Annotated in this window: 59 protein-coding genes and 2 pseudogenes; 15 read left to right on the top strand and 46 right to left on the bottom strand. The window is 49.5% G+C overall.

What is annotated here, in order from left to right; all coding sequences use genetic code 11:
- The 18 genes from B2633_RS05700 to mnmA all read right to left on the bottom strand — a co-directional run.
- A partial coding sequence (locus tag B2633_RS05700) for a Clp protease N-terminal domain-containing protein (protein ID WP_483169695.1) occupies positions 1-1,175 on the bottom strand: 1,175 nt, incomplete at its 3' end.
- Positions 1,176-1,184: 9 nt separating this feature from the next.
- Positions 1,185-1,457: a chaperone modulator CbpM gene (locus B2633_RS05695; RefSeq protein ID WP_483169694.1), complete on the bottom strand. Its 273-nt coding sequence runs from the start codon at positions 1,455-1,457 to the stop codon at positions 1,185-1,187.
- A 10-nt stretch (positions 1,458-1,467) separates the two neighbouring features.
- The gene (locus B2633_RS05690) at positions 1,468-2,478 is read right to left on the bottom strand and encodes a DnaJ C-terminal domain-containing protein (protein ID WP_483169693.1); all 1,011 of its coding nucleotides are present in this window, start codon (positions 2,476-2,478) and stop codon (positions 1,468-1,470) included.
- A gap of 15 nt (positions 2,479-2,493) precedes the next feature.
- Positions 2,494-4,371, bottom strand: a complete 1,878-nt coding sequence (gene dnaK / locus B2633_RS05685) for a molecular chaperone DnaK (RefSeq protein WP_483169692.1) — start codon at positions 4,369-4,371, stop codon at positions 2,494-2,496.
- Between the two features lie 205 nt (positions 4,372-4,576).
- A complete protein-coding gene (locus tag B2633_RS05680) occupies positions 4,577-6,286 on the bottom strand; it encodes a peptidoglycan D,D-transpeptidase FtsI family protein (RefSeq protein WP_483169691.1) in 1,710 nt (569 codons plus the stop codon).
- 54 nt (positions 6,287-6,340) lie between these two features.
- Positions 6,341-6,565, bottom strand: a complete 225-nt coding sequence (locus B2633_RS05675) for a DUF4911 domain-containing protein (RefSeq protein ID WP_483169690.1) — start codon at positions 6,563-6,565, stop codon at positions 6,341-6,343.
- Positions 6,555-7,901: a peptidase U32 family protein gene (locus tag B2633_RS05670; RefSeq protein ID WP_483169689.1), complete on the bottom strand. Its 1,347-nt coding sequence runs from the start codon at positions 7,899-7,901 to the stop codon at positions 6,555-6,557. Before B2633_RS05670 ends, B2633_RS05675 begins: the two co-directional genes overlap by 11 nt.
- Complete coding sequence (mltG, locus tag B2633_RS05665) at positions 7,843-8,886, bottom strand: endolytic transglycosylase MltG (RefSeq protein ID WP_483169688.1); 1,044 nt, start codon at positions 8,884-8,886, stop codon at positions 7,843-7,845. Before mltG ends, B2633_RS05670 begins: the two co-directional genes overlap by 59 nt.
- A 15-nt stretch (positions 8,887-8,901) precedes the next feature.
- Positions 8,902-10,323 (bottom strand): VanW family protein, encoded by a 1,422-nt coding sequence (locus tag B2633_RS05660; RefSeq protein WP_483169687.1) that lies wholly within the window; start codon positions 10,321-10,323, stop codon positions 8,902-8,904.
- A 195-nt stretch (positions 10,324-10,518) separates the two neighbouring features.
- Positions 10,519-10,806: a DUF1292 domain-containing protein gene (locus B2633_RS05655; protein ID WP_481040755.1), complete on the bottom strand. Its 288-nt coding sequence runs from the start codon at positions 10,804-10,806 to the stop codon at positions 10,519-10,521.
- 67 nt (positions 10,807-10,873) lie between these two features.
- Positions 10,874-11,287, bottom strand: coding sequence for a Holliday junction resolvase RuvX (ruvX, locus tag B2633_RS05650; protein WP_483169686.1), 414 nt, complete (start codon positions 11,285-11,287; stop codon positions 10,874-10,876).
- 55 nt (positions 11,288-11,342) lie between these two features.
- The gene (locus B2633_RS05645) at positions 11,343-11,597 is read right to left on the bottom strand and encodes an IreB family regulatory phosphoprotein (protein WP_481040759.1); all 255 of its coding nucleotides are present in this window, start codon (positions 11,595-11,597) and stop codon (positions 11,343-11,345) included.
- A 56-nt stretch (positions 11,598-11,653) separates the two neighbouring features.
- Entirely contained in the window at positions 11,654-14,299 is a 2,646-nt protein-coding gene (alaS, locus tag B2633_RS05640) for an alanine--tRNA ligase (RefSeq protein WP_483169685.1), read from the bottom strand.
- A 120-nt stretch (positions 14,300-14,419) separates the two neighbouring features.
- On the bottom strand, positions 14,420-15,439 hold the full coding sequence (locus B2633_RS05635) for an AI-2E family transporter (RefSeq protein WP_483169684.1): 1,020 nt from the start codon (positions 15,437-15,439) through the stop codon (positions 14,420-14,422).
- A gap of 2 nt (positions 15,440-15,441) precedes the next feature.
- Positions 15,442-15,645 (bottom strand): hypothetical protein, encoded by a 204-nt coding sequence (locus B2633_RS05630; RefSeq protein ID WP_483169683.1) that lies wholly within the window; start codon positions 15,643-15,645, stop codon positions 15,442-15,444.
- Between the two features lie 19 nt (positions 15,646-15,664).
- A complete protein-coding gene (locus B2633_RS05625; protein WP_483169699.1) occupies positions 15,665-15,841 on the bottom strand; it encodes a hypothetical protein in 177 nt (58 codons plus the stop codon).
- Between the two features lie 2 nt (positions 15,842-15,843).
- Positions 15,844-16,305, bottom strand: coding sequence for a PRC-barrel domain-containing protein (locus B2633_RS05620; RefSeq protein ID WP_483169682.1), 462 nt, complete (start codon positions 16,303-16,305; stop codon positions 15,844-15,846).
- A gap of 250 nt (positions 16,306-16,555) precedes the next feature.
- The gene (gene mnmA / locus B2633_RS05615) at positions 16,556-17,584 is read right to left on the bottom strand and encodes a tRNA 2-thiouridine(34) synthase MnmA (RefSeq protein WP_483169681.1); all 1,029 of its coding nucleotides are present in this window, start codon (positions 17,582-17,584) and stop codon (positions 16,556-16,558) included.
- Between the two features lie 158 nt (positions 17,585-17,742).
- On the opposite strand from mnmA, the gene B2633_RS05610 reads away from it, so the two are divergent.
- Together B2633_RS05610 and B2633_RS05605 are read left to right on the top strand one after the other, a co-directional pair.
- Positions 17,743-19,074 (top strand): replication-associated recombination protein A, encoded by a 1,332-nt coding sequence (locus tag B2633_RS05610; RefSeq protein WP_483169680.1) that lies wholly within the window; start codon positions 17,743-17,745, stop codon positions 19,072-19,074.
- Positions 19,075-19,088: 14 nt separating this feature from the next.
- Complete coding sequence (locus B2633_RS05605) at positions 19,089-19,346, top strand: hypothetical protein (protein WP_481040773.1); 258 nt, start codon at positions 19,089-19,091, stop codon at positions 19,344-19,346.
- Between the two features lie 43 nt (positions 19,347-19,389).
- Here the strand turns inward: B2633_RS05605 and trxA are convergent, their stop codons facing one another.
- The 5 genes from trxA to B2633_RS05580 form a co-directional block, all read right to left on the bottom strand.
- Positions 19,390-19,716: a thioredoxin gene (trxA, locus tag B2633_RS05600; RefSeq protein ID WP_483169679.1), complete on the bottom strand. Its 327-nt coding sequence runs from the start codon at positions 19,714-19,716 to the stop codon at positions 19,390-19,392.
- Positions 19,717-19,735: 19 nt separating this feature from the next.
- Entirely contained in the window at positions 19,736-20,011 is a 276-nt protein-coding gene (locus tag B2633_RS05595; protein ID WP_481040777.1) for a metal-sensitive transcriptional regulator, read from the bottom strand.
- Positions 20,012-20,330: 319 nt separating this feature from the next.
- Complete coding sequence (locus tag B2633_RS05590; protein WP_483169678.1) at positions 20,331-21,050, bottom strand: PRC-barrel domain-containing protein; 720 nt, start codon at positions 21,048-21,050, stop codon at positions 20,331-20,333.
- 537 nt (positions 21,051-21,587) lie between these two features.
- The gene (locus B2633_RS05585) at positions 21,588-21,812 is read right to left on the bottom strand and encodes a hypothetical protein (protein ID WP_483169677.1); all 225 of its coding nucleotides are present in this window, start codon (positions 21,810-21,812) and stop codon (positions 21,588-21,590) included.
- A 723-nt stretch (positions 21,813-22,535) separates the two neighbouring features.
- A complete protein-coding gene (locus B2633_RS05580; protein WP_483169676.1) occupies positions 22,536-23,387 on the bottom strand; it encodes a hypothetical protein in 852 nt (283 codons plus the stop codon).
- A gap of 703 nt (positions 23,388-24,090) precedes the next feature.
- Here B2633_RS05580 and B2633_RS05575 point away from each other — a divergent pair.
- Positions 24,091-24,378 (top strand): annotated as a pseudogene (locus B2633_RS05575) (LytR/AlgR family response regulator transcription factor); the annotation flags it as partial.
- A gap of 14 nt (positions 24,379-24,392) precedes the next feature.
- Here B2633_RS05575 and B2633_RS05570 read toward each other — a convergent pair.
- Both B2633_RS05570 and B2633_RS05565 read right to left on the bottom strand, forming a co-directional pair.
- Positions 24,393-24,971 carry a reverse transcriptase domain-containing protein gene (locus tag B2633_RS05570; protein ID WP_483169675.1) on the bottom strand — a complete coding sequence of 193 codons (579 nt, stop codon included), beginning with the start codon at positions 24,969-24,971 and terminating at the stop codon, positions 24,393-24,395.
- Positions 24,972-25,751: 780 nt separating this feature from the next.
- The gene (locus B2633_RS05565; RefSeq protein WP_483169674.1) at positions 25,752-26,933 is read right to left on the bottom strand and encodes a coenzyme F420-0:L-glutamate ligase; all 1,182 of its coding nucleotides are present in this window, start codon (positions 26,931-26,933) and stop codon (positions 25,752-25,754) included.
- A 135-nt stretch (positions 26,934-27,068) separates the two neighbouring features.
- Between B2633_RS05565 and ku the strand changes: the two genes are divergently transcribed.
- Complete coding sequence (ku, locus tag B2633_RS05560; RefSeq protein ID WP_483169673.1) at positions 27,069-27,962, top strand: non-homologous end joining protein Ku; 894 nt, start codon at positions 27,069-27,071, stop codon at positions 27,960-27,962.
- Positions 27,963-28,001: 39 nt separating this feature from the next.
- Positions 28,002-28,169, top strand: a pseudogene (locus B2633_RS05555) (non-homologous end-joining DNA ligase); the annotation flags it as partial.
- Positions 28,170-28,292: 123 nt separating this feature from the next.
- On the opposite strand, the gene lplA reads toward B2633_RS05555, so the two are convergent.
- Genes lplA through murI form a run of 9 tightly spaced genes read right to left on the bottom strand, consistent with a single transcriptional unit; the run spans position 28,293 to position 35,577 of the window.
- On the bottom strand, positions 28,293-29,276 hold the full coding sequence (gene lplA, locus B2633_RS05550; protein WP_483169672.1) for a lipoate--protein ligase: 984 nt from the start codon (positions 29,274-29,276) through the stop codon (positions 28,293-28,295).
- Positions 29,277-29,300: 24 nt separating this feature from the next.
- Complete coding sequence (gene lpdA, locus B2633_RS05545) at positions 29,301-30,683, bottom strand: dihydrolipoyl dehydrogenase (RefSeq protein ID WP_483169671.1); 1,383 nt, start codon at positions 30,681-30,683, stop codon at positions 29,301-29,303.
- 48 nt (positions 30,684-30,731) lie between these two features.
- Entirely contained in the window at positions 30,732-31,208 is a 477-nt protein-coding gene (locus B2633_RS05540; RefSeq protein ID WP_481040791.1) for a metallophosphoesterase family protein, read from the bottom strand.
- A 22-nt stretch (positions 31,209-31,230) separates the two neighbouring features.
- Positions 31,231-31,818 carry an XTP/dITP diphosphatase gene (locus B2633_RS05535; RefSeq protein WP_483169698.1) on the bottom strand — a complete coding sequence of 196 codons (588 nt, stop codon included), beginning with the start codon at positions 31,816-31,818 and terminating at the stop codon, positions 31,231-31,233.
- Between the two features lie 11 nt (positions 31,819-31,829).
- Positions 31,830-32,549, bottom strand: a complete 720-nt coding sequence (gene rph / locus B2633_RS05530) for a ribonuclease PH (protein WP_481040795.1) — start codon at positions 32,547-32,549, stop codon at positions 31,830-31,832.
- The gene (locus B2633_RS05525; protein WP_483169670.1) at positions 32,521-33,114 is read right to left on the bottom strand and encodes a Fe-S-containing hydro-lyase; all 594 of its coding nucleotides are present in this window, start codon (positions 33,112-33,114) and stop codon (positions 32,521-32,523) included. The genes rph and B2633_RS05525 overlap by 29 nt, the downstream gene beginning before the upstream one ends.
- Positions 33,115-33,147: 33 nt before the next feature.
- Complete coding sequence (locus tag B2633_RS05520; protein ID WP_483169669.1) at positions 33,148-33,990, bottom strand: fumarate hydratase; 843 nt, start codon at positions 33,988-33,990, stop codon at positions 33,148-33,150.
- 21 nt (positions 33,991-34,011) lie between these two features.
- Complete coding sequence (locus tag B2633_RS05515) at positions 34,012-34,752, bottom strand: MBL fold metallo-hydrolase (RefSeq protein ID WP_483169668.1); 741 nt, start codon at positions 34,750-34,752, stop codon at positions 34,012-34,014.
- Between the two features lie 18 nt (positions 34,753-34,770).
- Positions 34,771-35,577 carry a glutamate racemase gene (gene murI / locus B2633_RS05510; protein ID WP_483169667.1) on the bottom strand — a complete coding sequence of 269 codons (807 nt, stop codon included), beginning with the start codon at positions 35,575-35,577 and terminating at the stop codon, positions 34,771-34,773.
- A gap of 540 nt (positions 35,578-36,117) precedes the next feature.
- Here murI and B2633_RS05505 point away from each other — a divergent pair.
- The 6 genes from B2633_RS05505 (at position 36,118) to B2633_RS05480 (ending at position 41,286) form a co-directional block, all read left to right on the top strand.
- Positions 36,118-36,342: a hypothetical protein gene (locus tag B2633_RS05505; RefSeq protein ID WP_483169666.1), complete on the top strand. Its 225-nt coding sequence runs from the start codon at positions 36,118-36,120 to the stop codon at positions 36,340-36,342.
- Between the two features lie 6 nt (positions 36,343-36,348).
- A complete protein-coding gene (locus tag B2633_RS05500) occupies positions 36,349-36,543 on the top strand; it encodes a helix-turn-helix transcriptional regulator (RefSeq protein ID WP_481040807.1) in 195 nt (64 codons plus the stop codon).
- Between the two features lie 218 nt (positions 36,544-36,761).
- Positions 36,762-37,424, top strand: coding sequence for an ABC transporter ATP-binding protein (locus B2633_RS05495; RefSeq protein WP_483169665.1), 663 nt, complete (start codon positions 36,762-36,764; stop codon positions 37,422-37,424).
- Positions 37,421-39,127 carry a COG1361 S-layer family protein gene (locus tag B2633_RS05490; protein ID WP_483169664.1) on the top strand — a complete coding sequence of 569 codons (1,707 nt, stop codon included), beginning with the start codon at positions 37,421-37,423 and terminating at the stop codon, positions 39,125-39,127. The genes B2633_RS05495 and B2633_RS05490 overlap by 4 nt, the downstream gene beginning before the upstream one ends.
- The gene (locus tag B2633_RS05485; RefSeq protein WP_483169663.1) at positions 39,120-40,508 is read left to right on the top strand and encodes an ABC transporter permease; all 1,389 of its coding nucleotides are present in this window, start codon (positions 39,120-39,122) and stop codon (positions 40,506-40,508) included. Before B2633_RS05490 ends, B2633_RS05485 begins: the two co-directional genes overlap by 8 nt.
- 175 nt (positions 40,509-40,683) lie before the next feature.
- On the top strand, positions 40,684-41,286 hold the full coding sequence (locus B2633_RS05480; RefSeq protein ID WP_483169662.1) for a hypothetical protein: 603 nt from the start codon (positions 40,684-40,686) through the stop codon (positions 41,284-41,286).
- An 88-nt stretch (positions 41,287-41,374) separates the two neighbouring features.
- Here the strand turns inward: B2633_RS05480 and B2633_RS05475 are convergent, their stop codons facing one another.
- The 8 genes from B2633_RS05475 to B2633_RS05440 form a co-directional block, all read right to left on the bottom strand.
- Complete coding sequence (locus tag B2633_RS05475) at positions 41,375-41,779, bottom strand: hypothetical protein (RefSeq protein WP_483169661.1); 405 nt, start codon at positions 41,777-41,779, stop codon at positions 41,375-41,377.
- A 159-nt stretch (positions 41,780-41,938) separates the two neighbouring features.
- Complete coding sequence (locus tag B2633_RS05470) at positions 41,939-43,405, bottom strand: flotillin family protein (RefSeq protein WP_483169660.1); 1,467 nt, start codon at positions 43,403-43,405, stop codon at positions 41,939-41,941.
- A gap of 16 nt (positions 43,406-43,421) precedes the next feature.
- Positions 43,422-43,952 (bottom strand): NfeD family membrane protein, encoded by a 531-nt coding sequence (locus tag B2633_RS05465; RefSeq protein WP_483169659.1) that lies wholly within the window; start codon positions 43,950-43,952, stop codon positions 43,422-43,424.
- 204 nt (positions 43,953-44,156) lie between these two features.
- A complete protein-coding gene (locus B2633_RS05460; protein ID WP_483169658.1) occupies positions 44,157-44,828 on the bottom strand; it encodes a PspA/IM30 family protein in 672 nt (223 codons plus the stop codon).
- A gap of 270 nt (positions 44,829-45,098) precedes the next feature.
- Positions 45,099-45,704, bottom strand: coding sequence for a GerMN domain-containing protein (locus B2633_RS05455; RefSeq protein WP_481040822.1), 606 nt, complete (start codon positions 45,702-45,704; stop codon positions 45,099-45,101).
- Between the two features lie 244 nt (positions 45,705-45,948).
- Entirely contained in the window at positions 45,949-47,712 is a 1,764-nt protein-coding gene (locus B2633_RS05450; RefSeq protein ID WP_483169697.1) for a vWA domain-containing protein, read from the bottom strand.
- 25 nt (positions 47,713-47,737) lie between these two features.
- Complete coding sequence (locus B2633_RS05445) at positions 47,738-48,952, bottom strand: magnesium chelatase ATPase subunit I (RefSeq protein ID WP_483169657.1); 1,215 nt, start codon at positions 48,950-48,952, stop codon at positions 47,738-47,740.
- Positions 48,953-49,401: 449 nt separating this feature from the next.
- Positions 49,402-50,187, bottom strand: a complete 786-nt coding sequence (locus tag B2633_RS05440) for a LytR/AlgR family response regulator transcription factor (RefSeq protein ID WP_483169656.1) — start codon at positions 50,185-50,187, stop codon at positions 49,402-49,404.
- 146 nt (positions 50,188-50,333) lie between these two features.
- Between B2633_RS05440 and B2633_RS05435 the strand changes: the two genes are divergently transcribed.
- Together B2633_RS05435 and B2633_RS05430 are read left to right on the top strand one after the other, a co-directional pair.
- Positions 50,334-51,209, top strand: a complete 876-nt coding sequence (locus B2633_RS05435) for a radical SAM protein (RefSeq protein ID WP_483169655.1) — start codon at positions 50,334-50,336, stop codon at positions 51,207-51,209.
- 120 nt (positions 51,210-51,329) lie between these two features.
- On the top strand, positions 51,330-51,977 hold the full coding sequence (locus B2633_RS05430; RefSeq protein WP_483169654.1) for a hypothetical protein: 648 nt from the start codon (positions 51,330-51,332) through the stop codon (positions 51,975-51,977).
- Between the two features lie 325 nt (positions 51,978-52,302).
- On the opposite strand, the gene B2633_RS05425 is transcribed toward B2633_RS05430, so the two are convergent.
- The gene (locus tag B2633_RS05425) at positions 52,303-52,605 is read right to left on the bottom strand and encodes a hypothetical protein (RefSeq protein WP_483169653.1); all 303 of its coding nucleotides are present in this window, start codon (positions 52,603-52,605) and stop codon (positions 52,303-52,305) included.
- A 288-nt stretch (positions 52,606-52,893) separates the two neighbouring features.
- Positions 52,894-53,100, bottom strand: coding sequence for a helix-turn-helix domain-containing protein (locus B2633_RS05420; protein ID WP_481040833.1), 207 nt, complete (start codon positions 53,098-53,100; stop codon positions 52,894-52,896).
- 155 nt (positions 53,101-53,255) lie between these two features.
- On the opposite strand from B2633_RS05420, the gene B2633_RS05415 reads away from it, so the two are divergent.
- Positions 53,256-53,639, top strand: a complete 384-nt coding sequence (locus B2633_RS05415; RefSeq protein ID WP_481040835.1) for a helix-turn-helix domain-containing protein — start codon at positions 53,256-53,258, stop codon at positions 53,637-53,639.
- Between the two features lie 329 nt (positions 53,640-53,968).
- On the opposite strand, the gene B2633_RS05410 is transcribed toward B2633_RS05415, so the two are convergent.
- Both B2633_RS05410 and B2633_RS05405 read right to left on the bottom strand, forming a co-directional pair.
- On the bottom strand, positions 53,969-54,385 hold the full coding sequence (locus B2633_RS05410) for a DUF1285 domain-containing protein (protein WP_483169652.1): 417 nt from the start codon (positions 54,383-54,385) through the stop codon (positions 53,969-53,971).
- A 104-nt stretch (positions 54,386-54,489) separates the two neighbouring features.
- A complete protein-coding gene (locus tag B2633_RS05405; protein ID WP_483169651.1) occupies positions 54,490-57,174 on the bottom strand; it encodes an aminotransferase class III-fold pyridoxal phosphate-dependent enzyme in 2,685 nt (894 codons plus the stop codon).
- A 193-nt stretch (positions 57,175-57,367) separates the two neighbouring features.
- Between B2633_RS05405 and B2633_RS05400 the strand changes: the two genes are divergently transcribed.
- Positions 57,368-57,523, top strand: a complete 156-nt coding sequence (locus B2633_RS05400; protein ID WP_481040841.1) for a hypothetical protein — start codon at positions 57,368-57,370, stop codon at positions 57,521-57,523.
- The last annotated feature ends 135 nt before the right edge of the window (positions 57,524-57,658 follow it).

The raw sequence follows: 57,658 nt of genomic DNA, 5'->3' as shown, positions 1-57,658 counted from the left end.
ATGGCCTTGTCGGGGAGGAAGCGGTCCGAAATATAACGGTCGGACAGAACCGCAGCCGCTACCAGGGCGGCGTCCTGTATGCGCACCCCGTGGTGTACTTCGTAGCGTTCTTTCAAACCCCTCAATATGGAGATGGTATCCTCCACTGAAGGGGGATTGACAAATACCGGCTGAAAACGCCGTTCCAGGGCGGCGTCTTTTTCAATGTGTTTGCGGTACTCGTCCAAAGTGGTGGCCCCGATGGCGCGCAGTTCCCCGCGGGCCAACATGGGTTTTAACAGATTGCTGGCATCCATGGCCCCTTCAGCAGCCCCGGCTCCGATCACCGTATGCAGTTCGTCAATGAACAAGACTACTGTGCCGCTGGAATCCTGCACCTCTTTCAGAACCGCTTTGAGCCGCTCTTCAAACTCTCCCCGGTATTTGGCCCCGGCTACCAAAGCGCCCATATCCAGAGATATGATCTGTTTGCCTTTCAGGCCCTCAGGCACGTCTCCGGCCACGATTCGCCTGGCCAGTCCTTCTACGATGGCGGTTTTCCCTACCCCGGGCTCGCCAATCAGAATAGGGTTGTTTTTCGTGCGGCGGGAGATAATTTCTATCACCCGGCGTATCTCCTCATCCCGGCCGATCACCGGATCCAATTTGCCTTCCCTGGCCAGGCGGGTCAGGTCTCTGCCATAGCGGCTCAGGGCTTCATAGCTCTCCTCGGGATTCTCACTGGTCACTCGCTGCGAACCGCGCACCGCGCGCAGGGCATTGAAAATCTGGTCACGGTTCAAGCCTACGGTTTGCAATAGATTTTTAAGATCGTTTTCGCTTTCAGTAATTAATCCCAGGAGGATGTGCTCCACACTGACATAGTCATCTTTTAAGAGCTGGGCTTCTTTTTCGGCCTGATTCAGTACCCGGGCCAGGGAGCCGCTCATATACACCGAGCCCTCATATCCGTAAACGGCCGGAATTTTTTCCAATAGCCGATTCAACTGCTGGTCAAAAGCATTGAGGTTTATGCCGGCTTGTTCCAGCAATCGCGGCACGATGCCCTCTTCCTGAGTTATCAAGGCCTTTAAAAGGTGCTTGCTGTTTACTTCCTGATGGTGTTTCTCGGCTGCCAGCTGATGCGCTTCGGACAGGGCTTGCCGCGACTTTTGGGTAAGACGTTCTATATTCATCTAATCACCTCATTTCTTCAAGTGTTCGATTTCGTCCTCCAGGGATTCGATTCGCTCCAATAATTCCACGATTATAGCGGCTGCGTTTATATTTACCCCCAGCCTCTGCCTGATGCGCATAATTTTTGAAATCCGTGTCAAGCAGCAGCTGTCGATGCGGTGATTCCTAATTTCGATAATTCCAAGCTCCGCCAGCAACTGCAGGAATTCTGGATGGATATCGATTTGCGATAATGGCATCGGCTCCCCTTCATCATGGAAGTATACTCTGTAGATGCTCATAAGTACTCTCCTACCTTTTTCGAATCTCCTGTAGCTGCCTGTACAGATCGCGTTCCGCTTCACTCAAATTACGCGGTATATCGATTTTTATTCTGACGTACTGGTCTCCGCGGGTCCCGTCTTTCCTGGGCAGTCCCTTGCCCTTGATGCGCATGCGCTGCCCGTTATGGCTCCCCGGCGGAACCGTCATAGTGATGCTGCCCTCCAGGGTGGGAACCGGCATTTTATCCCCCAGAACAGCCTGCTCGGGGGTGACGGTCAACTCTGATTCAATGTCACTTTCCTGTAGTTTAAACAGGGGGTGGGGCAGGATATTGACCTTCAGGTGCAGGTCGCCGCGCGGACCGCCGTTAAACCCCTCTCCCCCCTGTCCTTTCAGGCGGATGCGGCTGCCCTGATATACACCGGCAGGGATGTTGACCTGCAGGGTCTTCCGCTCGGGTATCGAACCGGTGCCGCCGCAGCGCTGGCAGAAGCCTTGATCCTTAAACCCCTGGCCGTGGCACTCCGGGCAGGTGGAAGCGCTGCTGATGGCGAAGGATCTGGCGCCGCCATGCAAGGCTTCTTCCAGAGTGATATCGACTTGGCTTTCCACATCTTCACCTCGCCGGGGCCGATCATAATAATAAGAGCCGAAATCGGTCTGGGACTGCCGGCCGCGTTGTCTTCCACCGAACAAAACATCAAAGAAGCTGCTGAAGCCTCCCAGGTCTGACGGATCGAAATCAGTGCTGGTGTAGGTATAGAAACCGTCACTGCCGGGCGGGGGGGTGAATTGATCCCCCGCCCGCCAGTTGCTCCCCAGACGGTCATATTTAGCCCTTTTATCGGGGTCGCTCAGTACTTCGTAGGCTTCATTGATCTGCTTGAATTTCTCTTCCGCTTCGTCTTTCTTTTTCCCGGTGTGCAGATCAGGATGCCATTTCCGCGCTAGTTTGCGGTAGGCCGCCTTAATCTGTTTGGGATCAGCGTTGCGCTCCACCCCCAGAACCTGGTAATAATCCTGATATTGCACTGACATAATCTACTGCCTCCATTAACGGGATGATTTATTTTCTTCATATTCGGCATCAATAACATCGTCGCCGTCCGTCTGAGCGGCGGCGCCGGGCTCTGATGCCTTATGCCCCGCATTCGCCATGGCCTGGGCCGCCTCGTTCAGCTGGCTCATCAGATCGTCCAGGGCCGCACTGGAACTGCCGTCTTTAATGGCTTTTTTCAGTTGTTCCAATTTCTCCTCTATGCCGGCTTTATCAGCTGTTGGCAATTGATCTGCCATGGTGCTCAACTGCCGCTCTACCTGATAAGCCAGAGCGTCAGCCTGGTTGCGCTTTTCCGCCTCTTCGCGCCGTCTGCGGTCTTCCGCGTTAAAGTTCTGGGCGTCTTTGATCATCTTGTCGATCTCGCCCTTATCCAGGTTCGAGGAGCCGCTGATAGTAACCTGCTGTTCCTTGCCGCTGGTCTTATCTTTGGCGGTAACTTTGAGAATACCGTTGGCATCGATATCAAAGGTAACCTCAATCTGCGGTATCCCCCGCGGTGCAGGCGGAATCCCCTCCAGCTTGAATTGTCCCAGAGAACGATTGTCACGGGCCATTTCCCGCTCACCCTGCAAGACATGGATATCAACCGCGGGCTGATTATCATCGGCAGTGGAAAATACTTCACTGCGGCGCACCGGAATGGTGGTATTGCGCTCAATGATGCGGGTCATGATACCGCCCATGGTTTCCACCCCCAGGGATAAGGGGGTCACATCCAGTAAGACCACGTCCTTGACCTCACCGGACAATACCCCGGCCTGAATGGCTGCTCCCACCGCTACAACCTCGTCGGGATTTACGCTCATGTTGGGCTTTTTTCCGGTGAGTTCTTCAACCAGCTTTTGCACCACCGGCACCCGGGTAGAACCGCCCACCAGAATGACCTCGTCAATATCCGGGGCGTTTAGCCTGGCATCTGCCAGAGCCGATTTAATGGGCTGGCGCAGTCTTTCAACCAGGTCGTGCACCAGATCTTCAAATTTTGCCCGGGTCAATTTTATATCCAGGTGTTTGGGTCCATCGGCATCCGCGGTAATAAACGGCAGACTAACCTGGGTCTCCAATACGCTGGAAAGTTCTACTTTGGCCTTTTCCGCCGCTTCAGTCAAGCGCTGCAGACTCTGTTTGTCTTTCCTCAGGTCGATGCCGTAATCCTTTTTGAATTCCTCCGCCAGCCAATCCACGATAGCCTTGTCAAAATTGTCTCCTCCCAGATGAGTGTCCCCATTAGTGGATTTCACTTCAAAAACCCCGTCCCCGACCTCCAGGATGGACACGTCAAAAGTCCCGCCGCCCAGGTCAAAGACCAGTATGGTTTCATTAGTCTTCTTTTCCAAACCATAGGCCAGGGCGGCAGCGGTCGGTTCATTTATTATTCTCAAAACATTTAACCCCGCGATTTTTCCGGCGTCTTTGGTAGCCTGGCGCTGGGCGTCGTTAAAGTAAGCCGGTACGGTGATAACCGCATCGACCACCTTTTCTCCCAAGTAATTGGAAGCATCCTCCGCCAGCTTGCTCAATATCATTGCGGAAATCTCTTCCGCAGCATAGAATTTGTCATCAACCTTGAATCGAACCGCATCAGCCGGCCCCGCGCTAACCTGGTAGGGCACCAGCTTGCGCTCGTCTTCAACCTCTTTAAAACGCCGTCCGATAAATCTTTTTACCGAGTAAAAGGTCTTTTCAGGATTCAAGGCTCCTTGGCGCTTGGCAACCTGTCCCACCAGGCGGCCTTTTCCCTCTTTAAAAGCAACTACCGAAGGTGTTGTTCTAGATCCTTCGGCATTTATTATAACCGTGGGGCTCCCCCCCTCAATCACTGCGACAACGGAGTTGGTCGTACCCAGGTCAATTCCAACTGCTTTGGCCATTACTATACACCTCCTCAAGTAAATCATGAGCCAAACTCATATTGAAATATAAATATGGTATTTTTCATCCGGCTGGGTGAAGCAGCCTTAAATCAGTCACCAGCTTTCCTAATATCTGTCTTTTATTATAATATGCACCTTATTAATAGTCAATAAAGGTCAAAGCAATTTATTTACATATTCCGTCCTGATACGCAGCGGGTTTTTAATAGTAATTCATCATTCCCTGTACGATGTCGCGGAACACCGGGGCAGCGTCTTTGCTGCCGCTTTCACCGTCTTCAGCCAGAACCACGATAGCAAAGCGGGGTTCAGCGGCGGGGAAGTATCCGCCAAACCAAGCGTTGAGTATTTCACGGGGAGGGGTGGTACTATTATCAATTGTGCCGGTCTGACTGGTACCGGTTTTCCCTGCAATTGGCACTTCCTGCATGGCGGCGCTCTGGCCGCTCCCTTCTGTAATCACTTTTTCCATCATCTGCCGCATCACGGCGGCAGTTTCCAGGCTGATTACTTTTTGCTTGGATTGATCAGGCCAGACTTCTGTGCTGCCATACTGATCTACGCTGTAGCGCACCAGGGAAGGCGCTTTCCAGAAACCCTCATCGGCGATCGTCGCAATCATGGAGGTCAATTGCAATGGAGTGAGCATCACCCCTTTTTGCCCCACACAAGCATTCCCCAGTGCGGCAGGTCCGGCTTCAATATTCACATAGCTGTAATCAGTGTCAGCCACATAACCTTGAAGGGTTTCATCAGTGAGGTGGAACCGCTCCACATATTTCATTAAATTGTTTCTGCCCAAAGCTTCCCCGACCGCTATAAAACTGGGATTACAGGAACGCGTAAATGCAGTGGTCAGATCAATCCGGCCATGACCTTCTTTTTTCAGACAGGAAATGGACACCTGAGAATTAAAATCGTAGGCCCCATCGCATTCAAAATAATCGTCAACGGTGACGGCTCCTTCTTCTAAAGCTGCTGCGGCTACCAGTATTTTAAAGATGGAGCCGGGGTGATACCTGCTTAAGGCCCGGTTGGTAAGGGTGCTATAAGGGTCGCTGGCTATTATCAGGCTGATATCATCGTAGGGATTGAAACCGGGCCTGCTGGCCATGGCTAAAACCTGGCGGGTTTCGATGTCCATCACCACCACCGCCCCGCGGTCCACGTGCCGGTTCATGGCTGTTTCAGCCAGTTCCTGAATGCGCTTGTCAATGGTCAAAGCCACCGTGCCCCGGGAGTTTTCCTGTTCCTGACGCAGTTTAAACATCAACCCTTTTATAACCGTATTGCGGGCATCCACCGTTGAAACTAATTCCAGCTCGGCAGTGGAATTGGCCAGGATGTGATCATAGCTTTTTTCGATGCCTGATTGCCCGCTGTTTCCTGTCGGGCCGACATACCCCAGCAGGTGGGCCATAAAACCGTCATCCCGGTACCTTTTTATCATAGGAGCTACGATCACCCCCTGTATGTCCAGATCAAGCAAGGCCTCCACCTCCTCATCGCCGAGGCGGGAAGCTATTCTGATCAGTGACCGGTCCTGATCTCTCACCTGGCTCAGGTTCTGTTTGATTTCTTGTTCGGTGTCTTCATTCAGATAGGGAGCCAGAAGGGATTCAACCCGGTTAAAGGCCGCCTGAAGGTTGCCGTCTCCAGCATAGTGAGTGTTTATCACCCCCGGCATAGCATAGAGGGCATAATCTTTGGTGCTATCGGTGAGAGGGATGCCATTGCGATCCAGAATAACGCCCCGCGGGTACTCTTTCAGCTCAATGGTCTGACTTCTCATCTGCACTGCGGCGCGGGCCAGCTTACGGCCGTTTATCACCTGATCCCAGGACAGCTTGCCGGCCAGAAAAACAAAAATAAACAGCATCATGAAAGCCACCAGGGCAATACGTCGGCGCACTGCCAAGCCCCCTTTTTCTGCCTTTAAATGTAGCATGGTCTCATCATATCAGGCTTATACAGCGGGTCCGTTTTTGATGGAAATCTCGAAAGGCAAATTAGTCAAGATATGCATTAAATCCCGGCGGGTGTCCGCGGTTCCCCGCACTACCACCAGGCCGTTATGGCGGTCTATAGTGGATAAGACCCCCAGGTGCTCGTAACCCTCGATTATTTTGTTTAACAAATCGATATCTGCGGGATTTACCGTCAGCCAAATATTGCCGCAATCATTCTGCACGGCCTGCCCTCCTTAACACCCGGCGCAATATTGAATTTGGCAGAACGGGCTCCGATGAGGGTATCCAAACCCGCTGCCGGGCATGGCGGGCGCGGTCCAAAGGCATTCCGTCACTGTCATAAAGCTCTGTGAGGGTTAATGGTCTGATATCTTGCGGCGGAATCATGATCTCCAGGTCTTCACCCCGGCCAAAATTAGCCCTCTGTTCAACCTCGATTCTGCCCCTCTCCTGATCGCGGCCCTTTACCATCCCGCAGAACTCGAAATGATAATCGTCCCGAGGCGTTTTGGCGGTGTCTTGTAGCTCATCTGCAGAACCGCAAATAAAACCGGTGGTATAAGGCCGGGTGGCTATGCCCCGCAGTTCAAGGCGCCAGGCTTCCAGATCCGGGGGCGAATAAGGGGAACGGCTTTGCAGCCATTTATCGATAGCCTGTCTATAAACTCGAGCCGTCACGGCGGTATAGAGGGGGCTTTTCATGCGCCCCTCCACTTTAAAGGCATCAACCCCGGCCTCGATCAGTTGCGGGATATAATCCAACAGGCACAGGTCCCTGGAGTTGAGAATGTAGGTGCCATGCTGATCTTCTTCAATAGGGTAGTATTGCCCGGGGCGCTTCTCTTCCTGCAGGGCATAGCGGTAACGGCAGGGATGAGCGCAAGCGCCTTGATTGGCGCTGCGCCCGGTCATATAATATGACAACAGGCAGCGTCCTGAATAAGATACGCACATGGCCCCGTGGATAAAGACTTCGATTTCCATCCCTACCCGGGCCTTGATAGCAGATATCTCATCCAGCGACAATTCCCGGGCCAGTACAATCCTGGCGGCGCCCATATCCTTGAACACCGCAGCGCTTTCGTAATTGCTCACATTGGCCTGGGTACTGACCGTAATAGGAATCCGGGGTGCGCAGCGCCGGGCCAGTTTGATGACTCCCGGATCCGACACAATCAAGCCGTCTACATTAAGCTCGGCAAGCTTCTCCAGATAATGAGGCAATTCTTTGAGGTGGCGGTTATGCGCCAGGATGTTCACTGCCACATAAACCTTTTTGCCCATACTCCGGGCAAATTTTACGCCCTGGCCGAGAGCTGCCAGGTCAAAGTTGCCGGCATAAGCCCGCAGACTATATTCCTGGCCGCCGACATATACCGCATCCCCGCCAAAAAGCAAGGCGGTCTCCAATTTTTCCAGGTCGCCGGCCGGCATTAAAAGCTCCGGCCGAAGATGGCTCAGGTCTTCGCAAAGCTGTGATTGACTTGAAAAGGCAGGTTTAGTTTGCATAGCGGCGCTGAGCTGCCAGGTGTTCGCCAAAGGTGGCGGTAAATTCATGGCTGCCGTCTCCTCGGGCAACATAATACAAATAGTGGTGGTTCTCCGGTGCCAGGGCAGCTTGGATAGAGGCCTGACCCGGGCAGGCGATCGGTCCAGGCGGCAAACCGGGGTATAGGTAGGTATTATAGGGCGAGTTCACCTGTAAGTCAGCATATGTAACTACAGGTTTATTGGTACCCAGACAATACAGTACAGTGGCGTCTATCTGCAGGAGCATGTCCATATCCAGCCGGTTCTTTATGACCCCGGCGATCTGGGCCCTCTCGCTTGCTATCCCGGCTTCTTCCTCAATCAAGGAAGCAGTGGTGACCACTTCCATCATATTGCGATTCTGCGCCTGTGCCAGCCCGGCGAATTGGTCGTTCCATACGGTTTCAAAGCGGGTCAGCATTATTTTTACAATTTCCTTGGCGGAGGTGGATTCTTCAATAGTATAGGTGTCAGGGAAAAGGAAACCCTCTAAAGGATGCTTAACCGCAGAGGAACGCTGTGCTTTGAGAAAGGAAAAATCATAGTCGTCGCCGGCCACTTGCTTCCATTCCTCAGGGCTGCATATACCCCTGCCGACCAGCAGTTCGCCTATCTGGTCAACGGTATAGCCTTCCGGTATGGTTAAAGACAGCTTGACTACCCTTCCCTCGGCAATGGCCGAGGCAATTTCAGCCAATCCTTGACTCCTGGAAAAACGGTAATGGCCCGCCTTGAGCTGGTTGTCCAAACCCTGCTGACGGCAATAGGCCAGAAAGAAGTCCTCATTGCGGATCAAATCCTGTGATTTCAATAACGCGGCAATCCCGGCCGCGTTGCTGGCCGGGGGGATATTAAGATCTATCCAATTAAGATCACCGGGATCTACCGGCTGATACTGCCGGGAAAGGAGTTGCCCTCCCCAAAGGCCCAGGCTTAGCAGTATCAATAGGGCGGCCAGCATTAACATGGTGTTTTTCTTGCGCATAACCTTGATTTCACTCATTTCAACCATCCATTTTCATATTTCTTAATCGGTATATCCTTCAGCCCCCGGATCCACATTTTCCGGCTCGGTATCTACCGGGGTCTCAGACGGGTCAGGTTTGTCGGGATCGCTGCCGGGATCATCCGGATCATCCGGCTTATCCCGGTCAGAAGGCTTTTCAGGCGGCGCTTCCGGCCCCACAAAAACCAATTTATTTAAAGGTTTATAACGATCCCGGGCCAGCTGCTCGGTGCTGGTGGTTTCTCCGCCGGCGCCAAGATAACTGCGGAAAGAGCGCACCACATATCCGGGTGTTCCGTTATGATCCAACTTTTCTGTTCCGGGTTCCATATCGGGTTTTAGTTCTCGTATCTCTTGAAAAGGAATGACCTGGTCAATAACATAGCTCAATTTCACATTTTTCTTGAAAGCCAGGTTGCCGTACAGGGTGATGGTCAGCTTCCCTCCTCCGGCCACGGCTCTTATGTAAACCGGACTGTCGGTGTTGTTTCTGAAGCGGTAGTCCTGCAGCCCGTAAGCCACAGTCGCATCCAGTCCGGGAGGGATGTAGGCCACCAGGAGGCCGTGGTTGTAGCGTTCCACTATTTCCAATCCCGCCAGGAGAGTGGCATTGTAAAGCGTTGAAGATACCTGGCATATACCGCCCCCGGTGCCGGGCTCGAATCTGTCCCCCACAATAACCAGGGCATCCCGGTATCCGGTAACACCAGTACGCGGTCCCACGGTCTGGTTAAATGAAAAGACCTGCCCGGGCTTGATCATCACCCCGTTTATAATGTTGGCGGCTTTGGTCAGATTATGGGTGCGGTCTACCTCAGCCACTTTATACCAGGTGGTAGATGAGGACAATTCCCCCATCCCTTCAAGGTCCTTGGCAATAACCGCCGGATAATTTTCCTTCATTTTGAGCGGTATTTCCAATGCAGAAAACTCATCCCATTCTTCCGGCATTTGCGACCAGGTGGCATCATGGTCTATTTCTTTCCCTATCTTTTCGGGTACTACCACCAGGCCCCTGCTCTTGTCCACCTCCAGGTAGGCATCCTCGGCCGGGGTTCCCAAAGTCCCCTGCCACTCTTTAAGCAACTGCTGCACCACATCAGCCCGGTATTCGACCGGCACTGAATACTGAACGGCTTTGCTGCCAACCATACTGGTGGCTTTAGAGATCCAGTTCCGCTTGGCCTCCTGGGAGTAGACCTCATTGACGACCCTGGCTGCCTCCACCGGGAAAGTCAAGGCCCCCAGGGTTGTTTCATAACGATAGGTTCCGCTGGTGAAAACCACCGGTTGCTTATAGGCCCGGTTCACTCGCTTTTCCAGAGTAGTTATAGCCTGGCTGCTATCGCAGCCTGCAACCGCAGCATTGGCTATCGTGACCCCGGGAAGAAAACTCTGTTTACTGGCATATGCCTGCCAATAAAAAAGACCTGCTGCCGACATTATGCCCAAAATAAGGATAATTACCCAAAATACAGCCTTCTTTAATCTTGTATCGAATTGTATAGCAGACAAAACTCTTCCCCCAAAGCCTAGATTAGTCCTAACTATTACGATTATATTACATTTACGAAGCAGTATGCTATCTAATCAGAGACACAAAAAAGAAGCCCGGAGGCTTCTTTTGAAGACTTAAAATTAGATGCCCTCGCTGTCTACCAATTCCTGCCAGGCATCTGCCACCATTTCCCATTCTTCTTCATCTTCGATGTCGCTCAGGAATTCGTTGCCTTCTTCATCGTAGACCACTTTGAGTATGACCACTTCACATTCCTCTTCATCTTCCTCTTCCAGGGGTATAAGGACGCGGTAAAAGGCCTCCTCGATTTCCAGTTCAGCTAATAGCTCAAATTGATGTTCTATACCTTCATCATCAACCAGAACGAGTACTGGATAATCATCATCTAAAAGGTCTCCATCGTGCATTAGAGTCACCTCTTTCTACAAACTATTGACATTCTATAGTTTATTGCTCTTTTCGTCAAACAAACTCTTAACGGCTGTGGCGGTCCAGATAACCTTGCAATATGTGAACCGCAGCCAGTTTATCGATAACCTGCCTGCGCTTGCGGCGCGAAACATCTGCTGCCAGGAGGGTGCGTTCAGCGCTTTTGGTAGACAGTCTTTCATCCCAGAATTCAACTTCGATTCCGGTAAAAGACGATAATTGTGCTGCAAAGCCCTGCACCAGTTCCGCACGAGGCCCGATAGTACCGTTCATGTTAAGAGGCAAACCGACTACGATCTTTTCAATTTGATTTTCAGCACAAAGCCGGGCCAGGTGAGCAAAATCCCGGGCCGGATCATTTCGCAGCAATACCGAATGAGGCTGAGCTGTCCAACCTAAAGGATCGCTCAGAGCCACCCCGATGCGCTTGTCTCCGACATCTAATCCCATTATTCTCATAATTCACCCTGCATAACCCTGACGCATCCCGGCTGCCTGCAGTACCGTTTCTTAATCACTTGCCCAGGTAGTCCCTGATTAAAACCTCCATGATCTCATCACGGTCCACTTTGCAGATAAGGCTGCGGGCTTCGTTATGGCTGGTAATATAGGCCGGGTCACCGGAAATCATATACCCTACCAGCTGGTTTATCGGGTTATATCCCTTTTCTTCCAGGGCCAGGTGAACTGACTGCAGGATCGATTTGACCCTTTCCTCGCCGTCTTTGGCCAGACTGAAACTTACCGTATTTTTAGGTCCGTGTGCCATATTTTAAATCCCTCCCCAGGTACTCTTTCGGCTTGGGAAATAGATAATCCTTTTACTTACCCCAGAGAATTTTCCACTAGCGCCCGGGCAGCACTCAAGGCGGCATCTATTTTATCCGGCTCCCGGCCCCCGGCCTGGGCCATGTCCGGCCTGCCCCCGCCTCCGCCTCCGGTGATGCGCGCTGCTTCTCCCACGATTTTCCCGGCATGTACGCCCTTTTCCACCAGATCCTTACTCACAAAACACACCAGAGAAACCTTATCGTTATTTTCCGTAGCCAGGAGCACTACGGCGCTGCCCAATTTATCCTTCAGCATTTCCGCGTTCTGGCGCAGTGAATCGGGTTCCTGGCCTGTCACCCGCGCGATAAGTATATGACTGCCGCCCTTTTTATAAGCCTGCGTCAACAAGTCCTCGCTGGCACTGCGTGAGATCTTCGCCTTCAAAGCCTCGATCTCCCGCTCCCGTTCTTTGAGCATACGAGTCATGGCTTCAACCCGGTTGCTCACATCACGGTCCGTGGTCTTTAAAAGTCCTGCGGCCTTTTTAATCTCCTGTTCGATTCCCTGCAGGTAGCCGAGGGCGGCCTTTCCTGCCACAGCTTCAATCCTGCGTAATCCGGAGCCTATACTGCCCTCACTCAATATCTTAAAAAGGCCGATCTGGCCGGTATTTTTCACATGGGTTCCGCCGCACAGTTCCAGACTGTAACCTTCCACCTGAACCATACGCACCAAATCACCGTATTTCTCTCCGAATAAAGCCATGGCGCCCATATTGCGGGCCTCTTCCAGGCTTTTTACCGAAGTTCCCACCGCATAAGCCTGCCATATGGCTTCATTAACCAGGCATTCAATCTTCTCGATTTCCTGCTCGCTCAAAGCTGACAGATGGGAAAAATCGAAACGCAGACGGTCAGGCTCAACCAGAGACCCCTTTTGCTGCGCGTGCTCTCCGAGTACAGTTTGCAGAGCTTTGTGCAGGAGGTGGGTAGCGGTGTGATGGCGGGCCGTAGCCAACCTGGATTCGGTTTGCACCTCCAGAGCGACAGTTTCCCCGCTGGTTAAGGTTCCTTTCAAAGTGCCCAGATGAATAATCCAGGGCCCCACTTTCTGCACGTCGTCAACAGACATTTTTCCAGCCTGGCCGGATATCATGCCCCGGTCAGCCACTTGCCCGCCGCTCTCGGCGTAGAAGGGTGTGGCTGCGGTGACTGCCATAATGGGGCCGTCCTGCGCCGCGCTGACCAGCTCACCGTCTTTGATCAAAGCCAGCAGCCGGGATTGATCTGTTAAGGTGTCATAGCCGGTAAACCCGGTGGGTTCAGCCTCGATCTGGGCCAACAGCTCCGAAATCATGATCTCGCGAGCCCAGGCCTCACCGCCTTTATTGGCCTGGCGGGCTCTTTCCCGCTGCATATTCATCTGTTCGTTAAAGCCGTCACGGTCGACGCTGACCCCGTTTTCATCAGCCACATCCTCCGCCGAATCCAGGGGGAAGCCATAGGTATCGTAAAGCATAAAGGCCTCGGCTCCGCTCATGACCTGGCGGCCTTCTTTTTTCATGTTTTTGATAATATCTTCAACTTTTTTCAGGCCTTCGCTGAGGGTTACCAGGAAGCGCTGTTCCTCCATTTTGATAACTTCTTTGACAAATTCTTTGCGGCCCGTCAGTTCAGGATATGCGTCCTGCATGAGTTCGCACACCATATCGACGTTTTTATGTAAAAATGCCTCTTCAATCCCCAATACACGTCCGAAGCGAACCGCGCGCCTTAATATGCGGCGCAGTACATAGCCGCGTCCGTCATTGCTGGGCAGCACTCCGTCGCTTATCAAAAAGGTGCAGGCTCTGCTATGGTCGGCTATAACCCGGAAGGGAAAGCCTGCCTCCCCGCGATCGTATACCCTGCCGGTCATTTCCTCCATATGTTTGATGATGGGGGTAAAAAGATCAGTATCGAAATTGCTGTCCACACCCTGCAATAATGAACTGAGCCTTTCCAGTCCCATACCGGTGTCAATGCTGGGTTTGGGCAGCGGGGTCATGTTCCCGCTTTCATCGCGGTTATACTGCATGAATACCAGATTCCAGATTTCCAGGAATCGGTCACAGTCACACTGACCGATGCCGCATACCTCAGCTTTACAGGCATATTCCGGGCCGCGGTCGTAATGGATCTCGCTGCAAGGCCCGCATGGTCCGGTGTCGCCCATAGCCCAGAAATTGTCTTTCTCTCCCAGGCGGATGATGCGCTCCGGGGTGACCCCGGCGACTTCCTGCCACAGGGCATGGGCTTCATCATCATCGGTGTAAATAGTAATCCACAGTTTTTCCCGGGGAAGTTCGGCCACCTGGGTCAGAAACTCCCAGGCATAAGCGATGGCGTCACGTTTGAAATAATCACCAAAAGAGAAGTTGCCCAGCATTTCGAAAAAGGTATGATGCCTGGCGGTTCTCCCCACCGTGTCCAGGTCATTATGCTTTCCTCCGGCGCGCACACATTTTTGCGCAGTTGCCGCCCGGGTATAACTGCGCTTATCCAGACCTAAGAACACGTCTTTAAACTGGTTCATTCCAGCATTGGTGAACAATAGGGTAGGGTCATCAATAGGCACCAGTGATGAACTTTCCACCACCGTATGACCCTTTTCCCTGAAGAATTCGAGGAAAGTCTGTCTTATCTCACTGCTCTTTTTCACTAAAGGCCTCCTCCATCCCGAAAAAAATACTAGTATAGTTTATTTTCACGGAAAAGCCGATGTGCTGTCAACTTATCGCGGCTAGAAATTGCAATGGGAGCATTTTACATAAGCCGGCTTTTATTCTGCTATCTTGAGATGCGCCCAATGCAAAACCACTTTTAATACTGCTGCCGCCGGCAAAGCCAGGATAATGCCCCACAAGCCAAACAAGGTTCCTCCGGCCAGAAGCGTAAATATGATCACCAAAGGGTGCATACCTAATTTTTGACCAATTACCCGGGGAGTAAACAGGTTGGCATCTAATTGTTGGATAATAATAATCCCCAGGGTCATATATATGGCCAATTTTAATGAAACGCTCCATGCCAGAAGCACAGCCGGCAGTCCCCCCAGCAAGGGGCCGAAATAGGGAACCAGGTTGGTGATTGCCGCCAGGATACCGATGATCATCGGAAAAGGAACCCCCAGTATAGCCGCCAGGGCTCCCGTCAACAGCCCAACCGTTATCGCCACCAGGAAATACCCCTTTATAAACTCGGCCATTATCCTGTCGATCTCCTGACACAGGCTGCGCAGCTGTACACGCCCCCGCGGGGGAAGGAGATTAAGGAAACCATCTCTGATTTTTTCCCAGTCATTGAGGATATAAAAGGCCAGGATCGGCGCAAAAATCAAAGCGAGTATACGGTTTAACAGATGATACCAGGTGTTGATAAAGTTCTGTAAAGCGTTATATATACCAGTTTCGATCTGATCGAGATTATGGTCGATAAAGATTTGCAGGCGTTCCGGTTTGGATATGCCGTCCATTTGCGAGATCAGTTTCTGCACATCTTGCACACAATGCGGATAGAGTTTGGCCAGGTCCCCGAGTTCGGCCGCAGTGACCGGCACAATCCAATATATCAAGGCCCCCAGACTGGCTATGGCCAGGCAGTAGATGAGCAAAATTGCCATTACCCGCTTAAGACCCCGCTTTTCCAGGGCAGCGACAGGTCGGTAAAGAAAATAGGCCATTACCCCGCCGAAGCTAAAAGCATAGAGCACTTCGCGAACCCGGTACAAAAAATAGAGGGTGGCGACAGCCACCAGGAAAAAAAGAATGTAGCGCCATCCTCTAGTTTTGTAAAGGGACACCTTTACATCTCTCTTCCCATATTGGAATAGGTTTCGTCACGCATGCTGCCGACCGTGTTGTCGACAGCCTCTTTGGATCTGCTGATGATACGGTTTCCTACCCGGGACAGTTCGCTGCTCTGATTATAATACATCACTGTGGCTGCCACCCCCAGGAGGGCTCCAAACATCATAATGCCCCAATGACCATGATTGTGCTCTCTCAATGCTTCACCTCCGTCTCTGTTAAAGAATTTCTGAGGAATTATCCATAGCAATCAGACTTCCATCTTCGGCCACTTCATACAGATTAACCTGGCCTTTTTGAAAGTTGAATTCCAGATAGCAATTCCAACAGTAAAACTGGTCGCTTCCTACCTTGCCTACCTGCAGACCGCCACAAGCTGGGCATCTCAATGTCATGGTTAAGCTCTCCTTTCCGATTCAATGACCGCACTTGTTATACTCTTCCAGGTCACCTGGTCCAGTGGGATTTCGCAGCGGCCCTGCAGTATATCATTCAAAGCCCCGCTGTAAACCTCAACCCCCCAAACCCTGTGATCCTGCGCAGAGATTATGAAGTCACTGACCGCACCGACTTCCCGGCCCTGTTCATCGTATATAACATCTCCCACTTTTTTTTCGTATACGGTAGATTCTTCCCTTGCCGGGCATGGTTTGATACTGGCCATGTCATGAATCAGCACAGCATGCTGGCCTAATACAAAACAAGGGCTGGGGATCATACGCACTTCACTTTCGTTGGTGTTTATGATCAGATAGTCTATCCGGTAACTATCATCGACTACCACCTCTTTAACTGAACCGATTACAGTTGCGGTGGGTTCATAAAATACCGGCAGGCTCAATATGTTGCGCAACTTCAAGTCAGCTGGCCCCCTTGTTGTATTGTGTTTAGCTTGCCCGGCAGAGCAAAAAAAATGCGCCGTAAAAGGCGCAGTGTAATCAGATATAACTGTTTTAAGTCAATTTGTTATTCACTTCTGATTGTTATCGTCATTAGTTTCCCCGGGACTTTTTTCCATTACGGCAACGCTTTCCTTCCGGGCCGCCTCACCCCTTTGTCTGAGGCCTGCATAGACACCTCAACCGGGCTTAACGGCTGAAATCATCGCCTCATGACTTCAATCCCTTTTCGATTATGCCTCCGCCCAAAACTTGATCCTGGCAGTAGAAGACCACTGACTGGCCTTTGGTTATGGCCCGCTGTGGTTCAGCGAACTCGACCCTAACCCCGTCTTGCTGCGGATAAACCACGGCTTTGCTCAGGGGCGCCCGGTAGCGGATCTTGGCCTCAACTTCCAGGGGCAAAGGGGGCCGCTCACCACGAATAAAGTTCACATCACCGGCAGACAGAGCCCGTTGATACAGCTTCTCTTCCGGACCGGCGATGATGCGGTTCTGTTCACTTATTAAATCCACGATATACAACGGTTGGGCTGCGGCAATCCCCAGACCGCGCCGCTGTCCGACGGTGTAATAGGGCAGCCCCCGGTGCCGGCCTATAACGTTTCCGTGCAGGTCCTGAATCTCTCCGGGCTCATTATGCACTCGTTCCGCCAGGAAGTCCCGGTAGTCCCCCTCAATAAAGCAGATTTCCTGGCTTTCCTGGCCTTTTATGATGGGAATACCGTGTTCTTCGGCCAGCCGCCAAACCTCTTGCTTGGACAATTCGCCCAGCGGAAACAAGATTCGAGCTAATTGCGCCTGGTTCAGCCGGTAAAGGAAATAGCTCTGGTCTTTGCTGCGGTCCAGGCCCTGGTGAAGGCTGTATAAACCGGCTGCGGCGTCGTATTTTATCCGGGCGTAATGCCCGGTGGCAATCTTGTCACAGCCCTGCTCCAAGGCGTATTGCAGGAGGGCCCCGAATTTAATCACCGAGTTGCAGCGAATACAGGGATTGGGGGTAGCCCCCCTCTGGTAGGTGTCACAGAAATAACCTATGACCTCTTCCTGAAATCGACTTCTCAAGTCAACCACATGATGAGTGATACCCAAAAATTTTGCTATCTGTACGGCCTTGTGGGTTATGTCGGGGTTCCAATTTACCATGGTGATGCCCAGGACCTCATGACCGCTCTGCATTAACAATAAAGCGGCTACGGCACTGTCCACACCTCCGCTGAGAAAGACCCCGGTTCTCATTGGCGTCAGCTCCTGATTTCATTATGTTTCAAGCCTTGATTACTATGGCAAAATACAATACCACATTATACTAGTTGATATAGATGGTCAAATTATGATTGCAGGCCGGACCATTTTGAGCCTAAGATTTATTTAGAAAACCCTAAGGAAGGAATCGTATGAATTTATTCGACATTAACTTGGAATCCCAGGGAGGCCGGCAAGGGCCATTGGCTTTTCGTATGCGGCCCCGTACTCTGGATGAGATAGTGGGTCAAGATCATCTCCTGGCTAAAGGCTCGGTGCTGCGCCGGCTCATCGAGCAGGATGCCCTGACCTCCATGATCCTTTACGGTCCGCCCGGCATCGGTAAAACCAGCCTGGCCCGGATCATCGCCGAGCATACCAAAGCCGCCTTCGTACAGCTGCAGGCCGTAGCCGCAGGGGTGACTGACATAAGAAAGATGGGCGCGGATGCGGCCGCGCGGTTAAAATACTATCAGCAGAAAACCATTCTCTTTGTAGATGAGGTGCATCGTTTTAACAAATCTCAACAGGATGTATTGCTGCCAATCGTTGAGGAAGGCACGATCATTTTAATAGGCGCCACCACCGAAAACCCCCTCTATGAGATCAACAATGCGCTTTTATCCCGGGTAAGACTCTATGTTATGAAAGGACTGGATGAAGACGCCATAAATAAGATCACCAACCGCGCTTTGTTTGATTCCGAGCGGGGTCTGGGTAAATACGGGATAAGCCTCGATGACAAGGCCAGGCGGCTTATTGTTGAGCATGCCAAAGGGGATGCCCGCACTGCCTTGAATATTCTGGAGACCCTGACCAATTCCAGTGACACCAGCCGGCCCTTGCATCTGTCTGAAGCGGATGTCGCCCTGGTGGTGGACCGGCCCCGCCTTCAATATGACAAGCGCGGCGACCTGCATTATGACAGTATCTCAGCTTTCATCAAAAGTATTCGCGGCTCTGACCCGGATGCGGCTATATTCTGGCTGGCCAGCATGCTGGAAGGCGGTGAAGACCCGGTATATATCGCCCGCCGTCTGGTAATACATGCGGCTGAGGACATCGGCCTGGCTGACCCCCATGCTTTGCCTCTGGCTCAAGCGGCGGCGGCGGCGGTTGAGTTTATCGGCATGCCTGAAGGAAGGATACCTCTGGCTGAAGCAACCTTGTATCTGGCCACCGCGCCTAAAAGCAATTCCAGCAAAGCAGCCATTGACAATGCCATAGCATCCATACGCAGAGGTCCCGCTGTCAATGTTCCTCCACATCTGGGCGATACCTCTCACTCCAAGGCGTCATCCTGTCTGGGCAAAGGCCGGGGCTACAAATACCCGCATGATTATGGAGGTTATGTGGCTCAGGACTATCTGCCGGCCGAATACCTGGGCAGCAAGTATTACCACCCCGGAGACCAGGGTTATGAGGCAGTCGTCAAAGCATTTATGCATCAGCTGGGCCAGGGCAAAGACGGTAAGAAGACTTAGAGGGAGGTTTGGATATGCTTGATTTGAGTTATTTTAATTATTGTCCCATGCAGCAGCACCCGGTTTTAGGCATGATATGCCGCGGCTGCCAGTATCTGGAGGGAACTGAAGATGACTGCCGCTGCACTTATGAAGAACAGCCTGAAACCGAGGGATATCTGATTAAAGATATCATCAGTCGTCTCTTGGACTGCCTGGAGGCGGGCCAGAAAAGCCTCAGCAAAGCGGATATACTATCCCTTTTAGAAGACCAAAATGGGTGTCAGGCCTGATTTGCTGACACCCCGAGTGAAATCTATATCTTGCCATTTTTATTTAGCCCAGGACTTCATCAACGATCTTCTGCAGTTGTGCTTTACCTTGCGCGCCCACAATCCTTTTTATCTCCTGGCCGTTCTTGAAAAACAACAGAGTGGGGATACTACGGACGTTGAAGCGGCTGGACAAAACCTGGTTCTCATCCACATTCAGTTTAGCCACCTGTATGCGGCCTTGATTATCCAGGGCCAATTCTTCGACAATAGGTCCCACCATACGGCAGGGGCCGCACCATGGCGCCCAAAAATCCACCAGAACCGGAAGCCCGGATTGAACAACTTCCTTTTCAAAATTGTTGTCATCTAAATTGATCACATTAGCCATTGCATATCCTCCTTATGCCTTATTTAATTAGTCTGCCCATCAGGGTAACTATCTCATCAATTCTTTCCTGTTGCCCTTCCTGGCCGACGGCTTTGGCAATACACTCCCGGGAGTGATGCTGAAACATAATCATCCCTACTTTGTTCAGAGCTGATCGCACTGCTGCCACCTGGTTAAGAATCTGGCCACATTCAGTCTCTTCTTCGATCATCCTCTGCAAACCTCTTACTTGTCCCTCAATCCGTCGCAGTCTCGTTAATAGATCCTGGCTGACCCTTTCTTTATCTTCAGACATTTCTATACCCCCCTTGGGTATGTTTGCTTTAAATTAGTATATGTTAAATATTGGGCCATGTCAAATGTTTTCCGGTAAAAAACACATCAAAAAAACGGGAGCATACTCTGCTATCCTCCCGTTTTCGTTATCGTATCATTTACCATACTAAATAGTATACCGCCATGGCCACCGCGGATGAAATAAATACCCATAAAAAGGTCCTCATCGTTTCCATTTTAACGATTTTGATCAATTCATCCATAACACTATCCTCCCGTCATCGGAACTGAACCTAATTATAACATATCAAAAGCTTTAAGGCTCATAACATACTGGATCAGCGGGCCCACTGGGTCAGTTCCACGAAGCGGTCGTGGCCTTCGGCCACATCCAAAACCTCTCCCGTAACCACCGTACCCTTGGGAATAATCACCTGGTTTTTATGGTCTTTAATATCCTTTTGTACTTCTTTGCCCATCAAAAATTGACGTTGTTTTTGTTTAAAAAGCACCGCTCCTTGTTTTTTATGAGATGACGAAGGGGTGGTTAAAGCGGTCACAGAGGAGCGGCCTTTGCCCTGTACCTGCTGGCGTTCTTTGATAATCAGCACATCCTGGCCCAAACTGATGATATCCTGGCTGGCGATGCTCTGTAATTGCATATTGTTGCGCAGGTTCTTATAATCCAGTTGCACAATGGCACCGCTGGGCTCGTCAATAAATATGTCCTCAATCACGCCTTCCAGGTTGCCGCTGCGGGTCAGGACCATTTTATCCATAATGTCGATACTGGCCTCCAGGCAGCTTCTGACGGCCGGAACTTCATCTATCTGATGCAGTTCCTGTTCATTTTCGGTAGTGACTGCATATTCGCCCAGCCCTACCACCTTCAGAAAATCCAGTAAACGCAGATCAATATATTTGCTTTGTCGGCCCACCAAAAAGAATTCCAGCTTGAGACTGCGCGGGTTCACCAGAAGATCCATAACCCGCCCCACTTCTTTGCCCTCTTTAATGGCAATAACCGGTAGTCCCAGCAGTGAAAAACCCTTTTTCAAATAGTATCACCTCATCTTGATCCTGCGAAGAGTACTTTTTCAAAGAATATTTGACATTGATATGCAAAATCCTGCCTATGCAGCATTGTATAGACAAATTCTGTTATTGATCTCACATGCCAGATTACCTTGGGAAATATAAATCATGAGCTGGCGGGAAGCTCAAAATGAAGGTGCGGTCTTCCTACACATCTTGTTTAATTAGTTTTGGGTGTCATATGAATCGTTTCATTATTGTTGCCCCATACCAGATTTAGAGCACAAACAGTCTTGGAATCCGGTATAAAACCACCACTTGCGATGCTCCTAACCTTTACCCATCTTTATCTGCGGATATAGTCCGAAAAGATCCCCTTCCAGTACCAGCGGGGCTTTTATATTCATACTGTATTAACTGGGGCTTTTCATTTTTGAGGCCCGCAATATCTGACTTTTAGGTTTTGTTCGGATAATTGGTCAGCGCGAATTCCACCGTCTTTATCTTCGTACCAATTCTGGTAGTATTCAACAAATGCCTGCGCCTCCCAGTTTTTGCCCTTACCATAAAGCAAAGCTTCTTTTCCGTCCATCATCTTCCATAGTCTTTGCAGGGTGAAATCCTCTTTCGCCTAGTGCTCTTTCAATTTCAACACGGGTTAATACATTCGTTAAATCAGGCTGAGCATCTGTCTTTCCGTCAGGTATTTGATTAATACAGCCTATCACAAACAACATTAATGCACATATGAATACTCCAATGATGTTTCTTTTAATTCCATTCATATGATTCTCCCACTGGCAATATAACACTTCAGGAACACACAACCTCCGAAACAGCCACGCGGACAGCATCTTCAATGAAATGCTGAAGACCTTTCCGGCAACCATAAACGAGACTGATGGAAGCCCCATGGTAAATCTTGAAATGCAAAATACTACTTATCTTCATTATCAATTTTAATTGGATTCAATATTAATAAAGCACACCCCAATAATAGTAATACTATATTGATAGTCATCAACCAGATTGACGAGCTTAGTTCCACAGAATCTGTACTAATATAAAACTGTATAAAGTCCAACAAGGAGCTAAATTGTATCGTCATTAAGACTATACCAATTAGTTTTAGGCAAAGAAGCACTATGTTTTGTATGGTATATTCGGTTGCAAATGATAAATTAGTGGTTTTAGTTCCAATAACAAAAAACCAGTTATCATTTTGAAGCAAATATAGGCCGAATACAAACATGATTATTAAATATAATGACTTTGCGGAATATAATCCGGAATAACCCAAACCACTTAATATATTCATTAGATCCATTAGAATATAAGCTATAGTAATTACGCCTATTAATTTAATTAATACATTAAAAAGAGCTTTTGGTCCCATTATCATACCAATAGCCACCCTTTCAACCTATCTTGCTGATCAGATTAGATTACTATTATAATATTTTCCAGAAAAGAAGGCTATCCCTAAATAAGATAGCCATTTTGAAATATTATTGCCAGTCAAATTCTATACCAGAATAATCTAATCCATATCCTTCCAGTCCATCACTCCAGTAATTTGAAAGAGCAGTACTAGCATAAATACTTGGCAATGGATCATCAACATGTCCTTCTGTCCAGATCATCATTTGAAATTCATAAATATGATCTTTTTTTAAGGTAACAGTACCATAATGATTAATTGTACCGGAAGGACTAGTATTTATTACCCCATCCATAATTTTTTTATTGCTGTCACTTCGATCAATAATTCTAAGTATAATCTTACTTCTTGCTAAAGCATCTGACATGTGGCTTACTTGTCCAGAATAATCTCCATAAAAAGTGACTCTGCAAGTTCTTTCAGCTTGTGTACCAAGAACTTTGAATTCATTTCCTACCCATGCGATAGCCGCACCTTCAAATTGGTCACCGCTGCCAAAAGTGGAAATCAGATAAGTTTTAGCGTCAGCCCAACCCCCGTAATTAACATTCTGGTCTGTATCCCAATTATATAAATAATCCCCATCTGATTCACTTCCGGCCCATACATCGCAATAGGCATCACCATCATTAGCTGAAAGATATGTTGTATCTAACCCCATATTTAAATTCCACGTTGATTTAATAGATTGGGATTTACCGACATCTAATCGTGCATCAATTACTTTTTCAATATAATCAGGCACCTTTTCACAATTATTAATGTCTATCTCATTATTGAGATCAAATTGATCACTATACATTTCCCGAAAAACCTTTGAATCAACATTTACAGGTCTTTCATTTAATGCAAAGCTTTGATTAGGGCAACTCATAATGAATAAAAATACAATAATCATACAAATCATTCGTTTTTTCAAAATTATCCCTCCATTTCATTATTTGTTTCAAACATTACAATAATAGTTACTTCTCATTCCCCGGATATCTGACTGAGAGTTTCCTTGGCGATACCATCCTTCATAGGCTAGTGGAATTACGGGAATTTAGTAAAGCATGTATATCACCCCCCTTTCAAAAATATTATTTAATCTATCTTCCTACTTTCCAATCCTAACACCCATTTTTATCATTTCAAGGCAAATTATATAAAAAGTCCATATGTTGCATTAATTTGCCATTTAGTTTTAACAATGTACCAGCCGCCATAAACTATAATAAAGAAAAAGTTGCGGCGCGTTATGCAAATTAAACACATAAATGGACAATTAATGCTGGATTTGGATATTTTGTCATTATTATGCAGGATTATTGCTGTTCTTAACGAAAATATTGTTAGTAACTGGCCCGTACAATTAAGCAGAAGATAATTCGGAGGGCAAAAGATGGATGCAATACCACTGTATCTTGCAGTAGGGTTTTTGTGCCTCAGACAAGCTTAATGAAGAGGTGGGATTTGGTTTATTTAATTTCAAAGTGCCTATTTCAAAATCTTCGTTGATCTCTAGTTATTGCTGGTGTCAGTTTCTTCCTAAAAATCAAGTATATCATTTACTGTAATACATGATTCATTCTTTATGAACAGAGTTGTCAAAATGCTTGAAGTAAGAGGGAAGCCAGCTTATGAGTACTGTTCTTATTTTAGAAGATGAAAGATACACTTTAGAATTCTTAGAGGCTTTCGTAGGTAATCACTTTATGGTGGATGCAGTCTTTTCAGTAAATAATTCACAGGATGCAATCAAAGCTGCAAAAAAACACATGCCGGACATTGCACTTTTGGATATTGAACTGAAACCTGAAGATAGGTTTGATGGAATCCAAACCGCAGAAATGATTTCGTCAGTGAGTCCTAATACAGTGTTTGTGTTTATAACCGGCTATAGTAAATATGCCTTGGATTCATTTATGGTCCATCCTTATGATTATTTATTAAAACCAATAAATAAAGACAAACTGGCGGAAATTATCCTTAAGGCAACGAATTTGTTCATCCATTCATGGTTGATATTGTTGAAGAATCCCTTTATATCGGCATCGACAACATAATTAATCTTGCCTTCAACAATGGTCTTGTTCAGTTCTCTAAGAGCATCATGACATCCTCTACCCGGCCTAAAACCGTAGGAAACAGGGAGAAAATCCTGCTCGTAAATCGCCGTTAATATCTTTGATAGTCCCATCTGAACGATCTTGTCCTCATGCGCAGGTATACCCAATGGACGCATTTCTTTGCCTCCAGCTTTGGGTATGTATGTCCTTTTCGCAGGCTTCGGTTTATAGCTGTGTGTCCTTAGCCTTTGAACAAGCCCTTCGATGTTGCTATCCAGATCGGCTGAGTATTCTCTCTTAGTCACTCCGTCAATTCCGGCTGACTTGTTACCCGCCAGTTGGCAGTGGCATTCTTTGAGCATCATGGGATTCATAAGGTGGTACAGTGAGGTGAACTCTTCTTTGGGCCTCTGCTTTGCTATTTCCGCTATCCTTGCTAGTTTTGTTTCCATTTATAATCTACCCCTGTGTGTAGTAAATGTTTCCCTAACAAGGTCGACTGTGTGTAGCTGCCTTCCCTCGTCCGGAATTACCCGTTTTCATCAGTACTATTCAGCTATCCGACTCCCTGCTTGCCATTTGGGTTCCTTCCTTTTTATCGGTTGTACGCCATACTTGCCTAGGCAAGGGCTAGCAGGGTCTCCCGGGTTGCCATATTGTCATTGTGTAACATGCCCGGCTCTTCGACCCCGGGGAAGTTGCGCCATGCTCGTCATTAGCGCCTGGAGCAATCCTGTCTTCCCGGTTTGTGACCCGGTCGACCTTCCCGTGTTTGTAAACTTTTCGAGGCTCAATCACTCGCCTTTAAGGGCTTCGGGCCTATTACCTGACTGTCTACGCTTAAACAGTATGATTACTCATACTGCTCCAAGACTCGCTACTGGCTCCCCGACTCAGGGTTTGCCAGGCAGGGGTTCCACCTGCTAAACAATATGCCATTTCCCGGCCGCACCACAATTTATTTTACACACTCACGAGTTACTGTTTTGCCACAAGAATCTAAAGGATTCAGTATCTATTTATATCCTGAACAATATAATTACCGGCAAGGCAAGTATCGTGTGTGCAAGACTGTTTCGACAACTAAACATAAAGATGATCCTAACTGTATACTTTATAACCTAACTGCACCGGCTGGACAGTGCGTGCTTATCTGGGCACGCGGCGCACCAAAAAAGCCGTTCCCCGCTGGAATCCGGGAAACGGCCTTATCTTATATTATGAGTGTCTTATCATTTTTGCAGAAATCCTTTGATTAGTATACAAGGCGTTCCGGCATCAGCCGATCCGCTGACCAGATCCGCCAGACTTGATAACAGATCCTCGGATTTTCTGGGAGTTGTACCCTCGGTTTCTATGCTGCTGCGGTCCAGCTGTTCATCTTTGCGAGCATGAATATGCTGGGCGATTGTCTCAATATCGTAGCCTTCATCCAGCATTTTATCCACCAGATATTTATACTTCAGCCCCTCGCGATATTTGCCGCGCAAGCCCGCGGTCATTCCGAAGGCGGGCTGAGGGTCGGCCAGTTCGTAGATCCCGGTGGAGGGATCACAGTAAGCCCCGTCCCCGTATATGATGACTTCCACATTTTTGTTCAGATCTTGCTGAACCCGCTTCTGAATCTGGTCTGCTAACCGGTCGCAGTCGCGCGGAGCCAGCTTCAGCTTGTCTCCGGAAGAGAGATTGCTCCCTAATACGCCCCATTCTGACCAGCTCTTGGGACCGCTGTTGCAGATGTCCTGCAGCGTTATGCAATTAACCCCTTTGGCATCCAGTTTGGCTCTGGTACGAAAGCGGTTATGGATATTGGCTACGACCACTCCGTCCAATTCATAACCGGCCAGATGAGCAGGGTCATTGCACAGGATCATTTGGCAGGCCGCTCCCTGTTCATTGACGATTTGCTCGTATAATGCGATGTAATCAACCTGGGTGATGGGATGCAGAAAGCGCTCCTCTCCAATATCTTCAAGAAGAATCGTATCGCCTTCGCACTTGCCCAGGGTTTCATGGAAATCAAACGGCAACAGCTGGTTGCCTACTTCGTCAGTGGGATAGGATAATTGTATCACTACTTCTCCCTGAGGAACGGCGGCGGCCAGCCCCTTTAAAACCAAGGAAAACCGGTTGCGGCTGAGTATGGGGAATAAAACCCCGATCCGCCCTTGAGGCCCGACTTGCAACTTCTTCCTGACCTCTTCGGCGATATCGTCTGTAGTTACATAGTTATTCTGTGCTCGCGCTACTACCGATTCAGTCACACACACCGTATCACCATCATCCAGAAAACCGTCCCGGGCGCATTTACTTAGGACTTCGCCTACCATCGATACCACATCGCTGCCGGGAACAATGACTCCCATTTTGAGACCAAAAGCTGATACCCCAATATAATCCGGTAATATACCCATGTGTAACATCCCTTCCCCTCTATAAAACAGCTATATCAACCCTCGACCAATATAACTTAAAATTTTCCTGATGACAATATACTGCCTACCAACTAGTTTGATTTTTGTCCGTCAAGCATAATTACCCGCCTGCTTATGAATGCTAAAGATATCAGCAAAGGATGGGTGATAGACATGAAAACTCTATGGAAAGGCGCGGTCAGTTTCGGGCTGGTCAACATCCCGGTCAACATGTATGCCGCCACCGAGCATAAAGATATCAAGTTTAAGTTTCTGCACAAGGAATGCCTGGGGCCGGTGGAATATCACAAGTACTGTCCGCGCTGCGAAAAGGAAATCAGCAGCAATGATATCGTGCGCGGCTATGAATATCACAAAGGCAGTTATGTGGTGATTGCCGATGAGGACTTGGAACGCATCCCTGCAGTCAATACCAAGACGGTGGATATCCTGGATTTTGTGGAATTGTCTGAGGTGGACCCCATTTATTACGATAAGAGTTATTATTTACAGGCCAGCCCCGGCGGCGAGAAGGCGTATGCCCTTTTGGTGAAGGCCATGAGGGAAACCGGCAGGATAGCGATAGCCAAAGTGGTAATCCGCAGCAAATCTGCCCTGGCGGTATTGCGCGTAAAAGATCAATGGCTGGTCATGGAAACCATCTTTTATCCCGACGAAATCAGAAGTGTTCAGTCCCTGTCCCCGGGAGTCAACGAAGATCTCTTGCACGAAAACGAGGTTAAGATGGCAGTGAGTCTGATAGAAAACCTTTCCTCCCATTTTGACCCAGATAAATATCAGGATGACTATCGCCAGGCTTTATGGGAGCTGATCACTGCCAAGGTAAACGATCAAGAACTGGTAACCCCGGATCGGCCGGCTCAGCCCAGCAACATTGTGGATTTGATGGAGGCCCTGCGCGAAAGCGTAAAACTCTCTCAAGAGGACCGTCACCCTGACGGTAAGGAAACGGCCTCCAAAGTGAGAAAAAAGAAACAAAAACCGGCGGCAAAGGCCAAGACTTCATGAATGCCCGGCTCGTTTCCCAACCGATGAAGCGTCCGCCCGCGTCCTCAGGCTACCGTATCCGCGCTGCTGCGCCGGGAAGAAATCCGCCAGGTCAAACCCGAAGATTTCGACATCTTAAGTATCCCTCAACGCCTCAAGCAGACAGGAGATCTTTTTGCCGGGGCCTTGAGCGCAAAGCAGTCCCTGGACAATATCCTGCAACAATGAAGGATAAACAACCTCTCCGAGTCCCGGATCTGATAAGAGCTGTATGACCATAACCGAGGCTCTGAAAATGAAAGATTCCGGTGTTGAAGGGATCACCCGGAACCAAATATAAATAAATGATAACTATTCGATCAGAAGACTCATGATCTGCTCTACACTGGCACCGGGGATGATGGCGCCGGGGTCAAGAGCCGCTAAGACCTCCCCGACAGCTTCTTCCTGCAAGGGCCTGCCCAGCAAGGCGTTTTCCAGAATGGATAGATCTGCAATGGTAAAAAAGTCCCCGAAAAATCTGCATATGGCCACTTTCCCCTGCTTGACCAACAACAGGGCCTCCATACTCCCCCAGGGGAACTGGGCTTTTCTGCGCTGGCTGAATTGCGGGGAATGGCCGTAATTCCAATCCCAGCTGGTATATTTGCTGTCCCGCAAGGCTTCTACTGCCGCTGTTTCCAAATGGTTCAGCTCTCTTTGCCGGCTAAAACTACTGTGACGGAGTATATTGTCAACCAGCATATTTTTAAATTCCTCTAACGATAAAGGCAGATCTAAATGCTCGGCTATGTTAGTCACCCGGCTGCGCACTGAGGCTATGCCCCTGGCGATGGTCTTGCTTTCATCGGCCTGCAGGGCCTGGCTCACATCCTCCAGGTTAGAATCGAATAATATAGTGCCATGGTGCATGAGGCGGTCCTTGAAGCGATACTGGGCATTGCCCGAAAACTTGCGTCCCTTGATAACGATGTCATTGCGGCCGGTATGCACAGCCGGCACCCCCAATTGATGCAACGCCTCGATAACCGGAACGGTAAAGGCGGCAAAATCCAGTTTCATTCCCGAAGCTGCAGTGATAAAGGTGAAGTTGAGATTGCCCTCATCATGATACACCGCGCCCCCGCCTGATAGGCGCCGCACCACGGCGATGCCCTTTTCACGCACATAGGGCAGGTTGATTTCCGCATGGCTGTTCTGATGCCTGCCCACCACTACTGTAGGCCGGTTCTGCCACAGTACGAAGAGGTCTTCTTTAATATCTGAATGGACCAGATAATCCTCCAGGGCCATATTGAAATAAGGGTCACGTGAGGGATTAATGATCTGCAGCATTGATAGCTCTCCTCTAAATCGCTTTTATTTCCTGGCAGGCGCCAGGTGTATGGCTTCCCCGCCGGCGTCCAGAATAGCCTCCCGCAGGGCTTCACTCAAGGTGGGGTGGGGATGGATCATATCGACGGCCTGTCCCCGGGTAGCCCCTTGCTCCATCAGAGCCAGACCCTCCATAATGAGATCGCTGGCATGGGGCCCTATAATATGAACCCCGATAATTACATCGTCTTCATCCACCAGGACTTTAACTACGCCATCGCTCTCCGCCATGGTCAGGGCTTTCCCGTTGGCAGCAAACTGGAACTTGCCGCTGCGGTACTTCATGCCCCGTTCTTTGGCCTGTTGTTCACTGAGGCCCACCGAGGCTATCTCCGGGATAGTGAATACGCATGAGGGTACCAGCGGGCTGGCAGAACGGCTTCTTATTCCGGCCATGGATTCAACCGCCGCAATCCCCTCTTCCGAGGCTACATGGGCCAGCATCTGTCCCCCGATCACATCCCCGATGGCATATACATTGTGCAGAGAAGTTTTATAGGTATGATCGACCTGAACAAAGCCCTTGGGCCCGGTTTTGATACCGGCTCGATCCAGATTAAGCCCTGCTGTGAAAGGCAGCCGCCCGGCAGCAACCAGAACCGCGTCGCTTTCCACCTGAACAGCGCCTTTTTTGCCTTCCGCCTTGACTAAGAGGCCGTCCTTCTCAAGCTCAATCTTTTGCACCCCGGTTGAGGTCATAACATGAATGCCCTGCCTTTTCAGAAAAACCCCGAGGCGTTTGCCCAATTCCTCATCCAGAGTATTGAGCAGTGCTGGAAGGTACTCGATAACCGTAACCTGACTGCCAAAGGACTGGAATATACTCGCAAACTCCAGCCCGATCACCCCGCCGCCGATAATGACCATTCTCGCCGGGAGCTCTTGGAGATCCAGGATTTCATCACTATTCATAACCCCGGGCAAGTCCATTCCCGGAACATCCAAAACCGCCGGTATTGAGCCGGTCGCCAGCAGAATAAACCTGCCGTGATGCTGGACCCCGTCCGCCAAAACCGTGTGGCCGTCCACCAGGCCGGCCTGAGCCTGCAGGACCTCAATTCCATAGGCCTGCAAAAGGCGTCGTATTCCCGCAACCAGGGTCTCGACCACCTTTTGCTTGTTTTCCCAGGCCTGAGCCAGGCTGAATTGCCAGCCGGAAAGGGTGACTCCAAACTGCGGGCTTTTGGCCAGGTCTTTGATAAAGTGCGCATCTTTATGATAGGCTTTGGTAGGTATGCAGCCCCGGTTCAAACAAGTGCCGCCCACCTGCGCCTTCTCTATCAGCAGCACCTTTAGGCCCAATTGCCGGGCCCTGATGGCAGCTACATAACCCCCCGGCCCCGCACCGATGATTATAATATCATACATCAATTCCATCCCCTAATCGTTTCGGACTGTAACCATTATTTTCTCCGTTTAAGGCTTTATCTTGCATATCTCAGGGTTGATTGCTTGCTCCTCAACATTGAGACAAATGTACCGGCCCAGTTTGGTGAGCCGGGGCCGTGAAGCGCTGCCGGGGTTAAGCAGCCACAACTCGCCGAGCTTTTCGCAAAACGGTACATGGGTGTGCCCGAATATGACTATATCGGCTTCCATCTCCTGGCCGCGATAATAAATGTTATTCAAATTCTTTTTAACCCCGTATTGATGGCCGTGCACTACATATATCCGCCTGCCGGCCAACTTCAGGAGCAGTTCGGCAGGTCCGTCTTTTTTGGCGTCACAATTACCGCTTACGGCATGGAAAGGCCGGTTTAATGTCTCAGCTATTTTGCAGGCATCAGCGTAAAAATCCCCGGTGTGGATGAGATGATCAGGCGGGTTTTTAGCCAGAGCCCTGCATATACCGGTAATACGACCGTGAGTATCACCGATTACCGCAATCCTCACTGGATGGCCTCCCTTATATAGCCTAGGCTTGGCTGGCAAGCAAGCCCGGCAGTTTTTTCAAGGCCTGTGCCCGGTGACTGATAAGGTTCTTTTCTTCCGCGCTCAACTCTGCAAAAGTTCGGGTATAGCCCGCGGGAATAAAAAGAGGATCATAGCCGAAGCCCGCGGCGCCCTCGGGTTCGAACGCAATCTGGCCGTCGCATACTCCCATTACGGTTTGGGTCTCCCCATCGGGGCCGCTTACCGCCACCACACATACGAAGCGAGCCTGGCGCTGTTTTGCCGGGAATTCTTTCATCAGTCTTAACAGTTTCCGGTTGTTGGCCTCGTCATTACCCTGCTCACCAGCAAAGCGAGCTGAATAGATTCCGGGCTGTCCCCCCAGGGCTGCCACCTCCAGGCCGGAGTCATCGGCCAGGCTGGTCAAACCAGTGTACATAGCGGTGATCCGGGCTTTTTTGGCAGCATTTTCTTCAAAGCTCCGGCCATCCTCTTCGACTTCAGGAAAATCCGGAAAATCGGCCAGGCTTTTCACCTCAAACCCCAGAGGCGCCAGCAATTCTTCCAACTCACGTTGTTTGTGCTGGTTACGGGTAGCTAAAATGAGCATTTTTTTCACACTTATGCCCCCAATATATGCTTTTGCATGGCGATGAGTTCCTCGATTCCCCCCCAGGCCAGACTAAGCATTTCATCGAGATCAGTGCGGCTGTAGGGTTTGCCTTCCGCAGTCCCTTGAACTTCTATAAAATCGCCGCTTCCGGTCATAACTACATTCATGTCTACCTCAGCCCGGGAATCCTCCACATATTCAAGGTCCAGCATCAGCTGGCTGTCAACCATCCCTACACTGATCGCGGCCACATGGTCCACAATAGGCCATTCCTTGATAACGCCCTGGTCAAGACATTTTTGCATAGCCAGGGCCAGGGCCGCAAACCCTCCGGTGATAGATGCTGTCCTGGTTCCGCCGTCGGCTTGAATCACGTCGCAATCAATCCACACGGTTTTCTCGCCCAGCTTGCTCAAGTCGACCACGGCCCGTAAAGACCGGCCGATCAGCCTTTGAATCTCGTGAGTACGGCCCCCGATCTTGCCGCGAGCCGCTTCGCGGTGGGTACGGGTCAAAGTGGAGCTTGGCAAGAGTGAGTATTCTGCGGTTATCCAGCCTTTACCGCCACCCTTTAAGAAAGGAGGCACTTTATCCTCCACCATGGCTGTACAGATTACCCGGGTGTCGCCGGTGGAGATTAACACCGACCCATCCGGATGTTTAACATACCCGGGAATCATGTTTATCGGCCTGAGTTGATCATTGCGCCGGTCGTTTGTTCTGGTCATTTTCTTCCTCCTTGTAATATTGAGAGTTGACCCTGTTCCTCACCTCTTGGTATATATTATCACCATATGAGTCAATAGCCACGATACACGGGAACGACCGCACCTCCAGTCTTAACAGGGCTTCCGGTCCCAGCTCCGGATAAGCCACGGTTTGAGCGGAAACAATGCGCTCGGCCAGGTAAACCCCGGCCCCGCCTACGGCGGCCAGGTATACCGCGCCAAAGCGCTGCATGGCTTCCACCACCGCCTGGCTGCGGTCGCCCTTGCCTATCATGCCCCGCAAGCCGCGCTCTAACAAGGCAGGGGTATAAGCGTCCATGCGCCCGCTGGTGGTGGGCCCGGCTGAACCGATCACCTTTCCCGGGGGTGCCGGACACGGCCCCACATAATAAATAATTTGTCCCCGAGGATCAAACGGCAAGTCCTGTCCCAAAACAATGGCTTCGATCATTCTTTTATGGGCCGCATCCCGGGCGGCGTAAATATAGCCGTCAATCAGTATTTCATCACCGACCCGGAGACTCTGTACCGCATTTTCCGTCAAGGGAGCCCGCAATCTCTTCACAAAACACACTCCTCCGCCATTTCAGATCACTGTTTATAATGTGCAGCTGCTGCGCCTGGTGGCGTGGCAGCCCAGGCTCACCGCTACCGGCAAGCAAGCGATATGAGTCGGATAGGTTTCGATATTGACCGCCAGGGCGCTGGTCTGCCCGCCCATTCCCTGGGGGCCGAACCCGAGCCGGTTTATTGCCTCCAGCAATTCGCTTTCCAGGACAGCCAGATCCGCACGGTGATGGCGTTCATCCACTGGCCTGAGCAGGGCCTTTTTAGCTAAATAGGCGGCCATCTCCATATTACCTCCTATGCCCACCCCCACAATTAACGGAGGGCAGGCATTGGCCCCGGCCTCCTTAACCACCCTGACCACAAAATCGCGCATCCCGTCCAAACCCTGCGCCGGTTTAAGCATGGTGAGCTGCCCCATATTTTCACTGCCGGCCCCTTTCGGCAGTACAGTGATATTGAAATGATCGCCTGGCAAAAGTTGATAATGGATAATCGCGGGGGTATTGTCTCCGCTGTTAATGCGCTGCAAAGGATCACTCACCACCGATTTGCGGAAATATCCATCCCGGTAGCCCTGGCGTACGCCCTCATTGACGGCCTGGTTGATGTCGCCGCCCACCACATGCACCTCCTGGCCCATATCAATGTTGACCGCCACCAGGCCGGTATCCTGACATATGGCCATTTTCTTCTCTTCAGCCATTTCGGCATTAGTCAGCAAAATTTTCAGAATCTGGCGGGCCCGGGAACTGTCTTCCCGATTATAAGCCTGGTTTAAAGCCTCTCTAATATCCGGGGGAAGCTCCACATTGGCCTTGAGAACGCATTCCCTTACTGCGGCTGTTATCTGATCACAATGTATTTCGCGCATATTCTCCCCTTTTCATGAACCTTAAATACTGATTTTCAATCCACAATAAGCCATGATCACCTGGCCGGAATAGACTGACTGTATTTCCCCGAACAATACCGACCTGTCAAAACCCGGCCACAAATGAGTAGCCACCAGAATCCCGGGTCGGGCACGCAAGGCGCCTCGAGCCAGATCCGAGGTGGTCATGTGTCCCAACCGGTGTGCCAACTCGCCATCTGCCGCCAGGAAGGAGGCCTCGCCCAGAAGGATGTCCGTCTCCCGGGCATTTTCCCACATCTCATCACTGGCAGCAGCGTCGCTGCTGTAGAACAGACTTGACTTTCCCGCCCGGCACTTCAGGCCGTAAGTCGGCAAGGGATGGGAAACCGGATAAAATTCTATATTCAACTCATCATGAGATACCTTCTGCCGAGGATGTATAGGATAGACCGTAAACTCGGGAACTGATTGCCAGTATTCGAATTGATCCCGAGGCTGATCAGGGATGTATAAATCCACAGGCCCGGCGGATTTACCCTGCAATCGACCGCCCCGAATCAAATGACGGAATGCGTGGAGATCAACGTAATGATCAGGATGAAAATGGCTGATCACCACCAGGTTTATTTCAAAAGGATCGATGTGTTTTCCCAGGCAGGACATCACCCCATGTCCGCAATCCACCAGGCAGGTAGTCTTGCCCTCTTTTATCAGATATCCGCTGCAGGCTTCACCGGTTTGGGGATAAGGCGCCCAGCATCCTATTACTCGTAATTCCATAACTTTCTCCCGAACCGATCAACAATGGGCCAGGGTTATGCTTTTGACCTCATCAATAACCTTTCCCAACAACCGTTTTCCTACACGGTAAAAGGACCGGTCATTTCCGCTGACCAGGAACTCGGAACGGGACTGGTTTTCGGCACTTTGCAGCAGATTGTGGCCGGTCAAAATGGCTTTCATCTCTGCAACCGCCTCGACAGCCGGATCAAGCAAGACGACTTCGCCAATTAAATCAGCCAAAACCTGTTTGAGAAATGGATAGTGAGTGCATCCCAATACCAGGGTGTCGATGTGCTCCTGCAGCAGCGGCGACAGGTATTCTTTAGCGGCAGCCATGGGCTCTTCGCCGGTGAGTATGCCCTCTTCTACCAGCGGCACAAAGAGCGGGCAAGCCACTTCAAAAACCCGGCAGTTTGGATCGATATCTTGAATAGCTGTACGGTAAGCCCGGCTGTTCACCGTGGCCTGCGTAGCCAGCACCCCTACCCGTTTGCTCAAAGTGCTCTGACAGGCAGCCCGTGCGCCGGCCCTGACCATCCCCACCATGGGTACGGGATAATCAGATTGAATTTTCGGCAGGGTTACCGAGGAATGTGTGCCGCAAGCCACCAGAACGGCTTTAACCTTTCTCTCCAGAAAATATGCCATTATATCACGGGCGTATTGCAGCAACTGCGCCTCGCTCTTATTGCCGTAGGGGACATGGGCGGTGTCGCCCAAATAGATAAAATCCTCCCCGGGAAGCTGTTCCAGAAAAGCTTTTACAACGGTCAGTCCTCCGACACCCGAATCAAATATACCCACGGGATGCTTGTTTCCCAATCATTACACCTCTTTTAAATTGTATAGGTTGAGTTCGTTTTATATAATCTTTAATTACCTTTTGTCATTGTAAACAAACTCATTAAATAATGTATCACTTTTACCAGCCTGCCGCCAGATAATACCACCTTAATCTCATCTTCCGCATCCTAAAAGATATGCAGAAAGGATTTATTGAGTTTTTAACAAAGTATCTGCCTATCAATACGCGATAGGCAGGGTATTTAATGCCAAGCCTGATCCCGGTTTCTAAGCTGCTTGAGTCCAGGTTAGACCCTCTGATTTCAGCTATGTGCGGTGAGATCTGCCTTACGGAGATTCTGGATCAGTTGATTCCCTGGGGCGAGACATAAGGCTATGACCAGAGCTGAGGATCAAAGGCTTTAGCCGTTGAGATGCTGTCACATCGGAGACCCCTGTACAAAGTCTGGCAGCTTAACCGTCATTTAATTAAAATGTAAAATCATCTTGACATTTTGGCCTAGTCATTTCATAATCAAAATGTAAAAAACTTTTAACATTAAGAAAGGGAGGCCGGTTATGAAAATCAAGAAAGCGGATGAGATGGAAATAGCCATAAGCTTAAAATCCATGCGGTTGTCGTGGGTTTTTGCCGTCCTGGCGCTATGCGCATGGTGCATCGCGGGATTTATTATTGACGGCGAATTGCCAATAATCCCATTTATGATTCTCTGTATTCAAAATATAATCTTTTTTTCGGCCAAATTATTCTTTACACGGCAGTTGGTAGGCAATGCCAGGTAACAGGCGATGAAAAATAAAATAAAAATATTGCGCAAGGAACTGGGACTGCGTCAAGAGGATGTTGCGGAAAAACTGGGCGTGACCCGGCAGACAATCATAGCCATAGAAAACGATAAATACAACCCCACCCTGGAGCTGGCCATGAAGTTGGCCAAATTATTGAATACTTCCGTTGAGGAGTTGTTCCAATTAAAAGAGTAAACCAAAGCGGAGAAGGCGTTTTTTCCGCTCCCGGGGACAGACGGGCGGTGCATCAGAGGCCAACCGGGTAGGTTTAGTACAAATATGATACAGAAATTTGTATTTGCAATGCAAGAAAATATATCCAAAACCATTATCATTATAATAAGGAGAATAGGGAGAGGGGGCGGCAAACCATCAATGCCTTTGAAATCCATGGCCTGAGAAAGGTATACCGGGTGGGAACCCAGAAAGTAGTGGCCCTGGATCAGGTCGATCTGTACATACCGGCTGGTGAAATCTGCTGCATTTTGGGGACCTCCGGGTCAGGCAAATCCACTCTGCTGCACCTGATGGCCGGTCTGGAAAAACCCACCCGCGGCACCATCCAGGTTCACGGAATATCAATAGAGAAGTTGACCGAGCAACAACTGGCTCTATTCAGGCAAAAGTATATCGGCTTCGTCTTTCAATCTTACAATTTATTGCCGTCTCTGTCGGCCTTGGACAATGTAAGCCTGCCGCTGGTATTCAAAGGTGTGCCCAAGCGGCAGCGAGATTTTGCGGCGGCCGAGATGTTGGACCTGGTCGGGCTAAAGCAATTCGTCAAACACAAGCCCACTGAAATGAGCGGCGGCCAGCAGCAGCGGGTGGGCATTGCCCGCGCTTTTGTCGGCAAACCGCCCATCATCCTCGCTGATGAACCCACCGGAAATCTGGATTCCCGGGTAAGTATGGAGATCATGCAGCTGATGCTGGGCCTGGCCAAAGAACATCAACAAACCCTGGTCCTCATTACCCACGATCGCGATATTGCCGCTTTTGCCCACCGTATCATCCATTTTCTGGACGGAAATATTGCTCAGGAGCAAATCATGCAACTTGAGGAGAGAATGTCATGAAAAATCGGATACTCTATTTATCTGTCGCTTTAATGGTCATTTTTACACTGACAACGCCGGGAGATATCCCCTTCCCATGGAGCGGGCGGAATGCCGTTCTTCAGGCGGAGGAGATGGAGATTATCCAGGATCCGAAGCTGATAATCGGCCGCAGCGCATCCATACCGACCTTTATGGCGGGAGAAGAAGACACTTTGTCCGTGCCGGTTGAAAATCTCCATCAAGGCACCGCCCGTAATGTCAACGTGTCTCTGCTGGTTGATAAGCCGGATGCATTCCCATTTCAAATCGCTGGCATGTCCCTGCAGACAGCCATGGTATCCATCGGCTCGCGGGACATTGAGTACGCCAGGTTCCCAGGCTTAAAAGTGGCTCCGGGAACCGCGTCCGGGGTTTATCCCATTTCCGTTAAGGTGGATTATACTACTGACGGCGGCAGGGAGGGCAGCGCCACCGGCACCATTTTTATAAAGATCATCAATAATAAAGCGCCGGCGCTGCGCGTCATGGATCTGCTGTTGAATAATGAAACCCTGGACAGCGGCGAAAGCACGGAGATCAAGCTGCAAATAAAGAATGAAGGCGAGTTCATCGCCAAAGATATCCAGGTGAAACTGGCCGGTTTCACCTCCACCGGTTTACGGCTGGACCAGGCCCTGGACACGCTTTATGTCACTGAGATGAAGGGAGGAGAGTTTAAAGCCTTGCCCTTTAAGGTGTACGCCGATCCCGGCATCGAAAGCGGCTCTTATGCCCTGGATGTGACCATTAAATACAAAAACGAATCCAATCAGGAGTTTAGCGCCGAAAGCAAAGTTTATTTGGCCATAGAAGGCAGCAGCGGGGAAGGGAAAAATATTAAATCGAGCCCGCGGCTGATCATAGAAAATTACTCCTACGGGAATGATTTTGTACGGCCGGGCGAGGTTTTTGACCTGCAGCTTGCTTTTCTCAACACCAGTTCCAGCAAGGATGTCTACAATATCAAAGTCAGTTTTACCTCTGATGAAAACATATTTTCTCCGGTTAACAGCGGCAGTTCCTTTGTTACGGAAACAATTCCCGCCGGCGGCAATATGTCTCAGGCCGTCAGATGGAAGTCCAAGCTGGACGCTGCCAGCAAAACCTACAACATCACCGCCGACCTTGAATATGAAGATCAGAAAGGCAATAAATACACCGACAAAGAACTGATAGGGGTGACGGTGATTCAGGAGAGTGAACTGGTGGTCCCGATGCTGGAAAAACCGGATGAAATTTTTGCCGGATCTCCTTTCGGATTGTCGGCGACCTATTTTAATGCCGGCAAAGCTGCGGTCAGGAATTTAATGATCCGCACCGAAGGAGATTTCGACATACAAGACGGGGCCGAATACATCGGCAACCTGGAACCCGGCAAAAGCGATTATTTCGAAGTGACCTTAACTCCGCATCAGGAAGGGGTCTGCAGCGGATCGATCATATTCTCCTACAACGATGACATGGGGCAGCTCTACGAGATCAAAAAGGACTTTCAAGTCGAAGCCATGTCGTCGCCGGAGCCTTTCGTGATGGAGCCGCCGGAGAATATGGTTAAAGCCCAGGGAGGATTTAAAACCCCGTTGCTGGCAGGAGCTGCGGCGATTGTCATCGGCGGGCTGGCCTTTATCATTGTGCGCCGCAGGCGCAGGAAACGGATTGAGGATGTGAACTTTGATGAATAGTCTGGATTTGGTGAAGATGAGTTTCGGAAACCTGAGGCGGAGAAAGCTGCGCACCTTTCTTACCATGCTGGGGGTGGTCATCGGGACCAGCTCCATCATTCTTATGCTCTCCCTGGGCTTTGCCATGGACGCCAGCTTTCAGGAAAGCCTGCAGCAAATGGGCAGCCTCAACGTTATCGAAGTACGCCGGGGCGGAGGTTATAGTATGGAGCAGACTTCCAAAAGGAGCCCGGAAGTGCGGCTGGATGATGCCGCAGTGGCCAGTTTCCGGAAAATCTCTGGGGTAGAGGCGGTTATGCCGGTAAAAAATGCCTATTTACGTGTGATTGAGGGGAAAATGGTAGGCGACGTGAATGTCATCGGGTTGGATCCCGCTCTCATGGAAGCCTTTGACTTTGAGGTGGAACAAGGCCGTCTGTTGATGGCCGGGGACAAAGAAGCGATGGTTTTTGGCAAGCAAGTGGCTTTTAATTTTCGTAATCCCAGGCTGCAAAATGACCCCCGCGAAGGTTTCTATTCCTCCACTTACGTCGTAGGCGGCACCGGGTCTAAAGAAGGACCGGAGCCCAAGCCCCCCGTAAATCTCCTCAGCGACAAATTGCAGATCACTACCGACATGGGGTATGGAGAGAGACGCAGGAGCGAAGCTGAAGGGGACGATGACTATATCCCCCCCAGCCCCGTCAAGATAAAAGGAGTCGGTATTCTTAAAGAAAATCATGGTGAAGAAACCTACAGCGCTTATATGAACATCACCACCCTGGAAAAAATTCAGGAAGAGGAACGCAAAGCCCGACATCTGCCCAGAAGCTCCCAGAACTCTGAAGACAAATACAACGTCATCAAGGTCAAAGTGGCGGATATACAGCAGGTCCAGTCGATTCAGGAACAAATTGGCCAAATGGGGTATCAGCCCCATAGCCTGACCGAGATGCTTGAAAGCGTGAACAAGCAGTTCCGGGTCATTCAGGCCATCCTGGGAGGAATTGGAGCGGTCAGTCTTCTGGTGGCAGCCATCGGCATCACCAACACCATGATCATGAGCATCTATGAAAGAACCAGGGAAATCGGCGTGATTAAGGTTCTGGGGGCCAATCTTCGCGACATCAAAAAGATGTTTCTTCTGGAAGCCGGCATCATCGGGATTTCCGGAGGAATCATCGGGGTATGCTGCAGCAGCCTGATTTCATTGGGATTAAACATGGCAGCAGCCCGGTTTATGAGCCAAGGGATGGCCGGCGCGACCAAAATATCAGTTATTCCCATGGGCCTGGTGCTTTCGGCAGTGGCCTTTTCCACCCTGGTGGGGTTGATTGCGGGCTACTCGCCTGCCAACCGGGCCATGAAGCTCAGCGCCCTGGATGCCATCCGGACCGAATAAGCGGGATCACTGTCTTGGTGTCAACGGGTGACAAAGGACGGGGGTTTGATAACTTTCAGACATTCAAAATGACACTTTGATTGATGCCGTCAGCCTTTGAGACCGGTCTTTATGGAAAGATATTTTACTCTTTTGGGGGTTTTTAAATGAATTTTCTGGAAAGCAGGGGTGAAAAGTGCAAAAGACAGGATTCAAAGCGGTATGGGCTTTATTTATAATCGTTGTTTTGCTGGCATCATCTGTCTGGTTTACTGCTCAAAAAAGGGATCAGGAGGGACCCTCCGGCAGAATAGCGACCCCGGATTTGCGCTATGATTATGAATTGATTTATACCTATCGCAATATGGCTTATGATGCGGAGAGTTTCGCCAAGCTGGCCGGGCTTTTGCAGTCAAAAGACATACTTACCGTCAAAGCCGTAAATTATGGGGAGGATAACGGGATTTTGCAAATAAGTTATCAATTAAAGCTCACCGCAGCAGAACCGGACTATACGGTCGACTTTACCAGGCAAATGCAGGATGCCATCGTACTATTTGCAGTTTTCGACTATATCGAAGGTGTGGTATTTAATTTTGAACAGGCGGATTATGGTTTTGGGGGCGTACCCATAATGAGAGCCGATGCCGAAACCCTGTTCGGAGAACAAATTAGGCCCTTCGGACTTACTAAAGAAGACTTTGTAGAAACATTTCCCCCTAAAGTACAAACAGTTGTATGGGAGCGTAATGTGATGGATACGGTCAACTACTACCACGCTATGGGCCTCGATCAATAAGCATTTCAAGAGGTCGCGTTCCCCGCCAAATATTAGCTTAAGGAAGACAATGCGGCAGCCTTGAGAATCATAAACCTTCTCATTGCAATCAATTTTTATATAAGGCCAAAACCGCCGTATAACCTATGATCACTCCTAATATGAGGGGGAATTCCACTCCCAACCGCGAAATAATGAACGCACTTATGTTCAAGATATTAAATATAAAAGCTACATATAAAACAGAAACGGGGAGAATAAACCCGAAGATAAGACTCCAATCGATCTTCCATGATCCATCTTTTTTATTTTCATTAATATAGTGATGCATACCTAACAAGATGCCTACCAGGATATACCCTAAAAATGTTACTAGTAGATTAAACATCAAATTATAACTGATCGAATAATAGGCATGCGACTTAGTCATCACGCCAAAAAGGACACCTATAAGCAATACTGCTGTCCACATAATGATTAACTTCTGAACTATTCCCATTCTGTCTGAATTCATTTTCTTCTCCCCAAACAATTCTACATTGATATATCATAATTACCGATAATACAATAATATGTAAATAATTGTGACACAAGTGGGCCACTTGCGGGTATGAATAATTTGGGCGACAGAGAGGTTTTCACTGTCGCCTTTTTCCGTTTCCCCCAATTGTTGCTAGGGCTGAGGCTGTTTATGGGTCAGCCCTGTAACCATCTGATTGATATCTATTCCCGACACTGATTTCAGCATTTCCGGTGCGGTTGCCATCAATGATGTTACATAGTTGCTCAGACGGGCCGCGCCCGCCCCGTTGCCGGTGTCAACTACCGTTAAGCTGTCGATGGATTTTAACGGTTCGGAAATTTTGGCGGCCAATTCCGGCAGCATTTTTACGATGATGTCCAATACCGCCGCCTCTCCGTATTTTTCAAAAGCCTCGGCCAGTTTTTGTTTGGCTTCCGCTTCGGCCAAACCGCGCAGGCGTATGACCTCGGCTTCGGCAGTTCCTTTGGCTCTTTCCGCATCGGCAATGGCCAACCCTTCCAGGCGTTTTTGCTCTGCGCTGCCTTTGGCTTCCGCCTCTATTTTATACTGCAACGCGTCCGCTTCCCGCAGGCGTTTGGCCTTGTCCGCCTCAGCCGCCTGCTCTACCGCGTAACGATCGGCGTCAGCCTTTTTCTTCACTTCGGCGTCGTATTGTTTCTGGCGGCGTAAGATTTCCCTTTCCTGCAAGTCAATTTCCCGGTCTTTTCTCACCATCTCTATCCGCATCTGTTCTTCCACCGCCACCTGCTCGGATTTGGCCTGCTGAATTTTATAAGCCTGATCCGCTGCGGCTCTGGCGGTATCCTGTTCCTTTTTAAAGGCGGCGACCTGAAGTTCCTTTTCTTTAAAAGCTTCGGCCACATTGGTGTCTCTCAGCAATTCTGCCTTTTGGGCTTCTTCATCGGCCAGCGCTTTCTGAATACGTGCATCCCTTATGGCTTGCGCTTCACCGATCTCGGCGTCACGTTTGACGGCTGCTATTCTGGGCTTGCCCAGAGCGTCCAGGTAGCCTTGCTTGTCGCGGACATCCTTAATCGTAAAGGAAACGATTTGCAGGCCCATTTTCTTGAGATCATTGGCGGCGACCGCCTGCACCTCCTGGGCAAACTTATCACGGTTGCGGTACACTTCTTCCACCGTCATAGTACCGAGAATGGCCCGGAGGTGGCCTTCCAACACCTCTTGAGCCTCCTGCTGCAGAGCCTCTTTGGGTTTTCCCATGAATTGTTCGGCGGCCGTTACCACATCCTCCACGGAACCTCCGATTTTAATGATTGCGACTCCGTCAGCCATGACCGGAACACCTAGTTCGGTGTAGACTTCAGGCGTGGTAACATCCAGTTTGTGGGATAGCAAGGAAAGAAAATTCGCTTCCTGGAAAATAGGCAGTATAAATGCGCCGCCTCCCCGGACGATTTTTATCTTTCGCCCCGGATCGTCGGAAAGCACATTTTTGCTGCCCAGCATGGACCCGGTCACAATCATGGCTTCGTCGGGGCCCACCGTCTTGTATCTGGCCCAAAAAGCCAGACCCAGCACCAAAACAATCACAATTACGATCAGTGGAACCGTTATAACGCTTAATATGCCCGGCATGGCATCAATCCTCCTTTTACTGCTCTTCGTACAAAAAGACCTTCAAAACTCCATTCTCAACCTCAGCCACAACCACCCGGGTTCCCATCGGGAAGTCCTCTCCGTTGCAGCTGCAGGCGATATGATTGGTATTGCCTCCGCCTATTTTGACCAAAATTTCTCCAAACCCGTTTCCAGGGACCGGTACGCTCACAGTCCCGATTTTCCCCACCAGTTCCGCCATGGAATATCCACTGGAATTCTCCGCGTTTTTCATGGGCCTGACATTGACAAAATAGATCAATATGGAAAATATCAGGGCAATTATTACGGAAAACACGGCCACCGAAGCTGCGGCCAGCGAACTGATGCGTCCAAGCATAATGCCGGCTCCGCCAAAAATGGTGATGCCGCTGACCAGGACCACGGGACTGAGGAAATCCAAATGATCAAAAGAGAGGGAATGAAATATTCCTCCGCAGATATCGCCCAGCAAATCTCCGAAAATAATGGTAATGATGGCAAAAATCAGCCCTCCCCACAGGCAACCCCAATATAATGACTCCATTGGTTCTCCCTCCTGAAGGTAGTAAAACATTCCGTATACTCATGCACATAATCTGGGTAGATTTTTCCGAATTACTGGTTGCCGTCAATCGAGCTGGGTCCAGTATTGCTCACGCCTCCGCCTTGTACTCCGAAAAATCCACTCCAACTTTATACACAATTTACGAATGTTGTACCGGCCGGAAATGACAATGATATGGGGTGATTATTCGCCTGCCTCTAACTTGGCCTTTAATTCCGCCAATTCACGTTCAATGGCATCGCCGGCGCCCAGCGCTTCCAGTTCCTGATCCACCGACCGGCCGCCGCTCAAGTCTCCCGCGGCGATCTGGGCTTCAGCCTCCATTTGCAAAACCTTGGCTTCCATGCGTTCAAATCCCCCCCGGGAGCTGTCTTTGACGAAGCCGCGGGATGAATCTGCAACGTTCTTCTGAGCTTTGGCGGCTTGAGCGCGGGCGGCCAGGGTGTCGCGCCTGGCTTTGAGACGCTCGAATTCGTCCTTCATTTCCTGAAGCTGGATTTTAAGGCTATCGGCGATCTCCGCCATATGATCATATTGTTGTTTGTAATCGCTGGCTCTGGACACGTACAGATTCTTTTCCTTCAGGGCTTCCCGGGCCAGGTCTTCACGTTCTTTTTGCAGAGCCATCAAGGCCTGGTCAGAGCGTTTATCCGCCAAAGCGGCCGCTTCTTCATATAACCTTTTCAGCTTATGAACCACCACCAATTGCCTGGCAACGGCATTTTCGGCATCGGCGATGTCATCCCCCATATCCAGGAGATACTGGTTGAGAAGTATTACCGGATCTTCGGCCTTGTCCAGCAAAGCGTTCAGGTTGGCTCTAATGTTATCGTTAATCCGCTTAAAAAGGCTCATAATCGGACCACCTCCATCAATTTCATGAGCGCAGATTCAAAATATTAAATCCCGGTGACTTCCCTCCCTTCATTTGATTAATTTAGATTATATTTACAACGATACTACAAATTGCATGGATATCCAACATATAGTCGCGAAGGCCCCCCGGTCGAACCAGCGGAGGCTGCGAAGTATTGCGGCCTTGCGGCCATGAGCATTTCAAGCAAGGGCACGGCCTAAAACGGCCCTGCCCCTGCTTGCAGCCTTTTGCGTCGGCTTATCTGTTTATTATTTGGTCAAATCGTAGTTGGGAGCCAGAGGTTCGGATAAATCCAAATAATTGATCGAATCAGCATATTCACCGTCAATCATCAAGCTGACTTCTTTGACGGTAGGGTATTCACCCAGGGTATTAACCAGGGAATAAACCATGAGTTTGGCCTGCTCCTTGGTTGGCACATTGCGAACGTGATTGCTGACGTCTACTATGCACAGACCATCAGATTTGATGTTGATGTCCAGCAGTTGCGTACCCTCAGGAAACAACCTTACGTTTTCGGCCTGGGCAGGCCCCCGGAAAAGCTCCTGCACGGTTACTCGCGCCATGCCGGCAGTCTTCTCCACGCTCCTGCTTTCTGCAACCAGGCCTTTATTATCCTGGTCTCCATAATAGAGGGTGACGCTAATTTCTTCCTGAGTGGCAACCGGAGCTTCAGGAAGCAGATCCTGTATGCGCGTAGCCGGCTGTGGGGCGGGTTCCCGGTTTATAGATTGCTGCAGCAAGTCTTTAAGCTGCTGTACTTTATCAGCGCCCTGGTTGGAAGAACAGCCTCCACTGAGCAAACAGATGCCTAGTACAACTGCCGTCAGCGCAATAATCAACTTCTTTGCCATAAATATGCCTCCTCCAAAATATTCCTTTTAATTAATACTAAGCGCTGACGGTTATTATGAATCTTTTTATAAAATTATAAAAAAAGCGAGCACCTAACGGTGCTCGGTATGAAGGAGGAGTTATTAAAAAGAAAACTTAATTACATATTAGCAGATATGTCAATCAACTATTATACTATTGAAATTTTAGCAGAATCCCACGAATAATGTCAAACTCCTTATCAAGCAACAGCCGGTAACTACGTCATTGTTTCACTTCCTGCAGCTGTTTTTTCTCGCTGCGGACAATACTGATGAGGTTATCTTTGTTCAGGTCGTCAACTATATACAGGACCCCATGGGCGCGTTCTGCCACTTTTTCGAGGTATTGGCGGTAGGCCTCGATGCCGATGCACATAAATCTAATCTTGGCCTCTTCAATTTTTCCCGCCGCTTCCAGGGCATCCGCTTTGGCATCCATAGTCCACAGCGGGGTATTGGGCAAGCCGTCAGTAATCAGCACCAGCAAGGGGTTTCTCACCCGACTGTTTTTGATCAGATCTACTGCAGTCATAATGCCGCTGGCCAGAGGTGTCAATCCGGCCGGATTGATCATGGCCAACCCTTTCTTGAGAATCGACTGTTTCCGTGTAAATGGCACCACTACCTGACTGCTTCTTTCCTGAAAGATCACCACTGCCACTTTTTCCTTGCCGGACAGCAACAGGTGTTCCGCCAGGAAACAGGCGGCCTGCCTCTTATCCCCTGCCATGCTGCCGCTGGCATCAATCAAGAAGCAGATATCGACCGGCACATAAGTCTTTTTATCATAATAATGCAAATCATCTTTTTTAATGACCAGATGCTTATCGCCACGCAAAAAACTGTTTTTCTTGGCCTGAATAATGGTTTCCGGCACCGCCAGGTCACCGGACCAATTTTTGTCCGGGTTGTTTATGGTACGGTTGCGGTTGGTCAGTTCCACTGATGACATTTTGCTTTCCGACTTGCCCAGTTTTTTATAGCGGCCTTTTCCTCCGGCCGGCATTTTCCGGATATTGCGCCTGATTTCGGTTTCCAGTTCACACTTATTGGTTAAAACAAAATCTTTTAAAGCCTGCCCTTGCTTAGTTAATACCTTGCCGAACATAGTTTCTTTAATAATTCCCAGTTCTTCCAATTGTTCTATATCGTTTTCGATATCTCCCCATTTTTTCTTCTGCTGTTCGATGCCTTTGCGCTTCAAAATATTAGTGGAGTAATTTTCCATAAATTCTTCAATTTCCTCCACCCCGCCGAATTTTTCGGCCAGTTTTATGATCAGCTGATTAACATTTTCTTTATCGGGCAGCTGCCGGGCGTTTTGTCCCTTCAGTCTTTTCCAGGGCAGGCGCATGTATCCGGCGTAGCTTTCTTCCTCCCGTTTTTGATTGCCATGGGTTATATTCCGTACCCGGGACAGTTTTAATTCGTTATTGAGAATGAATTCTTCAACAATTTCTGCGATTACATAGACCAGATAATATTCTTCTTTTTGCAGCTGGGCCAGGATATGGACATGATCATGACCCTCGTCGGATTCGCTATAGGGCTGGATTTTTTCCTGCATCAATTCGTATACGGTACCTTTGCCCATAGCAGTGGTCAAGAATATCTTGGTGGCAAAGCCGGCTGCTATCTTAAAGCGCTCATCCTCCGCGTACTGAAGCTGGGGGTCTTTGACGATGAAATACTGATTAAACCCCCAAAAGATGGCCTTGGCCAGTTCAACCGGATCAACCTCGCCGGGCCGGTGAAACACATCCATGTGAACTACCTGACCTTCATCGACAAAATCCAAAAAGCATTTGCCCGCATCCCGGTTGGTGAAGATCTTAATCTGGCCTTTAACTCTTTTTTCCGGCATGCGGCCATGGGTATGGCAGCTCACCACCGTACTCTCGCCCAAACGAATGCCCTGACCCTGACCCAGATACAGTCCGAGGTAGTTGCCTACAGAAGCGGCCTTGTCGACTTTGGATTTTTCCATCCATGCCACTTTAGACCACTCCTCCCTAATAATCAGTCGGCGTCAGGTTCTTTTCGGTATTGATTAATTCACCGCGGCTTAAATCCTTCAATGAACGGGCATCATGCTGAAAATATTCAGGTTCTTCTTCCTCTTTTTTCTTTTCTTTACGGTTCTTGAAGCTTAAGATGCCTTCTTTGCTGCCCCGGGTGTCGAGGTCGTTAATGATGCGAACCAGGGTGTCACCGTCGACACGATGCTTCAATACCAGGGGTATGGTTTCGGTAACATCCGATATTTGTACCTTATCCCGGTTTTTTATTAAGCAGCGCAAAACCGATCCCTGCTGCATGGCCTCAATAGCCCTGATACTTTCCAGATTATGCTTGATATACAAGCGGGCAATGAAGTTGCGCAAAAAGTCAGGCAGCTCGGTCTTGTCATACTGCTCAGCCCAGCGGATGATCTGCTGGCGATAGGCGTCGTTTTTGCTTTCATCCACCTGTACTACTCTTCTTTGCTTATAGAGACGGGCTTTCTTCTGGTGAGAATTTTCCGCCAGCATATGAGAAAGAATATCCACTGAATGAGGCCTTCCCATATAGCAGACCATGTCAAAACGGTCTGACAACTGGCGCCGTATCTCCTCCAGCGGGCCCGGGTCTTCATCCGGGTTGGAGGCTGCCCACACCGATACATTAACAATGATCTCCACGGCCGGTAATCCGGCTTCTTCAATCTGCAGGTGTCCGGGTTTATTGCCCATCACATCCAACAGGATGTCAGTAATTTCTGGCGAAGTGTCTGCCAGGCGGTTGATTTCATCTATAAATAGAATTCCGCGGTGGGCTTGCGGGATCAAACCGGGGAGCATATGTGCTTCCGGATGATTAGGATCCGTCAACCTGGCCAGATCGATACTGCCTGCGACAGTCCCCACCTTGGCTGAGTGGGAGATCTCTAAGAACGGCATGGGAATCATTTCGGTGCCGATGGATTCGATTTGTTCCTGGGTTAAATAACGATGGTGGGGACAATGGGGATCATAGGGATCACAATTATATATGCAGCCTTTTATGCGTTCGATGGGCGGTAGGATACCCCGGGCAGATCTCATAATTGTGGTTTTACCAGTACCGCGCAACCCCTCAGCATGCACATGCAAAGGCTCACCAGCATATGTAGAAACGATGGACATCATTACCAGATTAAATAAGGCCTCGTTACCCTCATACCTTTCTAATACATAAAATGGTAACATTCTATCACTCCAATCTCGCCTGCGGCTATAGATCTCAACGACCTAAAGACGCCTATCCCCCAGTTTTATTTCATATTTTTCTCGGGAGTCTTTTGATGGACGACGTTCCGTCCCATCACCCATCCTGTTGCTCCTCTGTCTACCCTCCTCACATTTTTGTCTGTACGTACTAATACCCTAATTGTATATTAATAGATTTTGTGATTTTTTTCGCTAGGTTTGTTTTGTTTAGTAGTTTTCACGGGTTACTTTGACAGTTCAAATTGATGTCCGCACCAAAACCGGGTTTTAGTCAATTTTTCACCCCCAGCCCAGGACAAAAATCCTGTTTAATCATGCTTTCTTAAGATTATACCATTATCCATGCTCCGCGGTTTAGCACCATAAAGTTAATTATATGGTATGTACGGTATGTTTTTTATCCCCAGTGACACTATATTAAGTATAAATTAAATACCTAACCTGTGCCGCAATAATTTAGCTCTGGAACGGCTCAAAATTATGTCCCTTTCACAACCATGCAGGCGCAGGACATACGACCCTTCTCCAAAATTCAATATCTCTTTGACATAATTCAGATTAACCATGAAGGCCGGATGAGCACGGAAGAAATCGATTTCGCTAAGCTTGACGGCCAGTTCATTCAGGGTGAAGTTGCTGATGTACATCCCGTTGCGGGTGCATATGATCACCTTTTTTACCTGGCTCTCACAATATACTATGTCTTCCTCCTTCAGCAGGGTGATTTTGCCCTTGCCGCGCACCGGCAGAAGGTTAAAGGTCTTATTCGCTTGGCGGTATTTGCCTAAAATGAATTCTATTCTTTCCTTGAGTTTGATTTCCACTATTTCCTGGATGCGTTCCCGGTCAAGAAGGCGTTCCCTGGCCCGAAGCACCGACTTTTCGATGCGCTTGGATTCCACAGGCTTGACTAAATAATCCAGGGCTCCCCAGGCAAAGGCTTCAACCGCCCGTTCAGGCTTTTCACCCACCAGTGCCAACAGAGGAGCATCCTTCTGTTCAGCCCAGGCCGACACCGCTTGCCAGGCGCCCTCTTCCATTTCGCCGACATCCATTATAACCAGGTCGGCCAATTGTTCCCGGCTACATTTAAGTGAGGCCAGGCCGCTGACCGTTTCCCCAACAACTTGCACGGCTTTTATCTGTTCCAAAAGATATCTCAGCACAATGCGTTCTCTTTCCTGATCGGCTGCAATTAAAACCCGAAGGGGCATAATAATCCTGCTCCTTTGTATATCTTATTGTAAATATAGCCATTAAAAGCCCTGAAAACAACTGGAAATTAGGCTTTTGTATCTATTAAGCCTTCAAAAGCATTATACAATCTGCTATGTTTGATTTATATAAGGAGGTTTAAGCCATGCGTTATGAAGGAATTGTATATCGCCCGCCCAGCGAGGCCGGAAGCTTACTTATACAGGCCACCATCGGATGCCCTCATAACCGCTGCGCCTTTTGTTATTTGTACAAAGACAAGAAGTTCCGCGTCCGGCCTGTAGAGGATATCAAGGCAGATCTGCAAACGGCCCGGGAGTATTATGGCGAAGGGGTCCAGTCCGTCTTTTTCCCCGATGGCAACACCATTGTGATGAAAACTGAACAGCTGGTTGATATCTGCCGCTATGCCCGCGCCTGTTTCCCTCACCTGCAACGCATTACCGTGTACGGTTCGGCCAAGTTTGTGAATAAAAAAAGTCTGGAAGAACTGATAACCCTTAAAGAGGCCGGCCTGAACCGCCTCCATATGGGAATGGAGAGCGGGGATGATGTGGTCTTGAATGAGATCTGCAAAGGCACCAGCAGCGAAGAAATCATAGCGGCGGGATTAAAGCTCAAACAGGCTGGCATAGAAGTGAGCGAGTACTATCTGGCCGGGGTAGGCGGTAGAAAATACAGCCGGCAGCACGCCATCAACAGCGCCAAGGCCTTAAATGCATTCGTCCCCAGTTTTATACGCTTGCGGACATTTTTTCCCCAGCCCGGTACTCCTATGTATGAAGCCTACCAGAGCGGGGAATTCGAGCTGCAGACCCCTCACGAAACCCTGCGCGAGGTGAGACTGTTGCTGGAAAACCTGGAATGCGAAGGCAGCGTCTTTCTGAGTGACCACAGCAACAATTACTGCAATATCAACGGGATCCTGACAAGGGATAAAGACCGCATGCTGGCTGAGCTAGATGAGCTGTTGAGCTATGATGAACGCCTATTCAGGCCCCCGCATTTAGGGGTGCTCTAGCCTGAATCGGGAAGCGTCTGTGTCCCCCGGCCAAGTGTATATCGCGGAAAATGCCGTTAAACCATGGTTAATGGCTGCTCTTACCGTCGTTCCAGGCCTTTGCCGGCATGGAGGAAAACCATGATAAAAAAGACATTAATCTTTATTCTGGTACTAATAGTGCTCTATATCGTTGTGGTAAGGCCGTGGATGCTGCGCATGGGCGCCACCGATGAGGAAATCGGCGCTGCCATACCGGGTGATGGACTGGTGGCCGATCCCAACTGGAAATACACCCAGGCGGTCACCATAAATGCTCCCCGGGAAACGGTGTGGGCTTATGTGGTGCAGATGGGCTATAAGCGGGCGGGCTGGTATAATTGGGATTTTATCAATCGTATGGCCGGGCCGGGTTACTTTTATGAAGGCAACCAGTCAGCCAACCGTATCATTCCGGAACTGCAGGATCTGCGGGAAGGGGATAAGATCCATCTCACCCCGCAATTGGGGATGGAAGCCGAAAAGGTACAGCCGCCCCAGACCTTGATGCTGACCGGTAAGCAAAATGAGGACTACCTGGTGGCTTGGACTTATCAACTCCAGGCTGTCGATGAAGAAACCACCCGCCTGCTGGTGCGCTGGAGCAGCAATCAGAATGAAGGCTGGAGACTCAGACTGCTCAACTATCTGATCATCGAACCGGGCGGCGCGGGTATACAGCAATGGCAAAACCTGCAGGGCATAAAAATCCGGGCGGAAAAGGAATTTGAAGCAGGCGCAAGGCCCTGAATGCAGGAGTCAGGCGGTTTTTTGCCATTGGCCGGCTAATCTGTTTCACCTTTTTCACCACGCTTTTGTCAACTCCCAGTAGGATTGCAATGACGCGCTGCGATAACCTGGTATTCGGTCGCAGGTTTCCTCTGCTGTCTCGCCACACCCCCACCCCCGCCTCCGGCACCATTAATTCTATTAGTTATACCGTAAAGCGCGATAACGGACAGAAGAACCTTCCATGTATAACATTTCGGATAATACCTGAAACTTAAGAGTCTTAATCATATCTGGCGCAAAATTTATGATGGTTCAGGAGAGTGAAGTCGCTGAAACTTTAGCCCTATAGGCAATGTTTGACATTGGAATATGCTGTAAATGAATTGGGGTTATTTATTAATTGGGATAATTCTAAAGGCTTTGATGTTGGAATATCGCTTTGCTTTTCATATAGGCTATATGCCACCTGCCATCTTTCCCGCTCACTAGCCCTCTTTTTACATAAAAACAGTTGTATTTGTTTATGTCGTTGCCGGGCATGTTTTTCCACAATGATCAATGCTGCGTATAAAGATACATACAATGCGCCTTTGAATAAGTAAAAAATGAAAGTACCAAATAAAAACATTTCTTGTAATCTAGTCACTTTTTATCCTCCTCCTATTTACATTTTCTACCCCCCCATCTTTCCCGTGACCCAGTTAACAATTACTGCTACGTATCCAGGTAAATCCTGGTGAAAATATACAATGAACTAAACATTCCGGATATCAGTGAAACCGTAATGGCAAATGCAACTAACAGCCCTTTCACCGGTTTTCCTCCTTTCATCATTACTTAAAACATAGCAGCCATTATTAAATCCCTGGCTTTTTTCTGACGCTCCGTCCTCCTTTTGTTAACATTTCGAAACCAAGGGGCGAAAAAAAGCCCATTAATCGGACTTTTTGATTAATGAATCTGGGTTTGCTTGCAGTATTTTGCATATTTTAACGAATTCTTCAAGGGTGAATGGCCTTTTTCCATTTTCCTTCTGGTTGTATCCAGTTGCCGAAAGTCCGAGCTTTCGAGCTATTTCTCTTTGAGTCAATCCGCACCGAACCCGTTCGGCCCGAATGTTTCTCTCAATGGGAAAAGTCATTAACGTCTCCCCTCTATCGGTTAACTTTTTGCAACTCCGGTAATACCAAACTACCAGATCGGTAAATTTTTGTCAATAACTTTTGTTAACAAAAATCATTATTTCTTGCGCATTAAGTTAATTCGTGTTATATGTTTATTAGAATGTGTAAGAGGGTGGTAAAGATTAATAAAGACCTAAAACAGACAGGAGCAAATCAGACAGATGCAAAACAGCTAAGAGAAGTATTTGCCCAACGGTTAAAGGAAATAAGGGAAGAAAGGGGGTTATCTCAGGAGGATGTAGGCAAGATGGCTGGGGTATCAAAGGCAACTATATCCAAATACGAGGCAGCTTGTCATCCGCCCAAGCTGATCCATGCGGCGGCCATTGCCAGGGCCTTGAACGTAGGTTTTAGCTATCTGATTGGATTCACCGACAACCGCTATGTCCAAGAAACCAATATTTTAACAGACTTGTTTTTGTCGTTGTCGGACGATGGCAAAACAGAACTTTTAAACTATGCTAGATACTTAGAGACAAAAAATGCCAAGGAGTGAAAGTCTTTAGAAGAGGGCTGGAGGTCGCTAAAAAGGTCGGTAGGGCAGGCAAGGAAGAGGCAGATTGTGTCTAAAAGTCTGCCTCTCGCAACTCAATAAATCAATAGCAAAAATTCCTTCAAACGGCCAAATAACAGCACTTTGTGGTAAAAATGAGGGGTAGCCTCCCATATCTGCTATCATTGGGTAGGCCGTAATCTTTTGTGTAAAGTAAATTGCATCCCAAACATTTTTTCGAAATCTTACCGAAAGTTCTCACATAGTCTGCCGTCCCGGTGTAACGGTGTACAGTGTTTGCAGCCCCACGGGGTTTTATTACAGTCTAAAAGTTACTGTTCCTGCAAGGCGGGTGTGGCGATATAGACGTCATCACCCTGGAAGCGGAAGTACTGGCTCAGCTTCCAGTACACCCCGCGGCTCAGGCGGGTATCTGCTTCCCAGCGAAAGGATATATAGGGGACATCCCCTTTAAGAATCAAACGAACCTCTCCTTCCAGGTACATTTCCTGCAAGTCATGAAAGGTCAGTTTTATTCTGCCGTCCTCCTTGGAGTACCCGCTGGCCAAAAAGGGAACATCTTCGACTGTCAGAGGGTTGAAGTCGCTGCCCAGGCGGATGCCGTAGCTGCCGTCCTCAGCTTTTTCAATGTGCTGCGCTAAAATATTTAAAATATTGCGGCGAAACATTTCGGCTTCGCCGAAATACCATTTGCCGTTCTTTCTAATGGTTATTTCTGTTAGATCCATGCCCCTACCCCCTTGTTTTACCATCCGCTTTAAAGGCTGGTTTCACTCCTAATCATAACCTTTTCCGGCCAGTATCGCAAAATGCTGTGATGCATAGCAAGGCTCTACAGACTGCCCGCCTTTTTGAGAGTAACCAGAGAGTTCTGATATATGGCAGCGATATCGTCCTCATCCAATTCGTCATTGCCCATTTTTAACCCGGCCAGGCCAAAGCCGTGTTTGGCAGCCAGGCCGCGCAAATAGGTGACTGTGGATAAGCTCAGATTATTGCCGATGCTGTAATCCTGATAATCCCCTTCCAGGGCTAAGAGCATGGTTTCGGACAGGCAAGCCAGGGTGACCCCGTCCCGGTAACCCAGGTTAGCCCCAAATGCAACCTGGTCGGGCAACTGTACCAGTCCTCCCTCTAAAACCAATACATCGCGCCGGGAAGCTATGGTCTCGGGAGCCACATCGGCTGGCCGGGCCACATCGCATACCACTGCACCGGAACGCAGGTGATGGGGGAAGATCAAATACTCAGGCGAATTGCTGGCCGCCACAACCAGTTGGCAATCCGGCAGGGTGGCCTCCACATCCAGAGATAAATGCAGGGGGCAGCGCTGGCCCAGGCCGTCACACCACTCCTGCAGCATTTTATAGGATACCGGTTGACCGAGAGTCAGATGATTTTTCAAATCCCGGGTTAAGGCCGAAGATATCCTGGCACCGGTTTTAAGAGCACTATCCAGCCAGGCTGCCAATCCGCTCAAATTTCCTTGCTGGCAACGCTGCCAGGCCCAGCTCAGCAAATCAGCGGCCAATGAATTCAAGCGGTTCTGGCTGCTCTTTACATGGGCGGGATTTCCCAGCAAGGTGATATTGGCAATCTGTTCGGACAGCATCACCGCGCAAGCCCGGCCAATTGATCCAGTGGCCCCGACTACAGCACCGCGGGCTTGCTCCAGGTTTATTTTCATTTTGCCGGCTCCTGCGGCCAGGGCCTCCATGGCCATCAAGGTGGTAAAGCTGTTGCCGCTGGTAATGGCAACCCCCCTCCCCAGGGCGGAGCGCCCGCCCCGGGTCACCACCGAAGTCAGCGCCCCCAGGCCTATGATGCCGGCCCCCAGATCACGTCCAATGTCCACCGCTTTACGGATGGCTTCCACAGCCTCTTCCCGGCAGGAGCCCATGATTTCCCGGCCGCCATAAGGCACCCCGATCAGCCACCCCTCGGCAACGGTTCCGTCCAGGGAGCGGATGCTGGGCAGATGGCACACCACCCCGGGTTCAGCGGCGCGGCTTTCCCATTCCATAAAACGGAACAATTCCTCGCGGGAATAAGCATCGAATGAAGGATTGTTCAATACCACATCTTCAGGCCCGGGATAATGGATAATGAAGGCGAATTTCCTGCTCGGGGCTTCGTCGTTGTTTAGCTTGGAATATCGGGTTTGGCGATGCTTGCTGCGATAATCCACAATTTTGCCGGGAATGGCCGTATCCCCTATCAAATAGCGGTACAGCCTGCCATAATCCTTGTTGGCCATGATTCTGCAGATATCGTCTACCGCCTGGAGCACTCTGTCCATAGCTTCGTCTTCAATGGTCAGGGCGGGCTCCAGACGCAGGGTCATGGAATTATTCAGGTAAGGGGCCAGGCGGATATGATAGCAGTTTAATAAGAACCCGGTTAAAAGCGCGGAGAATCCGCCCTGGTCTACCAGATAAGACATATCATAAGAACCGCAGTCTCCCAGTTCATTGAACTCCAACCCCATCATCAAGCCCTGCCCGCGCACCTCTTTTACCACACCGGGGCAGCGGTCAGCGATGAGCTCAAGTTGTTCAAGCATATAGCTGCCTTTGCGTTTCACATCCTTGATCAGGGCCTGATCATCCTCCAGCAGCCGTTCTAAAACCGCCTGCCCCACCGCACAGGTTACGTTGTTATTGGCAAAGGTAGAACTGTGCAGCATGCCGAAATCATCGTTCCATACCCGGGGTGAGCTTATGCAGACGCCCATGGGCAGAAGGCCGCCCCCCAGAGCCTTGGCCAATAAAAGCACATCAGGCTCAATGCCGTCATGCTCACAGGCAAACAAACGCCCGGTACGCCCCAAGCCGGTCTGTATCTCATCGACAATAAAGACCGCCCCGTGCTCCCGGCATAAAGCCTGGGCGTCGCGGAGATAGCCTGGCTGGGCAACTATGATGCCTCCTTCGCCCTGTACAGGCTCCACAATAAAAGCAGCAATCTCTCCATCATGGGCTTTAAACACATCCTGCAAAGCCTCTATATCATTGTAGGGCACTCTTACGAATCCGGGGGCCGGCGCCCGGAACGGCTCCTGGTAGGAGCTCTTGCCGGTTGCCGACAAAGCCCCCAGGGTCTTGCCGTGAAAACTATTGGTGGTTGACACGATCAATGCCCGGCCGGTAGTGGACCTGGCCAGTTTTATGGCCGCCTCCACTGCTTCAGTGCCGCTCTGGCAGAAAGTGGAGTAGCACAGGTCACCGGGGGTAAGTTCTGCAAGCATATTGGCCAGTTTTAAGGCTTCCGCAGGCAGAGAGGGCTGACACAGGCTGGGAATGCCGGCCTGGCGCACCATTTCCAGGCGTTCCCATATAAAGTCGGGGTTGTAGCCAAACGGAACCGAACCATATTGAGCTATGAAATCCAGATAGCGGATACCTTTATCATCTATCAAATAACTGCCCTGGCCGACGGTATAAGTTTTATCCAGGCAGAAGTTTTCCAGGACATCTTTGAGGGTAGGATTCAGAAGATCTCTGCGCAGGTTATTCATAAAGGCCTCCTTTTGGATGTGCACATAATTGTGCAATAGTTTCTGTTATATACATTCTAGTTAATAATGGCCCTTTGTCAAATTTAAAGCGGGTTTTAAGTAAATTTTTTGCCAAACACATAAAAAATATGAATGCTGGAATAATAATGGCAGAGTCCCCACTTCTGGAATCTGGAATAAGGAGGCCATAAAAATGAGTGATGAGTTCAGACAGGACATCAAAGACGCTAACGATATAGAACTGAGAAGCTTCAGCTTTCTTCGCAGCGGCTGGTGGATTCTCCACATTGTCTCCATTGCTGTGGTTTTCTACCTGGGTTGGATGTTCGGAGGCGCTATATTTCGATAAGGACGTCAAAGAGACAGGACGGGGGTTTGCGATCGTGCCAATCGAAACCCCCGTCCTGCTTTTTTCCGGCTTTAAATTCAATACCTTTTAGGGAGATTTAAATCCCGATAATTACCATTCCTGGGGCAGTTGTTT

The organism is Syntrophomonas sp. UBA1041 (assembly GCF_002316705.1).
In the GTDB taxonomy this organism is placed as follows: Bacteria; Bacillota; Syntrophomonadia; order Syntrophomonadales; family Syntrophomonadaceae; genus DTU019.
The sequence above is the reverse complement of the archived record's forward strand: the minus strand, read 5'-3'. Positions and strand labels throughout refer to the sequence as shown.

Excerpts from the sequence above, each read along its gene's own strand:
- B2633_RS05420 (WP_481040833.1), bottom strand. The coding sequence starts at position 53,100 with ATGACTTTTCCCATTGAGAGAAACATTCGGGCCGAACGGGTTCGGTGC.
- B2633_RS05435 (WP_483169655.1), top strand. The coding sequence starts at position 50,334 with ATGCGTTATGAAGGAATTGTATATCGCCCGCCCAGCGAGGCCGGAAGC.
- B2633_RS05445 (WP_483169657.1), bottom strand. The coding sequence starts at position 48,952 with ATGTTACCATTTTATGTATTAGAAAGGTATGAGGGTAACGAGGCCTTA.
- B2633_RS05455 (WP_481040822.1), bottom strand. The coding sequence starts at position 45,704 with ATGGCAAAGAAGTTGATTATTGCGCTGACGGCAGTTGTACTAGGCATC.
- B2633_RS05670 (WP_483169689.1), bottom strand. The coding sequence starts at position 7,901 with ATGAATTTACCGCCACCTTTGGCGAACACCTGGCAGCTCAGCGCCGCT.
- B2633_RS05410 (WP_483169652.1), bottom strand. The coding sequence starts at position 54,385 with ATGGATCTAACAGAAATAACCATTAGAAAGAACGGCAAATGGTATTTC.
- B2633_RS05660 (WP_483169687.1), bottom strand. The coding sequence starts at position 10,323 with ATGTCGGCAGCAGGTCTTTTTTATTGGCAGGCATATGCCAGTAAACAG.
- trxA (WP_483169679.1), bottom strand. The coding sequence starts at position 19,716 with ATGGCTAATGTGATCAATTTAGATGACAACAATTTTGAAAAGGAAGTT.
- B2633_RS05430 (WP_483169654.1), top strand. The coding sequence starts at position 51,330 with ATGATAAAAAAGACATTAATCTTTATTCTGGTACTAATAGTGCTCTAT.
- B2633_RS05645 (WP_481040759.1), bottom strand. The coding sequence starts at position 11,597 with ATGGCACACGGACCTAAAAATACGGTAAGTTTCAGTCTGGCCAAAGAC.
- B2633_RS05690 (WP_483169693.1), bottom strand. The coding sequence starts at position 2,478 with ATGTCAGTGCAATATCAGGATTATTACCAGGTTCTGGGGGTGGAGCGC.
- B2633_RS05405 (WP_483169651.1), bottom strand. The coding sequence starts at position 57,174 with ATGAATAACCTGCGCAGAGATCTTCTGAATCCTACCCTCAAAGATGTC.
- B2633_RS05475 (WP_483169661.1), bottom strand. The coding sequence starts at position 41,779 with ATGAATTCAGACAGAATGGGAATAGTTCAGAAGTTAATCATTATGTGG.
- B2633_RS05595 (WP_481040777.1), bottom strand. The coding sequence starts at position 20,011 with ATGTCTGAAGATAAAGAAAGGGTCAGCCAGGATCTATTAACGAGACTG.
- B2633_RS05500 (WP_481040807.1), top strand. The coding sequence starts at position 36,349 with ATGAAAAATAAAATAAAAATATTGCGCAAGGAACTGGGACTGCGTCAA.
- B2633_RS05695 (WP_483169694.1), bottom strand. The coding sequence starts at position 1,457 with ATGAGCATCTACAGAGTATACTTCCATGATGAAGGGGAGCCGATGCCA.
- lpdA (WP_483169671.1), bottom strand. The coding sequence starts at position 30,683 with ATGTATGATATTATAATCATCGGTGCGGGGCCGGGGGGTTATGTAGCT.
- ruvX (WP_483169686.1), bottom strand. The coding sequence starts at position 11,287 with ATGAGAATAATGGGATTAGATGTCGGAGACAAGCGCATCGGGGTGGCT.
- B2633_RS05460 (WP_483169658.1), bottom strand. The coding sequence starts at position 44,828 with ATGAGCCTTTTTAAGCGGATTAACGATAACATTAGAGCCAACCTGAAC.
- B2633_RS05400 (WP_481040841.1), top strand. The coding sequence starts at position 57,368 with ATGAGTGATGAGTTCAGACAGGACATCAAAGACGCTAACGATATAGAA.
- mltG (WP_483169688.1), bottom strand. The coding sequence starts at position 8,886 with ATGGTTGAAATGAGTGAAATCAAGGTTATGCGCAAGAAAAACACCATG.
- ku (WP_483169673.1), top strand. The coding sequence starts at position 27,069 with ATGAATGCTAAAGATATCAGCAAAGGATGGGTGATAGACATGAAAACT.
- B2633_RS05465 (WP_483169659.1), bottom strand. The coding sequence starts at position 43,952 with ATGGAGTCATTATATTGGGGTTGCCTGTGGGGAGGGCTGATTTTTGCC.
- B2633_RS05485 (WP_483169663.1), top strand. The coding sequence starts at position 39,120 with ATGAATAGTCTGGATTTGGTGAAGATGAGTTTCGGAAACCTGAGGCGG.
- lplA (WP_483169672.1), bottom strand. The coding sequence starts at position 29,276 with ATGCTGCAGATCATTAATCCCTCACGTGACCCTTATTTCAATATGGCC.
- B2633_RS05520 (WP_483169669.1), bottom strand. The coding sequence starts at position 33,990 with ATGCGCGAAATACATTGTGATCAGATAACAGCCGCAGTAAGGGAATGC.
- B2633_RS05535 (WP_483169698.1), bottom strand. The coding sequence starts at position 31,818 with ATGCTCATTTTAGCTACCCGTAACCAGCACAAACAACGTGAGTTGGAA.
- B2633_RS05440 (WP_483169656.1), bottom strand. The coding sequence starts at position 50,187 with ATGCCCCTTCGGGTTTTAATTGCAGCCGATCAGGAAAGAGAACGCATT.
- B2633_RS05625 (WP_483169699.1), bottom strand. The coding sequence starts at position 15,841 with ATGACATTGAGATGCCCAGCTTGTGGCGGTCTGCAGGTAGGCAAGGTA.
- dnaK (WP_483169692.1), bottom strand. The coding sequence starts at position 4,371 with ATGGCCAAAGCAGTTGGAATTGACCTGGGTACGACCAACTCCGTTGTC.
- mnmA (WP_483169681.1), bottom strand. The coding sequence starts at position 17,584 with ATGAGAACCGGGGTCTTTCTCAGCGGAGGTGTGGACAGTGCCGTAGCC.
- rph (WP_481040795.1), bottom strand. The coding sequence starts at position 32,549 with ATGACCAGAACAAACGACCGGCGCAATGATCAACTCAGGCCGATAAAC.
- B2633_RS05570 (WP_483169675.1), bottom strand. The coding sequence starts at position 24,971 with ATGGAAACAAAACTAGCAAGGATAGCGGAAATAGCAAAGCAGAGGCCC.
- B2633_RS05470 (WP_483169660.1), bottom strand. The coding sequence starts at position 43,405 with ATGCCGGGCATATTAAGCGTTATAACGGTTCCACTGATCGTAATTGTG.
- B2633_RS05450 (WP_483169697.1), bottom strand. The coding sequence starts at position 47,712 with ATGGAAAAATCCAAAGTCGACAAGGCCGCTTCTGTAGGCAACTACCTC.
- B2633_RS05610 (WP_483169680.1), top strand. The coding sequence starts at position 17,743 with ATGAATTTATTCGACATTAACTTGGAATCCCAGGGAGGCCGGCAAGGG.
- B2633_RS05490 (WP_483169664.1), top strand. The coding sequence starts at position 37,421 with ATGAAAAATCGGATACTCTATTTATCTGTCGCTTTAATGGTCATTTTT.
- B2633_RS05565 (WP_483169674.1), bottom strand. The coding sequence starts at position 26,933 with ATGGGTATATTACCGGATTATATTGGGGTATCAGCTTTTGGTCTCAAA.
- B2633_RS05655 (WP_481040755.1), bottom strand. The coding sequence starts at position 10,806 with ATGCACGATGGAGACCTTTTAGATGATGATTATCCAGTACTCGTTCTG.
- B2633_RS05585 (WP_483169677.1), bottom strand. The coding sequence starts at position 21,812 with ATGAATGGAATTAAAAGAAACATCATTGGAGTATTCATATGTGCATTA.
- B2633_RS05515 (WP_483169668.1), bottom strand. The coding sequence starts at position 34,752 with ATGGAATTACGAGTAATAGGATGCTGGGCGCCTTATCCCCAAACCGGT.
- B2633_RS05605 (WP_481040773.1), top strand. The coding sequence starts at position 19,089 with ATGCTTGATTTGAGTTATTTTAATTATTGTCCCATGCAGCAGCACCCG.
- B2633_RS05505 (WP_483169666.1), top strand. The coding sequence starts at position 36,118 with ATGAAAATCAAGAAAGCGGATGAGATGGAAATAGCCATAAGCTTAAAA.